This is a genomic window from Achromobacter insuavis (assembly GCF_902859645.1).
Lineage (GTDB): Bacteria > Pseudomonadota > Gammaproteobacteria > Burkholderiales > Burkholderiaceae_B > Achromobacter > Achromobacter insuavis.
Genome location: NZ_CADIJR010000030.1, coordinates 1 through 55,018 on the forward strand (window position 1 = coordinate 1; position 55,018 = coordinate 55,018).

Consider the following 55,018-nt stretch of genomic DNA (forward strand, 5'->3'; position numbering starts at 1 on the left):
CTTACGGGGTCTGGCGCACCGGGCAAGCCTTCGATCCCGGGAGGTTGAACCTGAAAGCAGCTTGATCCGGACCATAGAATCTCGTCCGCCTTCGGCTCCCTACGGTTTCCGCCGGGCGCATCTGACGGCGCGCCCACCCGCGCGCCACCCGCCAGGGTCGGCTGCGCGGGCAGCCGGCCCTGGCATGCGTGGTGTGGGGCGTCGGGGCCGGGTTCGCTGCGCGCGGATGGCGATGTGTGTTGTGCTGGTGTGCGGGTAGGGGTGACGCCCCATGGTGTGGTGCATCGTGATGCGTCGTGCATACGTTGCATGTACCGGTGTTTCCGCCTCGCGGCATTGCTGCTTCAAGCCGGGGTAGCCCCAACGGTGGCAGCCATTGAGGGGCAGCGTGGGAATCAGCAGAACCCTCCCGCTAAGACAGCCGGCCCGCCGCCCGGCCGCCCGAAGGCGGGCCAGCCCCCTCGGGGGGCAGCAAGCGCGCGCAGCGCGCGCCGCGTGGGGGCTCTCAATTCCCCGCTTCGCGCAGGCGGCTGGGGAGGAGTTCGCCGTGGCGGGCCAGGAGGGGGTAGGCGGCGGCGCCGACGAGGTGGGAGTTGATGCCCTTCATGTCGCGCAGGATGTCGAGGTAGAGGGCGCCGACTTCGGCGGCGTCGACCTGGCCTGCCTTGATCTTCTGCAGGTGGGCGTCGGCGGCCTGGGTCTCGATGGTGCGGAAGCGCGATTTTTCGCCGGCCAGGGCGCGGGCCTGGCGCAGGTCGTCGTTGACGAAGAGGGCGGCGGCCTGGCGTTGGTTGGCGATCAGTTCGCCGAGGGTGTTATCGAGGCTGGCGCGTTGTTCGGGCGAGAAGGTCCAGCCCTGCTTGCGCAGCTTGGCGATGTGGCTGAGCAGGCCGTGGTGGGCGATGTCGCCGGCATGGCCGATGTTGCTGGTGAAGGCCAGGATGCCATCGAGGCGTTGCAGGTCCTCGCGCGTCATGTTTTCCTGGTCCAGGGTGGCCAGGTAGGTGGTGATGGCGTTTTCCAGCTTGTCGAGGGCAGCGTCGAGCTGGCGTGCCTGCACCATGCGGTGGCGGTTGTCGCGCTTGAAGCCGGCGCGGGCGTACAGCAGCAGGGTCTGCAGCATGTCGGCCATGCGCAGCGCTTCGCGCGCGGCGTTGCCCAGGGCGACGGCGGGCACGTCGTGGGCCCATTCGTCGAGGTATTGGGGACGGGCCGGGTCGTTGGGGTCGGTGCGCTTGGGCAGCCAGCGGGTCAGCAGCGCGGCGTACGGCGCCAGCAGCGGCAGGAAGGCCAGCGCGATGACGGCGTTGAAGAGGGTGTGGAAGTTGGCGACGGCGCGGGCCGGGTCGCTGGACATCTCGCTCATCAGCGGTTGCAGCCAGGGCAGCAGCACCAGGCCGGCCAGCACGCCCAGGATGCGGGTCAGCAGGTTGCCCAGCGGCAGGCGGCGCGCGGCGGGGTCGTCGCCGGTGACGCCTTCGATCATGGGGTTGATGGCGGTGCCGAGGTTGGCGCCCAGCACCAGCGCGAAGGCGACGTGCGGGGCCACCATGTGATGGCTGGCGAGTGACATGACCAGCACCACCACGGCGACGCTGGAGTGGGCGGCCCAGGTGAAGGCGGCCGACAGCAGCACGGCGGCCACCGGCTGGGTCGCCAGGGCATCCAGGATCATGCCCAGCATGGGGGCGGTCTGGAACGGCTCGAACAGTTCCACCAGCTGGTGCAGCGACAGCAGCAGCAGGCCCAGGCCGATGAAGACCCGGCCCAGGTCGCGGGTGCGGCCCGGCGGATAGCGGCGGAACATCCAGACGCCGGCCAGGATCAGGATGGGCGCCAGCGAGGTCAGGTCGAACGACAGCAGCTGGACGATCAGCGTGGTGCCGACGTTGGCGCCCAGCATGGCGGCCAGGGCCGGCACCAGGCCGACCACGCCGCCGGCGGCGAAGCCGGTGATCATCAGGCCGGTGGCGGTGCTGCTCTGCAGCGCGGCGGTGATGCCGAGGCCGGCGGCGAAGGCCCGCAATCGGGTTCCCAGGGCGCGGCCCAGCGCGGCGCCGAGGGCGGCGCCGAAGGCGCGCTGCACGCCCGTCTGGACCATGTGGACGCCCCAGAGCAGCAGGGCGACGTAGCCGGCGAAGTCAAGCAGGGTAATGAGTCCGGACATCCTGGGGCAGTTCCATTCTTTTTATGACAAGAAATAATTCTGTAATGATCGCATGCCAAGGCGGGCGGGGAAACCCGTGGCTTGAATACAGCATACGCCCCGCGGGGCTTTGCTGCGCACGGCCGGACCTTCCGCGTATCATTGCCGGATCATTCTTGGATGCAGGGGATTTCCGGTGGCCGTTTCCGTCTTCGATCTGTTCAAAATAGGCATAGGTCCGTCGAGTTCCCATACCGTCGGCCCCATGCGGGCCGCTTTGTTGTTCGCCCAGGGCCTGGAGCGCGACGGCCTGATGCCGCGGGTGGCCAACGTGCGCGCCGAGCTCTATGGCTCTCTGGGCGCCACCGGCAAGGGCCACGGCACCGACAAGGGCGTGCTGCTGGGCCTGATGGGCGAGGCGCCCGACACGGTCGACCCGGCCGCCATCGCCGGCATGATCGCCTCGGTGCGGGCCAGCCGCCAGCTGCCGCTGCTGGGCCACTATCCGGTGCCGTTCGTGGAAAAGGAACACATGATGTTCTACCGCCGCGAAGCCATGGCCGAACACCCCAACGGCATGAAATTCCACGCCTTCGACGCCGAGGGGCAGTCGCTGCGCGAGGCCCGCTACCTGTCGGTGGGCGGCGGCTTCGTGGTGACGGCGGGCGCGTCCAACAGCCAGGTCATTGCCGCGCATGACCAGCTGCCGTACCCGTTCCGCACCGGTCGCGAGCTGTTGACCATGTGCCGCGAAAGCGGCCTGAGCGTGGCGCAGCTGATGATGAAGAACGAGCTGACCTGGCGCGATACCGGCGAGGTCGCGGGCGGGCTGGACCGCATCTGGCAGGTGATGCAGGACTGCGTCTCGCGCGGCTGCGGCATCAATTATCCGGAAGCCGACGGCGAGCTGCCGGGCCCGCTGCGGGTGCGCCGCCGCGCCCCCGAGCTGTACCGCAACCTGACTCAGCGCGCCGAGCGCACGCTGTCCGATCCGCTGTCGGTGATGGACTGGGTCAACCTGTACGCCATGGCGGTCAACGAGGAGAACGCCGCCGGCGGCCGCGTGGTGACGGCGCCCACCAACGGCGCGGCGGGCATCATCCCGGCGGTGCTGCATTATTACGATCGCTTTGTCCCCGGTTCGAACCGGGAAGGCGTGCGTGATTTCCTGCTGACCGCCGCGGCCGTGGGCCTGCTGTACAAGTACAACGCCTCGCTGTCGGGCGCCGAGGTCGGCTGCCAGGGCGAGGTCGGGGTGGCCTGTTCGATGGCGGCGGGCGGCCTGGCCGCGGCGCTGGGCGGCTCGGTCGAGCAGGTCGAGAACGCGGCCGAGATCGGCATGGAGCACAACCTGGGCCTGACCTGCGACCCGGTCGGCGGCCTGGTGCAGATTCCCTGTATCGAACGCAACGCGATGGCCTCGATCAAGGCCGTCAACGCGGCCCGCATGGCGCTGCGCGGCGACGGCCAGCACTATGTGTCGCTGGATTCGGTCATCAAGACCATGCGCGAGACCGGCGCCGACATGAAGACCAAGTACAAGGAAACGGCGCGCGGCGGCCTGGCGGTGAACATCGTCGAGTGCTGAGGCGGGTCCGCCCCAAGCAAAAAGCCCCTTGATCGCTCAAGGGGCTTTTTTCATTGCCGAACCGCCTCACGATGAAAGCGCCCCGGGGGACGCGAGCCGAAGGCGCGGCGTGGGGGCTTTTCCGAGGCCTGTGCCGGGATCAGATCACGCGGGCGTTCTGCAGCGCGGCGATGCGGGCCGGGATCGGCGGGTGCGAGGCGAACATGGCCGCCAGGCCGCCCTTGCCGGTGATGCCGGAGGCTTCGAACGACTTGGGCAGTTCGCCCGGCTCCAGGCCGCCCAGGCGGGCCAGGGCGCGGATCATGGGTTCGCGGGCGCCCATCAGGTGGGCCGAGCCGGCATCGGCGCGGTACTCGCGCTGGCGCGAGAACCAGGCCACGATGATCGAGGCCAGGATGCCGAAAATGATCTCACAGACGATCACGGTGACCATGTAGCCCGGGCCGAGGCCGCGTTCGTTCTTGAACACCACGCGGTCGATGAAGTAGCCGACCACGCGCGCCAGGAACACCACGAAGGTGTTGACCACGCCCTGGATCAGGGTCAGCGTGATCATGTCGCCGTTGGCGATGTGGGCCACTTCGTGGGCCAGCACCGCGGCGACTTCCTCTTCGCTCATGCTTTCGAGCAGGCCGGTCGACACCGCCACCAGCGAGTCGTTCTTGAAGGCGCCGGTGGCGAACGCGTTGGGCGCGCCGTCGTAGATGGCGACTTCCGGGCGGCCGATGCCGGCGCGGTCGGCGAGCTGGTGGACGGTGTCCAGCAGCCAGGCCTCGCGCTGGTTGCGCGGCGCGTTCGGGTCCAGCACCTGGGCGCCGGTGCTCCATTTGGCCATCGGCTTGCTGATCAGCAGCGAGATGATGGCGCCGGTGAAGCCGACCACCACCGAGAAGATCAGCAGCGCCTGCAGGTTCAGGCCGTTGGCGGTCAGGTAGCGGTCTACGCCCAGGATGCGCAGCGTGGCCGACAGCACGAGCATGACGGCCAGGTTGGTAATGACGAAAAGGATGATGCGTTTCATGCTTTTTTTGTTCCTCAGCGAGCGGGACTTGTGCGGGATTGGACTGTGCCGCGGCATGGCAGTTCCCCGACCGCCGGCGCCGCTCCCGGTGACGGAGAGTATAGTATCGCTTTCCCCTATTTCCCCCTCACTTTCACCTGAGCGCAAACCCCCAAATGCAGGCACTTTGGATGTTGCTGGCGTCCGCCATGTTCGCCATCATGGGGTCGTTCGTGAAGCTGGGCACCGAGCACGGCGCGTCGTTGCCGCAAGTGGTGCTGTTCCGTGGCCTGCCGTCGGTGGTGCTGTTGCTGTTGTGGGCCCGCGCCGGCCGCCAGTCCATCGTGCCCACCAGCTGGAAACTGCACCTGTGGCGCAACCTGTCCGGCGTCACCTCGATGTGGCTCGGTTTCTTCGCCATTTCCCACCTGCCGCTGGCCACCGCCACCAGCCTGAACTACACGGCGCCGCTGTTCATCGCCTGCTGGATGCTGGGATGGGGCGGGGCGCAGCGCGATCCGGTGCGGATCGCCGCCGTGGCTCTCGGCTTTTTGGGCGTGATCGCCGTGTTGCGGCCCAGCATCAACGAAGACCAGTGGCTGGCCGCCCTGCTGGGCCTGGGGGCGGGCGCCATGTCGGCGATCGCCATGATGCAGATCCGCCAGCTGGGCCGCATCGGCGAGCCGGAATGGCGCACCGTGCTGTTCTTTTCGGTGGCGGTGTGCGCCTCCAGTTTCGCCGGCCTGGGCTTCGAGGGCTGGGGCCATGCCGACTGGACCGGCTACAGCTCGCTGCTGGGCGTGGGCGTGACCGGCCTGTTCGGCCAGCTGGCCATGACGCGGGCGTTCGGCCTGGGTTCGGCGCTGCTGACCGCGGCCCTGCAGTACAGCACGATCATCTTCGCGGCCCTGCTCGGCATGGGCTTCTGGGGCGATACCCTGGACGGCCTGGCCTGGGCCGGCATGGGCCTGATCATCTCGGCGGGCCTGCTGTCGGTCTGGCGCACCCTGCGCGACCCCAAGCCGGCCTGACCCCCGCGAACCCGATCCCATCAGAGGAGTTGTCCCGATGAGCATGACCCTGATTTCCGCGGCCGATCTGGCCACGCACCTGGGCGCGGCGGACGTGCGCGTGTTCGACGTGCGCCACGACCTGACCAACCACGCGGCCGGCCGCGAAGCCTACGCCGCCGGCCACATCCCCGGCGCCCGCTACCTCGACCACGAGACCGAGCTGGCCGCTCCCCGGACCGGCAAGAATGGCCGTCATCCGTTGCCCGAGCGCGGCCAGTTCGGCGCGCTGATGGCGGCGCACGGCGTCACGCCGCAAACCCTGGTGGTGGCCTATGACGCCAGCGGCGGCATGTACGCCGCGCACCTGTGGTGGATGCTGCGCTGGCTGGGCCACGACCGCGTCGCCGTGCTCGACGGCGGCTGGCAGGCCTGGCAGGCCGCCGGGCTGCCGACCTCCACCGAGGCGGCCGCGCCCGTGCGGGCCGGCGCGCCGGTGACGCCGGCCGCGCCGCGCGTCGGCAGCGTCGATGCGCAGGCGGTGCTGGACAACATTGCCCGTCCCGCCTTCACCGTGATCGACGCGCGCGCGGCCAACCGCTATCGCGGCGAGGTCGAGCCGATGGATCCGGTGGCCGGCCACATTCCGGGCGCGCTGAACCGCCCGAACGGCCAGAACCTGCAGGCCGACGGCCGCTTCAAGGACGCGGCGCAATTGCGCGAGGAATTCACCGCGCTGCTGGATGGCCGCGATCCCGCGGCCATCGTGCACCAGTGCGGCTCGGGCATCACCGCCTGCCACAACCTGCTGTCGATGGAAATCGCCGGCCTGGCCGGCTCGCGCCTCTATCCGGGCTCGTGGAGCGAGTGGTGCAGCGACCCGTCGCGGCCGGTGGCCAAGGGCGAGTGAGCGCGCGGCAAGGGCCTGGCCGAAGCCAGGCCTGACGCCGTTCGCGGTGTTACCAGACCGCCGCCAGCTTGACCCGGCCGGAGACGCTTTCGGCGATCTCCAGGAAGTGGTCCAGCGGCGGCGTGGCCAGCCCCGGCACCTTGGCCATGTCGTCCCAGCGCCTCAGGCGGATCGCATCCGGCGCGCCCGGCATGCTGGCGAAATCCACCGCCTGGCCCGCATCGAAGCTGCCCCCCTGAAGCGCCAGGCTGCGTTTCGAATCCTCCGAAAGCGTCGCTTCATACTGCGGCTCCACGTAGCAGAGGTAGCGTTTGGCCTCCACGTGCAGCCGGATCGGATCCAGTACCGCCGAACTGAACAACCCGCGCAGGAACGGCAGCACGAAATACTGATGCTTGTCGTCGATGCCGCGCAGGGTGGGCGTGTCCGGATGGTCCGCGATCAGGTGGCCCAGGTCGTGCAGCAGGCAGGCGGTGATCAATTGGGCGTTGGCGCCATGGCGTTCGGCCAGCGCCGCGGTCTGCAGCGCGTGCCGCAGGTGGCTGACGGATTCGCCATGGTAGGAACGGTGCCCGCGTTCCAGGAACAGTTGTTCGATATCCTGCAAGGTCAAGGCCATGGTTGTCTCCTGAGTGGCCGCAAGGGGAAGAGGCGGGCAGTGATCCGAGGATCATCCGGCTGCCGGCGCCATCTCCAGAAAGCGCGCGATGAGTTGCACCGGTTGGCGCTCGCGCAGGCAGTACAGGTATTCATGCATCACGACATCGGCGCCCTCGATGTCCAGGGCCGCCAGTTCGGGATGGGACGGGATCTCGCGCGACGGGATCAGGCTGATGCCGAGTTCGCACAGGATCGCCTGGCGGATCGATTCGCGGCTGCCGATCTCCAGGGTGCGGCGGACGGTCACGCCGGCCGCCTGCAATGCCTCTTCGGTCAGCTGGCGCGTCATTGAGCCCGGTTCGCGCAGCAGCAGCGCGTGGTCGGCCAGGTCGCCCAGCGCCACCTTGCCGCGCCGCGCCAGCGGGTGGTCGCGATGCGTCACCACGCGGATCGGGTCGGCCGCGATCATGCGGCGGTACAAATGCTTGTCATCCATCAGAAACGAGGACGTGGCAATCTCGATGCGATAGTCATGCAGCGCCTGCAGCATGCTCTGCGAGTTGCCGATGGCCACGGTCAGGTCGATGCCGGGGTAGAGCTGGTTGTAGCGGCGCACCGTGTCCATGATGTAGTACGGGCCGGTGGCGCCGATGCGCAGGTTGCCCTCGCGCAGGTCGCTGGCGTCGCGCAGGCGGAAATCGATCTCGGTTTCCTGCTGCACCAGCTTTTCCACCATCGGCATCAGGCTGTGCCCGGCGTCCGACAGCCGCATGCCGCGGCCCTGGCGGTGGAACAGTTCGACGCCGTAACGCGACTCCAACTGGCGCAGTTGCCCCGTCACCGTGGGCTGGCTCACGCCCAGCTGGGCGGCGGCCTTGGTGACGGTACCGCAGCGAGCCACGGCATAGAAGGACTTGAGTTCGGCGACGAGCACGGTGTAGGGGGCCTGTAAATGGACGCAATGCGCAAGACCGCCAGTACACCAAAATAATTTGATGTTTTTATTACTGCATTTGCGCGAAGTGTCATAAACACTCAATACGCGCCTTCCATACTGCCTTCGTTCCCAGACCGGAGGCCCCATGGCCCAACAGCTCCAACGCGATACCAACACTGTTCCGACGGGCGCTACGCCCCAGCCCGGAGCGCAGCGCGGGGGCTTTCTTTCGGTCAGCAATCTCGTCAAGCGCTTCGGTAGCCACACGGCGCTGTCGGATGTGTCGCTGGATATCCGCGCCGGCGAACTGGTGTGCCTGCTGGGCCCCTCGGGCTGCGGCAAGACCACGCTGCTGCGCGCCATCGCCGGGCTGGAGCGCCAGGACAGCGGCACCATTTTGTTGTCGGGCCGTGACATCTCCCACGCCGAGCCGCAGGAGCGCGACTACGGCATTCTGTTCCAGTCCTATGCGCTGTTTCCCAACCTGACGGTGGCCCAGAACGTGGCCTACGGCCTGAGCGGCAAGCGCGCCCATCGCAAGCACGTGGCCGACCGGGTCGAGGAAATGCTGACGCTGGTGGGCCTGGCCGGCGCCTCCCATAAATATCCGGGACAGATCTCCGGTGGCCAGCAGCAGCGCGTCGCCCTGGCCCGCGCCCTGGCGCCGTCGCCGTCCCTGCTGCTGCTGGACGAGCCGATGTCGGCCCTGGACGCCCGGGTGCGCGAACATCTGCGCATCGAGCTGCGCGCCCTGCAGAAGCGCCTGTCCATCACCACGCTGATGGTGACGCACGATCAGGAAGAGGCCATGGTCATGGCCGACCGCATCGCCGTCATGAACGGCGGCGTCATCGAACAATTCGGCACCCCGCGCGAGCTGTATCGCCAGCCGGGTTCGGCCTTCATCGCCGATTTCGTCGGCGAGGCCAACTGGCTGCCGTTCGAGCGCATCGACGCGCACCGCGCCCGCGTCGGCCGCCAGGAACTGGCGGTGGACGAGGCGCTGGAGCGCAACGTCGGCAAGCTGTTCGTGCGGCCCGAGGCGGTGCGCGTGAGCGTGGCGCGTCCGGATCAACCCAACAGCATGCTGGCCGATGTGCTGGACGGCGTGTTCCTGGGCCGCGGCTACCGTCTGGCGCTGCGCCTGGAAGGCGTGCCCGGCGCCACCGTGCACTCGATCGTGTCCCCTGAAACCGGAGATGCCCTGCTGGGTCCTCACGCTGCCAGCCGTTGCTGGGTGGAGCTGCCGCGCCATGCGATTCGCGCCTACGCTTGATCCGGCTTCGAGCCCCGTTCCCGCCGCCATGTCCGCGCCCGCCGACACGTCTGTCGCCCCTGTCGCTCCGTCATTGGGCCGCCGGCCGCTGCCCGCCTGGGTCGGCGCCTTCGGGCTGACGCTGGGGCAGGGCGCCCTGGCGCTGGGCCTGGCGCTGTTCCTGGCCTTGCCGCTGGTGGCCATTCTGGCCAAGTCGGTCACCGACGCCAATGGCGACTGGGCCGGCCTGTCGGTGGTGCTGGGCATCATCGGCGCCGACGGCTTCCTCGGCATGGTCGGGCGCAGCCTGACGGTGGGCGTGGTCACCATGATGCTGGTGGTGCCGTGCGCCTATGCCTTCGCCTATGCCTTGACGCGCAGCCGCATTCCGGGCAAGGGCCTGCTGCGCACCATCGCGCTGCTGCCGCTGCTGGCGCCGTCGCTGCTGCCAGGTATTGCGCTGGTCTACCTGCTGGGCAACCAGGGCCTGCTGAAAGGCCTGTTCGGCGGCGCGACCATCTATGGCTTCTGGGGCATCGTGGTGGGCGAGGCGTTCTACACCTTCCCGCACGCGCTGATGATCCTGCTGACCGGCCTGACGCTGGCCGACGGCCGCCTCTACGACGCGGCGCGCGCCATGGGCGCCGGACCGCTGCGCACCTTCATGACGGTGACCCTGCCCGGCACGCGCTATGCGGTGTTCTCGGCCTGCTGCGTGGTGTTCACGCTGACCGTGACCGACTTCGGCGTGCCCAAGGTGGTGGGCGGCGACTACAACGTGCTGGCGATGGAAGCCTACAAGGCCGTGGTCGGCCAGCAGAACTTCCCCAAGGGCGCCGCCATCGGCATCCTGCTGCTGCTGCCGGCGCTGCTGACCTTCGTGCTGGACCGCCGCCTGCGGGCCCGCCAGGGCGCCCAGCTGAGCGGCCGCGCCCAGCCCTACGCGGCCGGCGCCAACTGCCGGCGCGACGCGGCCTTCCTGTTGCTGGCGGGCGCCATGGCCGGGTTCCTGCTGCTGATCATCGGCGTGGCGGTGTGGGCCTCGTTCGTGAAGATGTGGCCCTACAACCTGTCGCTGTCGCTGCGTTCGTACGACTTCGACAACATGGATGGCGGCGGCTGGCTGGCCTGGCGCAACAGCCTGGAACTGGCCTTCTGCACCGCGGTGATCGGCACGGTGGTGGTGTTCCTGGGCGCCTGGATGATGGAAAAGGTGCCGGCCCGCAGCGCCTCGTCGCGCGGCCTGCGCGGCGTGCTGGGCATGCTGGCGCTGATGCCGATGGCCGTGCCCGGCCTGGTGCTGGGCCTGGGCTACATCTTCTTCTTCAATGGCGCCGCCAATCCGCTCAACGTGCTGTACGGCACCATGCCGCTGCTGGTGCTGTGCACGGTGGTGCACTTCTACACCAGCGCGCACCTGACGGCGGCCACCGCGCTCAACGCGCTGGACCCGGAATTCGAAGCCGCCTCGGCCTCGCTCAAGGTGCCGCGCCTGACCACCTTCGTGCGCGTGACGCTGCCGATGTGCCTGCCGGCCGCGCTGGACGTCGCCCGCTACCTGTTCGTTTCCGCCATGACCACCGTGTCGGCCGTGGTGTTCCTGTACAGCCCGTCCACGGTGCTGGCCGCCGTGGCGGTGCTGAACATGGACGACGCCGGCTTCATCGGCCCCGCCGCCGCCATGTGCAGCGTGATCATGGCCAGTTCGGCGGTGGCGGCGTTGCTGCTGCACCTGGCCAGCCGCGCCCTGGTGGCGCGCAGCCAGGCCTGGCGCCGGCCCGCGGCCCTTTGATTTGAATACTCTGCAAGGAAGACCCTCATGACTGTTGCGCCTCTGCCCGTCCGCCTGGAAGCGGTGATTTTCGATTGGGCCGGCACGCTGGTCGACTTCGGTTCGTTTGCCCCGACCAAGGTGTTCGTCGACGCCTTCGCCGAGTTCGGCATGGAAGTCACGCTGGAACAGGCCCGCGGCCCGATGGGCGTGGGCAAGTGGGACCACATCCGCGCGCTGTGCGACGAACCCGCGATCGCCAATCAATACCAGGCCCAGTTCGGCCGCCTGCCGACCGACGACGACGTCACCGCCATCTACGAGCGCTTCCTGCCGATGCAGCTGGACAAGGTGGCCCAGTACTCGGCGGCCATTCCTGGCGCGGCCGAGCTGCTGCGCGCGCTGCGCCAGCGCGGCCTGAAGATCGGCTCGTGCTCCGGCTACCCCGGCAGCGTGATGCGCCGCGTGGTGGAGCGCGCCGCCAGCGAAGGCCTGGAACCCGATTGCATCGTCGCCAGCGACGACGTGCCGCGCGCCCGCCCGGCGCCGGCCATGGCGCTCAAGAACGTGGTGGAGCTGGGCCTGACGGACGTGGCCGGCTGCGTCAAGGTCGACGACACCGCCCCCGGCATCGAGGAAGGCCGCCGCGCCGGCATGTGGACCGTCGGCCTGCTGCTCTCGGGCAACGCCGCCGGCCTGACGCTGGACGAATACCTGAGCCTGGACGAGAACGGCCGCCAGGCGGCCCGCGAACGCGCCGGCCGCGAACTGTCGAGCGCCGCGCCGCATTACCTGATCGACACCGTGGCCGACCTGCCCGGCGTCATCGCCGATATCGAATCCCGCCTGGCGGCGGGACAGCGACCCTGAGGCCGCGACCGCCGACCCCGACCAACCCTTTTTTCGCAACGCACCGCGGCGGGCATCCGCCGGCCGCGGGGACCTGACTCACCCTTTTTCCGCTCACCCACGGAGTTCCTTCATGAAACGCTTCACGCTGCTTGCCCTGGCCGCCGCCTTCGCCGGCATCACCGGCGCCGCTTCCGCCGAGACCACGCTGACCGTCTACACGGCGCTGGAAGCCGACCAGATCAAGGCTTACCAGGCCGCCTTCGAGAAGGCCAACCCCGACATCAAGATCCAGTGGGTGCGCGACTCCACCGGCATCATCACCGCCAAGCTGCTGGCCGAAAAGGGCAACCCCAAGGCTGACGTGATCTGGGGCCTGGCCGGCACCTCGCTGGGCCTGATGGACAAGGAAGGCATGCTGCAGCCCTACGCCCCCAAGGGCCTGGACCAGATCGCCGCCAACATGCGCGATGCCAAGGCCGAGCCCACCTGGGTCGGCATGGACGGCTTCGCCGCCGCCATCTGCTTCAACACCGTCGAAGCCGAAAAGCAGAAGCTGCCCAAGCCCGAATCGTGGCAGGACCTGACCAAGCCGGTCTACGCCGGCAAGATCGTCATGCCGAACCCGGCCTCGTCGGGCACCGGCTTCCTGGACGTCAGCGCCTGGCTGCAGATCTTCGGTGAAGAGAAGGGCTGGGCCTACATGGACGCCCTGCACAAGAACATCGGTTCGTACACGCACTCGGGCTCCAAGCCGTGCAACATGGCCGCCGCCGGCGAATTCCCGATCGGCGTGTCGTTTGACTACCGCGCCGCCAAGCTCAAGGCCGACGGCGCGCCGGTCGAAGCCGTGTTCCCGTCGGAAGGCCTGGGCTGGGAAGTCGAAGCCACCGCCATCGTCAAGGGCACCAAGAACCTGGAAGCCGCGCGCAAGCTGGCCGACTTCTCGGCCAGCCGCGAAGCCAACGAGCTGTACAAGACCAACTTCGCGGTGCTGGCGATTCCCTCGATCGCCACGTCCAACCCCAATCTGCCGGCCGACCTGACCAAGCGCATGATCAAGAACGACTTCGTCTGGGCCGCCACCAACCGCGATCGCATCATCGCCGAGTGGACCCGCCGCTACGACGGCAAGTCCGAGCCCAAGAAGAAGTAATCGGGCCACCGCGGCGGCCACGCCGCCGCGGCAGGGGAGGCGCCCGGGCGGGCGCTTCCCGCGCAACCTCTTTGCCTCGTTTTCCAAATGAAAAAATTCGACGTAGTCGTGGTCGGCGCCGGCATGCTCGGCATCGCCCATGCCTGGGCCGCCGCCAAGCGCGGCCTGTCCGTGGCCGTGATCGAACGCAGCCGCCAGGCGCATGGCGCGACCATCCGCAATTTCGGCCAGGTGATCGTCACCGGCCAGGCCCCCGGCATGATGCTGTCGCACGCCCAGCAGGCGCGCGAGCTGTGGCTGGAACTGGCGTCCAAGGCCGGCTTCCATGTGCGCGCCAACGGCGCGCTGGTGCTGGCGCGCGATGCCGGCGAAGCCGACGTGCTGGACGAGTTCGCCCAGACCCGCCTGCGGCAGGAAGGCTATCGCGCCGAGCTGCTGTCGGGCCGCGACGTGGCCAGGCTGTACGACGGCCAGTTGGCGCACCACTGCGCCGCGCTGCGCGGACAGGACGACCTGCAGATCTACTCGCGCGAAGCGCTGCCGGCCATCACCCGCTACCTGGCCGAATCGCTGGGCGTCCAATTCATCACCGGCACGCTGGCGCGCGCCGTCGAGCAGGGCCAGGTCGCGACCACCGCGGGCGACTTCGCCGGCGCGCACGTGTTCGTCTGCCCCGGCCACGATTACCTGACGCTGCTGCCCGAACAGTTCGCGCCGCTGAACCTGGAGGTGACGCGCCTGCAGATGCTGCGCGCGGCCTTCGAGACGCGGCCGATGGCGCTGGACCGTCCGCTCTTGACCGGCCTGTCCTGCGTGCACTACGGCGCCTTCTCGGACCTGCCGTCGGCGCTGGCGCTGCGTGACCAGATCCAGGCGCGCACGCCGATGCTGCTGGAAAACGGCATCCATCTGCTGATCAGCCCCACGCCCTATGGCGAGCTGATCATCGGCGACTCGCATCGCTATGGCCAGGATGCCTTCCCGTTCAACGACGAGGCCGTCGACAACGCCATGCTGGACCTGGCGTCGCAGGCGCTGGGCGCGCGGCTGCGCGTTCTGGAGCGCTGGCAGGGCGTCTATGGCACGCATGGACCGGCGCCGTTCTCGGTGATGCCGGTGGACGCCGCCACCACGGTGGCGGTGATGCACTCGGGCGTGGGCATGACGGTCGGGCTGGCGATCGGCGAACACACGGTCGCCGGCGCGCTCGGCCGCTGACCGCGCGCCGCGCGGGCGGCCGCGCCAGGGCGAAAAAAAGGGCTCGCGATGGCGAGCCCTTTTTCATGCGTGTGGTGGCCTCAGAGCCGCTCCTGCATGATGCGGCGGTACCACTCGTGGAAGTGCTGCATGCCGTCTTCCATCGGCGACTGGTAGGGGCCGGTCTCGTTCACGCCGCGCAGCATCAGGGCCTTGCGGCCGGCGTCCATGCGCTCGGCGATCTCGTCGTCCTCGATCGCCGTTTCCATGTAGGCGGCGCGCTGGGCCTCGACGAATTCGCGCTCGAAGGCGGCGATTTCCTCGGGGTAGTAGAACTCGACCACGTTGACCGTTTCCTGCGGGCTCTTCGGGTACAGCGTCGACAGCACCAGCACGTGCGGATACAGCTCGATCATGTGGGTCGGGAAATACGTGACCCAGACCGCGCCGAAATCGGGCGCGTCGCCGTCGCGGAACGACAGCAGGCGGTCGTGCCATTGCTTGTAGACGTCCGAACCCGGCTGGGCCAGTGCGTTGTGCACGCCGACCTTCTGCAGGCTGTACCAGTCGTTGAACTCCCAGGTCAGGTCGTCGCAGGTGACGAAGCGGCCCAGGCCCGGATGGAACGGACCGACGTGGTAGTCCTCGAGGTAGACCTCGATGAAGGTCTTCCAGTTGTAGTTGCACTGGTGCACTTCGACGTGGTCCAGCACGTAGTCGCCGAAGTCGAACTCGGGCCGCGCGAACAGCGGCGCCATGTCGGCGGCCGGATCGCGCGGGCCCTCGAACAGCAGGCCGTGGCAATCGCGCAGGCGGAACTTCTGCAGGTTCATGCAGGGCGTGGTGTCGAACTGCGGCGCGCCCAGCAGCTCACCCTGGTTGTTGTAGGTCCAGCGGTGCAGCGGGCAGACGATGTTGCCGCCGGTGGCCTTGAGGCTGCCGTGCGAATTGCAGTGGCCGGTCACGTCGCCGGCTTCGCCGCCCAGCATCAATGCCTGGCGGTGGCGGCAGACATTTGAGATGAGGTCAACGCCTTGCTGGTTGCGAACCAGCACGCGCCCTCCATTTTCCTGGGCCAACGTGCGCCAATCCCCGATTTCGGGCACCAGCTTCTGGTGGCCGACGTACAGCGAGGATTGCTTGAAAATGAGTTCTTGCTCGCGGGCAAAGAGGGCTTCGTCAAAGTAAGCACTGACGGGTAGCTGGGTGCGAGCTGGCACAACATGTGCCATCCGACCGATGTCGGTCATGATTCCCTCCGCTCGGATGAATATTTCCCCCAACGCCGTGCCCACTCAGTACTGCGTACGCGGTGGGCGGGCTGCCCTCAATGGGGGCCTCTTTCTTGGGGCGGCCCGGCGTTAAAAAGCCAGGACGGCTTGAGCTTCGCCACGCCCTAGCTGTTCGGAAGGGGGTGGCTAAATCCGTTCTGGCGCGAAGAAAAATCGGTGTCTGGCCGATCAAGTAAGCCGTGAATTGTACCCCAACCCTTTTCCCCCCGCCCGTGAAGATCGGTGAAGCTTAGTGAAGATCCGGCCCCGGCGACTTGACCCCGCGCAAATCGCGATTAACCCTTCGCGCCGTAGGTTTTTCAGACCAGTCTGCGGGTGGCAGGATGGCGTCGCAACAACCAGCTGCTGGCCGCCGACAGGGCGAACACGGCCAGCGTCAGCAACGGCACGGCCCAGGCGTCGCGGCGCCCGCCGCCGATGGCCCCGGCCCGGTGCGCCACGTCCAGGAACAGCGGATGGATCAGGTAGACCCCGAACGTCAGCGGCGCCAGCGAGGCCAGGCGGGGCAGGCGCGGCGACGAGACGATCCACTGGAACGCGGCCAGCGACATGAACGGCACGGTCAGGCTGAAGTAGTCGTAGAAGTAGGTGTCCAGCGTCCGCGAGCTGGACATGGCGTATACGCCCAGGGCCGTGGCCGCGACGCTGGCGCCGAGCATCAGCGCCGGACGCGGCACGCGCAGTTCGCCATCGAAGATCTGGCGGCCGGCGACGAAATAGCCCAGGTAGGGCAGGAACCAGGTCAGGAAAAAGCCGGGCTGGGCGCCGAGCGCGCGGCGGTACAGCGCATCCAGGATCGCCAGGCCCAGGATGCCCACCACCCACAGCGAACGCGAGCGCGGCGTGCTGCGCACGTACAGCAGGCGCACCAGCGGCGCGAACAGGTACAGCCCCACGATCATGTACAGATACCAGAGGTGGTAGTAGGGCTCGCCCTGGGCCACCTTGCGCGGCCAGAACGAAAAGTCGACGTGGCCGTCGTCCCACCAGTCCAGCCCCGTGCGCCAGGCCAGGTAGAAGAGGGTCCAGAACAGCAGCGGCGTGCAGATCCGCGCCACCCGCTTGCTGTAGAAGCGCCGCGCGTCCTGCGGCTTGTCGGGGTCGAGCAGCAGGGCGCCGCTGACCATCACGAACACCGGCACGCACCAGCGGGCCGCGGAGTCATACAGATTGGCGGCCAGCCAGGCGCCGTTGCCGTAGGCCGACGGGTCGCTGACGATCAGGGCGGCGCTGTGCAGCAGCACCACCGCCGCGGCGGCGAGCCAGCGGGCGGCATCCAGCCGGGCGTAGCGGTCATCGGTCAGTGGCATCGGGCTCCCAGGTGAAGGTGTATCGGGGGCGGGCGCGGCGGCCATCCTCGCTTTTCACCTTAGCAGCCGGGGCGCCGCGGGTTCTGTATCCAGGGGTTAGGGGGCGCATGAAAAACCGACAGGGCCCGCAAGGCGCTGTCGGTCGGTGGCCCCGCGGGGGCGTGGGTTCGCGGGCCGGCGCGGCGCCGCGAACGTTTTGTCACGAAACGGCTGCGGCCGTCATTGCAGGACGATGTTGGCCTGCTTGATCAGCTGCGACACGATGGGCTGTTCGCTCTTGACCTGCTTGTCCAGCTCGGCGGCGCTGCCGGAGCGCGGCTCGATTCCCATGTCGAGCATGCGCTTTTGCACGGCCTCGTCCTTGAGCGTCTCGGCCAGGGCGGCCTGCAGCTTGTCCAGCACCGGCGCCGGCGTGCCCTTGGGGGCCACGAAGCTGAACCAGGCGGTCATGTCGAAGGCCGGATAGCCTTGCTCGGCCAGCGTCGCCAGCTTTGGCTCGGTGGCCAGGCGGGTGGGGCTGGTGATCGCGAATACCTTGACCTTGCCGGCCTCGGCCTGCGGCATGCCGGTGGCGACCATGTCGAAGAACAGGTCCACGTCGCCGCTGATCAGCGCCGGCAGGGCCTGCGTCGCGCCCTTGAACGGCACGTGCAGGATGTCGACGCCGGCGCGTTCCTTGAACAATTCGCCGGCCAGGTGCGACGACGTGCCCGCGCCGAAGGTGGCGAAGGTCAGCTTGCCCGGATTCTGCTTGGCGTAGGCGACCACGTCCGCGGTGCTGTTGAACGGGCGCTTGGGGCTGGACAGCAGCACCAGCGGGCCGATCCCGACCATGCCGATGGGCGCGAAGCCGTCGGGGTCGTAGGGCAGCTCCTTATACAGATAGCGATTGGTGACCAGCGTGGAGTTGGTGGCCATCAGGATGGTGTAGCCATCCGGCGCCTCGCGCGAGACGAAGGCGGCGCCGATCGAGGTGCCGGCGCCGGCCTTGTTCTCGACGATCATGGGCTGGCCCAGGGTCTTGGCCATGCGTTCGGCCAGCACCCGCGTCAGCACGTCGGTGGCGCCGCCCGCCGGGAATGGCGAGACCACCTTGATCGGGCGGGACGGGTAGGTATCTGCCTGGGCGCCCAGCGCGGCGAGGCTGAGCAGTAGACCCGCCAGGAACGGGTAGCGCTTGCGAATCATGTTTTCCCCTTGAAATCGCGTGCTTGAGAGTGGTCGGCCGGGCCCGGCTCGGCCCGGCCAGCCTGCCGGTGAGGGCGGGGCGGGCAGGGCTTGCCAGGTCTCCATGGATGTTTTAAATTCCGTTAATTGGAATTTAATTTTGTTATTCGGAATAAACTATAAAAACGAAGCGAATAGAAATGCAATCTTTTTCTGACCCTAAGCGCATCCCCCATCCCGCCGCCAAGCCCGACCAGAAGCTGGCGCTGAGCGCCCCCGCGCGCCGCAAGCGCGCCGGCGCCGTGGGCGAGGGGCCGGTGTCGCCCGACTTCATCACAGCGCTGGCGCGCGGCCTGGAAGTGCTGCGCTGCTTCCGGCCGGGCGTGGCGGCGCTGGGCAACCTGGACCTGGCGCGCCTGACCGGCCTGCCCAAGCCCACCATCAGCCGCATCACCTACACGCTGACCGAGCTGGGCTACCTGCGCTATCACCCGGACACAGGCAAGTATTCGCCGGGCTACGGCGTGCTGGCGCTGGGCTTCGGCCTGCTGGCCGGGCTGGAGGTGCGCGAGCTGGCCAAGGCGTCGATGACCGACCTGGCGCGCGAGACCGGCGGCGCGGTGGCGCTGGGCGCCTTCGATGGCGACGCCATGACCTACGTCGAGGCCATCCACGGCTCGTCCGCCCTGTATTTGCGCCTGCCGGTGGGCTACCGCGCCAGCCTCGACAGCGCCATGGGCCGCGCCTATCTGGCCAGCCTGCCGGCGGCGGCCTGCGCCGACGTGCTGGAACGGCTGGGGCCGGCAGCGCCGGCGGCGGCCGCGATCGAGCGCGCCCGCGCCGAGCTGCGCGACACCGGTTGCTGCTTTGCGATCGGCGAGTGGCAGTCCGGCATCAATGCCGTGGCGGTGCCGTTCACGTCCGTGACCGGGGAGGGCGTGTTCGTCATGAGTTGCGGCGGCCCGGAGGGCCTGCTGCCCGAGGCCGGGCTGCGCACCCAGGTGGCGCCCGCGCTGCGGGCCGCCATCGCGGGCCTGGCGGGCGCGCCGGCCTGAGCGCGGCGGCGCGTCGTGGCGGGGGCGTGGTATCTCGTACAATTCACGGATTGATCCACCCCCAAGTGCCCCCGGAGGCCCGTTTGGCCAAACCTTCTCAAGCCGATCCGCAGACCGACGACCGTCCCTTGCCCCAGGATTTCGAAACGGCCCTGGCCGAACTGGAATCGCTGGTCGCGGCCATGGAAGACGGTTCGCTGCCGCTGGAGCAGTCGCTCGCCGCCTACCGGCGCGGCGTGGCGCTGACGCGGGTCTGCCAGGAACGCCTGGCCCAGGCCGAACAGCAGGTCAAGGTCCTGGAGGGCGACTTGCTGCGCCCGCTGGACGCCGCGGCGCTGGATGACGAATAAGAATCGGATGAAGCAAATTCAACTCGCTTTCCCGGAGTGGCTGCAGGGCCGCGTGCGGCATGTCGAAGACGTGCTCGACGACCTCCTGCCGCCCGCCGACGTTGTGCCCGCCCGCCTGCATGAAGCCATGCGCTACGCCGTGCTCGGCGGCGGCAAACGGGTGCGGGCCGCGCTGGTCTACGCCGCCGGCCAGGCCTGCCCGGTCAGCGGCAGCGTGCTGGCCGTCGAGGCCTCGCTGGACCGCGCCGCCGCGGCGGTGGAACTGATCCACGCCTACTCGCTGGTGCACGACGACCTGCCCTGCATGGACGACGACGTCCTGCGCCGCGGCCGTCCCACCACCCACGTGCAGTTCGACGAAGCCACCGCCATGCTGGCCGGCGACGCGCTGCAGCCGCTGGCCTTTGAATTGCTGGCCTCCATGCCCATCGCGCCGGCCCTGATCGTGCAGGCCACGCAGTCGCTGGCGCGCGCGGCGGGCAGCCAGGGCATGGCCGGCGGCCAGGCCATCGACCTGCTCAGCGTCGGCCACCGGCTGTCGCGCGACGAACTGCAGCAGATGCACAGCATGAAGACCGGCGCCATGCTGGCCTGCAGCGTGGCGCTGGGCGGCATCGTCGCCGGCGCCAGCTCGGCCTCGCGCCAGGCGCTGGATGTCTACGCCCAGGCCATCGGCCTGGCGTTCCAGGTGGTGGACGACATTCTCGACGTGACCGCCGATTCCGCCAGCCTGGGCAAGACGCCGGGCAAGGACGCGGCCGAAAACAAGCCGACCTACGTCTCGCTGCTGGGCCTGGACGAGGCCCGCGCGTTCGCGAGCGAGCTGCGCGAAGCCGCGCTGGCCGCGCTCGAACCGCTGGGCGACGCCGGCAAGCGCCTGGCCGAGCTGGCTGATTTCATCGTCCTCCGAGACCGCTGAACCGTGACCCGTCCGGGCTGGCCGCAGGCCGGGCATACGAACCCCATACAAGCATGACGACAGAATTACTGGACCGCATCCAATCCCCGGCAGACCTCAAGCGCCTGGATCGTCGCGAGCTCAAGCGCCTGGCCGACGAGTTGCGCGGCTTCGTGCTGGAGTCGGTCTCCAAGACCGGCGGCCACCTGTCGTCGAACCTGGGCACGGTCGAGCTGACGCTGGCCCTGCACCAGGTCTTCGACACGCCGCATGACCGCATCGTCTGGGACGTGGGCCACCAGTCCTATCCCCACAAGATCCTGACCGGGCGCCGCGCCGGCATGGCCAAGCTGCGCCAGCAGGGCGGCATCTCGGGCTTTCCCAAGCGCAGCGAATCCGAATACGACGCCTTCGGCACCGCGCATTCGTCGACCTCGATCTCGGCCGCGCTGGGCATGGCGGTGGCCTCGCGCAACGCCGGCGTGCAGCGCCAGCACATCGCCGTCATCGGCGACGGCGCGATGTCCGCCGGCATGGCCTTCGAGGCCATGAACAACGCCGGCGTCACCGCCAACATCAACCTGCTGGTGATCCTGAACGACAACGACATGTCGATCTCGCCGCCGGTGGGGGCGCTGAACCGCTACCTGGCGCGCCTGATGTCCGGCCGCTTCTACGCCGCCGCCAAGAACGTCGGCCGCGCCGTGCTGCAGCACGTGCCGCCGGTGCTGGAACTGGCGCGCCGCTTCGAGGAACATGCCAAGGGCATGGTCACGCCGGCCACGCTGTTCGAGGAGTTCGGCTTCAACTACGTCGGCCCGATCGACGGCCACGACCTCGACGCGCTGGTGCCGACGCTGCAGAACCTGAAGGCGCTGCAAGGCCTGCAGTTCCTGCACGTGGTCACCAAGAAAGGGCAGGGCTACAAGCTGGCCGAGGCCGATCCGGTGCTGTACCACGGCCCGGGCAAGTTCGACCCCGCCGTCGGCATCCAGCAATCGAAGGCGCCGGGCAAGCGCACCTTCACCCAGGTGTTCAGCGACTGGCTGTGCGAGATGGGCGAACAGGATTCGCGCCTGGTCGCCGTCACCCCCGCCATGCGCGAGGGCAGCGGCCTGGTCGAATTCGAGAAGCGCTTCCCGCAGCGCTACTTCGACGTCGGCATCGCCGAACAGCACGCCGTGACGTTCGCCGGCGGCATCGCCTGCGAGGCGCAGAAGCCGGTGCTGGCGATCTACTCGACCTTTCTGCAGCGCGGCTACGACCAGCTGATCCACGACGTGGCCCTGCAGAACCTGGACGTCACCTTCGCGCTCGACCGCGCCGGCATCGTCGGCGCCGATGGCGCCACGCACGCCGGCAACTACGACACCGCGTTCCTGCGCTGCGTGCCGAACATGGTGGTGGCCACGCCCTCGGACGAAAACGAAACCCGCCTGCTGCTGTCCACCTGTTATCAGTATCCCGGCCCGGCCTCGGTGCGCTATCCGCGCGGCGCGGGCTGCGGCGCGGCGGAAACGGCCGGCCTGGACACGGTCGAACTGGGCCGCGGCGTGGTGCGCCGCGAAGGCCGCAAGATCGCCATCCTCGGTTTCGGCACGCTGGTGCAGCCGGCGCTGGCGGCGGCCGAAAAACTGGACGCCACCGTGGCCGACATGCGCTTCGTCAAGCCGATCGACCGCGCGCTGATCCTGGACCTGGCCAGCCGCCACGACGCCCTGGTGACGATCGAGGACGCCGCGATCATGGGCGGCGCCGGCAGCGCCGTGCTGGAAGTGCTGGCCGCCGAAGGCATCGCGATTCCTGTGCTGCAGCTGGGCTTTCCCGACGAGTTCATCGACCACGGCGACCAATTGGCGCTGCTGGCCGGGATCGGCCTGGATGCCGCCGGCATCGAGCAATCGATCCGGGCGCGCTACGCCTCGCTGCTGGCCTGATTGGCCGCACCCACGGACCGGCCCGCCGGTTTGGTCCGTGTGGCGAAACAGTGTGTTCCGGCCCCGCCAGCCTACGAATGAAAGGGTTTTCCCTGGCGCTGGCGGGACTTTGGGCGATAATGGCCCCCTCTTAAAGATTCCTGGGTCTGCGTGTTCACGCCACGCTCGTCGCCCAGACAGGTAAGCCGAAATGAATTCTCCGATCGACCCCGCCATCGTGATGCCCGACGTCCAGAGCTCGACGGACACGCGGCACATCCCGATCCAGCGCGTGGGCATCCGTGGCGTGCGCCACCCCATGCTCATCGAGAACGCCGACGGTTCGCCCCAGGGCACCGTGGCCAACTGGACCCTGACGGTGGCGCTGCCCCCCGAAGAAAAGGGGACGCACATGTCCCGCTTCGTGGCGCTGCTGGAAAAGTACCGCAGCACCCCCATGACGCCGACGCTGTTCCGCGCCATGGCGGCCGACATGCTGCCGCTGCTGCATGCCGAGCGCGGCGACATCACCGCAGCCTTCCCGTACTTCATCAACAAGTCGGCGCCGATCTCCGGCGTGCAGAGCCTGCTGGACTACGAAGTGCAGTGGATCGCCCGCGCCCAGGGCGACCAGGTCGAGTTCGAACTGGTGGTGCAGGTGCCGGTGACCAGCCTGTGCCCGTGTTCCAAGGCCATCTCCGAATACGGCGCGCACAACCAGCGTTCGCACGTGACGGTCTCGGCCATCCTGGAATCCGACATCAGCATGGATGGCGTGATCCGCCTGATCGAAGACGAAGGCTCGTGTGAGCTCTGGGGCCTGCTCAAGCGCCCCGACGAGAAGTACGTCACCGAACGCGCCTACGACAACCCCAAGTTCGTCGAAGACCTGGTGCGCGACGTGGCCGCCCGCCTGAACGCGCATCCCGGCATCGCCCGCTACCGCGTCGAGGCCGAGAACTTCGAATCGATCCACAACCACTCGGCCTACGCCGTGGTGGAAGGCTGAGTCCTCCGTGCGGCATCCGGCGGCCAGCGACTGGCCGCTCATTGCGCGACTGGCGGGATGGGAAGCGCGGCTGGCCGATCACCTGGCCGGCCGCGGTCGCTTGGGCGTCGCCTTCTACGAGTTCTTCCGCTTCGGCGTGAAGCAGGCCTGGGCCTGCCTGTTCGGCGGCCTGATGTGCGCGCTGCTGCTGGCCACGCACTGGTGGTATCCGCAGGACGCCTGGCTGGCGCGCTACGACTTCCTGACGCTGGCCGCGCTGGCCATCCAGGCCGCGCTGTTGGCCCTGCGCATGGAAACCTGGGACGAGGCCAAGGTCATCCTGATGTTCCATGTGGTCGGCACCGGCATGGAGCTGTTCAAGACGGCGGCCGGCTCCTGGATCTATCCCGAGGCCAGCGTGCTGCGCATCGGCGGCGTACCGCTCTTCACCGGCTTCATGTACGCGGCGGTCGGCAGCTATCTGGCGCGGGTCTGGCGCCTGTTCGATTTCCGCTTCCGGGCCCATCCGCCGCTGGCCGCCACCGTGGCGCTGTCGGTGCTGATCTACGTGAATTTCTTCGCGCATCATTTTGTCCCCGATTTCCGCCTGGCGCTGTTCGGCCTGACGGCGCTGCTGTTCGCGCGCACCTGGGTCTACTTCCGCATCTGGCGCGACTACCGCCGCATGCCGCTGTTGCTGGGCTTCGTGCTGGTGGCGCTGTTCATCTGGTTCGCCGAGAACATCGGCACCTTCGCCAACGCCTGGCGCTATCCCAACCAGTCGCAGGGCTGGGAACTGGTCTCGATAAACAAGCTGGGCTCGTGGTTCCTGCTCATGATCATCAGCTACGTGATGGTCAGCGTGGTCAGCCGGCCGCAGGAGATCGGTGTGGCCGATGCGCCGCGTCCGGTGGGGCCGGATAGCGCGTCCCCGATTTCCTGAGCGCCGCCGGCTTGCGTCGAGCGGTCCGATCGGCGATAATCGAGAGCTTTCTTGCTCGACCGCCCATGTTTTTTGGGTAGCGGGCTGCCCCTTGCAAGCCATACGCCTTGAAGAAAAAGACCAGTGATAGAGAAAGCACTGGAAAGCCGGAACTGACCGCGAGCACGATGCGCGCGCGGGCTGATGACGGTGTCAGGCGGACGGCGGGCAAGACATCCTCAAGGAGTTTTACTCATGCGTCACTACGAAGTGGTGTTTATCGTTCACCCCGACCAAAGCGAGCAAGTGCCCGCCATGGTCGAGCGTTACCAAGCGCTGGTCACGGGCCAAGGCGGCTCGGTGCATCGCCTGGAAGACTGGGGTCGCCGTCAACTGGCCTACCCGATCCAGAAGCTCGTCAAGGCTCACTACGTCTGCCTGAACATCGAGTGCGGCCAAGCCACGCTGGATGAGCTGGAACACTCGTTCCGCTACAACGACGCCGTTCTGCGCCACCTGGTCATCAAGACCAAGAAGGCCCAGACCACGCCCTCGATCATGATGAAGTCGGTCGAGCGCGAAGAAGCCCGCAAGGCTTCGGCGGAAGCTGTCGCGGCTCAGGCCGAGTAAGCAGGGCTCACGCGAGAGCCCATCCCATGAAGTCCCCTCGGTGCCTGGCAGGATGAACAAGCTGGAACTCAGCGCCCGCGTTCTCGAATGCGAGCCTTTGCGCCACACTCCCGCCGGTCTGCCAGCCCTGGAAATGGTGCTGGCGCACGAATCTGAGGTCATCGAAGCCGGCCATCCGCGCCGTGTCGAACTGACGATCTCGGCCGTGGCACTGGGCGATCTGGCGTTGCTGTTGCAAGGAACGGCGCTGGGGTCCGAATTGCACGTGCAGGGGTTTCTGGCCCCGGTGCGCAAGGACTCCGTGAAGTTCAAGCTGCACCTGCAGCAGGCGCGCAAGATCCGCGGCAGCGCAGGACGCGATCCGCTGGTGGCTTGACGGGAATGGGTGACGGGCGCGAGAGCGCCTTCTGAATACGGATAGGTTACGGGGAGTCGGGCCCGATCAAGGTAGACCCGGTCCTCTCAAACATAAGGCACATATCATGGCTTTCTTCGGAAAACGCAAGGAAAAACGCAAATTCACGCAGCAGAACCCGCTCTTCAAGCGTCGTAAGTTCTGCCGCTTCACCGCCGCCGGCGTCGAAGAGATCGACTACAAGGATCTGGACACCCTGCGCGACTTCGTGCAAGAAAACGGCAAGATCATCCCGGCTCGTCTGACCGGCACCAAGGCAATCTACCAGCGCCAGCTGGACACCGCCATCAAGCGCGCGCGCTTCCTGGCCCTGTTGCCTTACACCGACAACCACAACTAATCCGGGGCACTGAAATGCAAGTTATTCTGCTCGAAAAAGTCGTCAACCTGGGTAACCTCGGCGAAGTCGTCCGCGTGCGTGATGGTTACGCCCGCAACTTCCTGATCCCCCAGAAGAAGGCCCGTCGCGCAACCGACGCCGCCCTGAAGGAATTCGAAGCCCGCCGCGCCGAACTGGAAAAGATCCAGGCCGAGAAGCTGGCCGCCGCCCAGGCTCTGGGTGAGCGCGTCAACGGCTACCAGCTGAAGATCGTCCAGAAGGCTGGTGTCGACGGCCGTCTGTTCGGCTCGGTCACCAACGCCGACGTCGCCGAAGGTCTGAAGAAGGCCGGTTTCGAAGGCATCGAGAAGTCGCAAGTGCGCATGCCCAACGGCCAGCTGAAGGCCGTCGGCGAGTTCCCGATCCAGGTCGCCCTGCACGCCGACGTCGTCGTCGACGTCACGGTGCTGGTCGAAGGCGAACTGTCCTAAACCGGACTCCGCGCCAGGAAAGAAAGCCGGCCCGCGTGCCGGCTTTTTTTCTTTTCCCGGCGCGCTTGCTTTTCCCCGCTTTGCCATGCGGTGTTTGCGTGTAGTCTTTCGGGCTGCATGCCCACCTTCCACGCTGTTGCCACCGAGGACCTCTTGACCCAGCCGCCCGTCCACCACAACGCCCCCCCCGGATTGCGCGCCTGGCTCGACAGCCTGGACGCCGAGCGCGAGCCGTCGGTGCGGGACGCCACCATCGATGGGGTGCGCTGCATCGTCAAGCGCCGCCGGCCTAGCCTGGCGAGCGGCGTCAGTTATGTGCTGCGCTATGCGCGCGCGCTGTTCCTCGGGGTGGGCTGCAAGCTGTTCCTGGGTGAATTCCCGCGTCCCGGCATCCTGCTGCGCAATGGCCTGGAGCATGAGGCCCGGCGCCTCAATCAACTGTTGCAGGCCGGCTGCCGCGTGCCCGAGGTCTGGTGGCAGGAGCAGGGCCTCCTGGTGCTGGAATTCGTCGGCGAGGACCTGGCCGACCTGATCCGCAACGAGGACACCACCTCGCGCCTGTGGCTGACGCGCGCGGCCGCGACCGACCTGGCCGCTTTCCATGCCCGCGGGCTGTGGCACGGCGGCGCGCAGATCCGCAACATCACGCTGCAGGACGGCGAACTGTGGCGCATCGATTTCGAAGAGAACATCGGTTCCACGCTGTCGCGTCCGCTGGCCCAGGCCTATGATCTGTTCCAGATGCTGGCCTCGCTGGTGTCGTTGCGTAAATTGCCCGACGACGTGGGCCGGACGCTGGGTAAACTGGCGCTGGACGTCTATTTCGAATGTAATCCCGACCCCGAGGTCAAGGCCCGCCTGCGCCGCCTGACCCGGGTGCTTTCCTTCATCGCCACGCCGCTGCGGCCCCTGCTGGGCCGCCTGCCGTCGCGCGATGTGCAGGGTTTCTTCCGCGTCGCGGATATCCTGCAGCCGTTATTATTGAAGCCATGAACACACCTGCCGACTCCCAGCTTGAATACCTGCGCGTTCCCCCGCATTCCATCGAGGCGGAGCAGTCGGTGCTGGGCGGCCTGCTGCTGGACAACGCAGCCTGGGACCGCATCGCCGACGTGCTGGTCGAAGAAGACTTCTACCGCCACGACCATCGGCTCATCTGGCACCATATCGCCCGGCTGATCGGGCTGGCGCGGCCGGCCGACGTCATCACCGTGCACGAATCGCTGGTCAGCGCCGGCAAGGCCGACGACGCCGGCGGCCTTGCCTACCTGAACGCGCTGGCGCACAACACGCCGTCGGCCGCCAACATCCGCCGCTATGGCGAAATCGTGCGCGAGCGCGCCATGCTGCGCAAGCTGGTGTCGATCGCCGACGAGATCTCCTCGGCCGCCATGAACCCGCAGGGCAAGGAAGCGCGCCAACTGCTGGACGAGGCCGAATCCAAGGTGTTCCAGATCGCCCAGGAAGGCGCGCGCGGCGCCGCCGGCTTCCAGGAAATCCAGCCGCTGCTGACGCAGGTGGTGGAACGCATCGACGAGCTCTATCACCGCGAAAGCACTTCTGATGTGACCGGCGTGCCCACCGGCTTCACCGACCTCGACAAGATGACCTCGGGCATGCAGGGCGGCGACCTGATCATCGTGGCCGGCCGCCCGTCGATGGGCAAGACCTCGTTCTCGATGAACATCGGCGAGCACGTCGCCATCGAAGAGGGCCTGCCGGTGGCGGTGTTCTCGATGGAAATGGGCGCGGTGCAGCTGGCCATGCGTATGCTGGGTTCGGTCGGCCTGCTCGACCAGCACCGCATGCGGACCGGCAAGCTGATCGCCGAAGACTGGCCGCGCGTGACCCATGCTGTGCAGTTGATGCAGGACGCGCAGGTCTACATCGACGAATCGCCCGCGCTCAGCCCGATGGAAGTGCGCGCCCGCGCGCGCCGCCTGGCGCGCCAGTGCGGCCAGCTCGGCCTGATCATCATCGACTACCTGCAGCTGATGTCGGGCAACGGCTCGGGCGAGAACCGCGCCACCGAAGTGTCGGAAATCAGCCGCTCGCTCAAGGGTCTGGCCAAGGAACTGAACTGCCCGCTGATCGCGCTGTCGCAGCTGAACCGAAGCCTGGAGCAGCGTCCCAACAAGCGTCCCGTGATGAGCGACCTGCGCGAATCGGGCGCCATCGAACAGGACGCCGACGTGATCCTGTTCATCTACCGCGACGAGGTCTACAACCCCGATTCGCCGGACAAGGGCACTGCCGAGATCATCATCGGCAAGCAGCGTAACGGCCCCATCGGCTCGGTGCGCCTGACCTTCCAGGGTTCGAGCACGCGCTTCCTGAATTTCTCCGGCGCGCAGCCGCGGGACCTGTACTGAGCGCCTGTCGCCCACTCAAAAAAAACCGCGCCCCAGGGCGCGGTTTTTTCATGGCGGCGTGGCGGATTCATTCGTCCGTTTCGGGCCGCTTGCCGTAGCGCGCGGCCAGCACGCCGCAGACCATCAGCTGGATCTGGTGGAACAGCATCAGCGGCAGCACGATGGCGCCCACCGCGTGGCCGGCGAACAGCACCTGGGCCATCGGAATGCCGCTGGCCAGGCTCTTCTTGGAGCCGCAGAACAGCAGCGTGATGCGGTCGGGCAGGTTGAAGCCGAACATCCTGCCGGCCAGCGCCGACAGGCCCAGCGCCAGCGCCAGGATGACGGCGCAGCACACCACCAGGCCCAGCAGCGCCGGGATCGGCGTGGAACTCCACAGGCCTTCGTTGATGGCTTCCGAGAACGCCGTGTAGACCACCAGCAGGATCGAGCCCTGGTCGACGAACTTCAGCATCGCCTTGCGCTTGTGCACCCAGGCGCCGATCCAGCGGCGGGCGAACTGGCCCAGCACGAACGGCAGCAGCAGCTGCAGCATGATCTTGCCGACAGCGTCGAACGAGATCGGCGCGCTGCCGGCGTTGGCGACCACGGTGCCCACCAGCAGCGGCGTCAGGAAAATGCCCAGCAGGCTCGAGGCCGAGGCGCTGCAGACCGCGGCCGGCACGTTGCCGCGCGCCATCGACGTGAAGGCGATGGCCGATTGCACGGTGGCGGGCAGGCAGCACAGGAACAGGATGCCGAGATACAGCTCGGGGGTGACCAGCGGTTCCAGCACCGGCTTGAGCGCCAGGCCCAGCAGCGGGAACATCAGGAAGGTGGCAGAGAAGATCGTGAGATGCAGCTTCCAGTGGGTGAGGCCGGCGATGATGGCCTCGCGCGACAGGCGCGCGCCGTGCAGGAAGAACAGCAGGCCGACCGCGATGTTGGTGATCCAGCCGAACACCACCACGCCCTGCCCGTGGGCGGGCACGATGCTGGCGATGATGACGGTGCAGATCAGGTAGAGGGTGAAGCGGTCGGGCAGGAGACGGACAAGGCGTGACATGGAGGGGGTAGGGGGATGACGGAAAGCGGCGGCGCGCCTGGCGCGCCGGAATCGGGGCGTATTGTAGACCCCGGGGGCTTGCGGGCCGCGGGCGGGCCGGGGCGGGTGTCCGCCTGTCGGGCCCCTTGGGGGCTCAGGGCGTCATGGCCAGCGCCAGATCGAACGCGGCGATCAGCGAGGCCTGGTCGGCCACGCCCTTGCCGGCGATGTCGAAGGCGGTGCCATGGTCGACGCTGGTGCGCACGAACGGCAGGCCGACGGTGACGTTGACACCATGGTCCACGCCCAGGTACTTCACCGGGATCAGGCCCTGGTCGTGGTACTGGGCCACCACGATGTCGAACTCGCCGCGGCGGGCCCGCATGAAGACCGTGTCGCCAGGCCACGGGCCGCTGGCGTCGATGCCTTCGTCGCGGGCGCGGCGGATGGCCGGCGCGATGACGTCGATGTCCTCGCGGCCGAACTTGCCGCCTTCGCCGGCGTGCGGGTTCAGGCCGGCCACCGCGACGCGCGGATGGGCGATGCCCATCTGGCGGCAGGCTCGGTCGGCCAGGCGCATGGCGGTCAGCTCGGCCTCGGGCGTGATGCGCGCCATGACGTCGGCGAGGGCCACGTGGATGGTCACCAGCAGCACGCGCAGCTCGTCGTTGGCGAGCATCATGGCGAAGTCGTCGGTGCCCGAACGTTCCGCCAGGATCTCGGTGTGGCCGGGATAGTCGATGCCGGCCGCGTGCATGGACTGCTTGTTCAGCGGCGCGGTGACGATGGCGCGGATGCGGCCGGCCTGGGCGTCGTCGATGGCGGCGCAGACGTAATCGTAGGCGGCGCGTCCGGCCGCGGCGTTGATCTGGCCGAAGGGCAGGTCGGGCGGCAGCGCGGGGCCACAGGCGATGACCTCGATGCGGCTGGCGTCGCCGCTGGCCAGGCCGGCGTGCGCGATCTCCGTGATCGCCAGGCGCGCGCCCAGCGCGCTCGCGGCGCGGCGCAGGGCGCCGGCATCGCCGTAGACCACACAGGGCGCATTCAGGCCCTGGGCGCAGGCCTTGACGATGATTTCGGGGCCGATGCCGGCGGCATCCCCCATGGTGATGCCCACGGGCGGGGGAGTATTCACGATGTGTTTCCGGATTACTGCTTGGCGTTCTTCGGCGGTTCGATCTCGCCGCATTCGAACGTGACCGTGGCGCGCTTGGAACCCAGGCCCGTGGCGTGATTGGACGTCACCGACGGCTTCTGCAGCTTGCGGCCGATGGACTGGCAATACTGGTCGGCGCGCTGCAGGGCCTGGTTCTTGATTTCGACCCAGGTCAGCAGCTGCGTGCCGGAGCTGTAGGTGACGCTGTAGCCATTCTTGCCGGTGGGCGTCACTTCGCTCATGCTGGAGCAGGCGGTCAGCAGGGCGAGCATGGCGGAGACGAAGGCAAGGCGTGCGAGCATGGGAGATCCGTAAAAGGCAATTGGCCAGATTACAACATTATGCCGCCCCCGCCGCGCGCCGGGGAGGGGCTCAGGGCGCGCCCACCGCGCTGCGGCGGTCGACCTTGCGGCTGAGCACGATGGAGGTCTGCGTCTGTTTCACGCCTTCGATCAGGCCGATGCGGTCGAGCAGCTCGTCGAGCTGTTCATGGGTTTCGCAGCGCAGGAAGATCAGGTAGTCATACGGGCCGCTGACCGAGGACACTTCTTCGACCTCGGGCATTTTCTCGAGCTCGCGGATGACCGCCGCCGGCGTCTTGGGCAGGACGCTGATGAAGCAGTAGGCGCGCACCGCGGCCTCTTCGAGCAGGCGGCCGAGCCGCACGCCGTAGCCCGCCACGATGCTCTCGCGCTCGAGCCGGGCGATGCGCGCCACCACGGTGGTGCGCGCCAGCCCCAGCTTGCGCGCCAGGATGGCGGCGGGTTCGCGGGCGTTGGCCTGCAGCAGGCTGAGCAGTTGCCGGTCGATGGCGTCTAGGCGTTCGTTCATGCGCCCGACCATACAGGGGCGGCGCGGCGCAAGTCAATGCGCGGCTCAGCCGTCGGATTCGGGCGGAATGCCGCCTTGATAGACGCGGCCGTCGAAGGCAAAGCGGGTGATGCTCCGGGAAGGCGCGTCGAAGACCCGGTCGCGGCGCGCGGCGTCCGCCTCGCGCGCCGATGCCAGCGTGAAGCGGCAGAGGTCGGCGGCGCTGTCGTAGCGGGCCTCGCGCACCAGGTCGCTGACGCCGAACTCCTGCACATGATGGGCGAACTCGCGCAGCTGCTCCATTTCGTGGAAGGCGCCGCGGTCGCTGACCAGCCGCATGCCGAACTTGTGCTCTTCCAGGGCGGCGGGCGGGGCGGCCGGCGCTGGCGTGAGGGTGGACGCATCGGAGGCGCCGTAGTCGAAGCGCGCGCCGGCCTCGCGCATGGCCGCCAGCACGCCTTGCCAGGCCGTCTCGTCCAGCGTCAGGCGGGCGGCCATGCCCAGCAGTCGCTGCTGCCCCAGCGCGCGCGGCTGCGGGCCGCCGACATAGCTGGACCAGGGCACGGCGGCGTCCAGGCCGGCCAACTCGGCCATCTGCGCATCGCTGTATCCCAGCCGTTCCTGCAGCCGCCGCAGCGAAGCCGCGTCGGGGGGCACATAGTCGTGGATCGTCTTCATGGACACGCTCCGTTTACGCCGCGCTACGCTTGATGCTAGCGCGCACGGCGGCGCTTGCCCAGCGGGCCGGCCGGCCCATGCTAGGATTTGCGCCGATATTCATTGCCAGGAGGCTTTTCCATGGACATCCAGGAACAAATCGCGGTCATCGTGCATACCATTTCGCACCAGGGCGGCCGCATCGACGCGCTCAACTCGGCGCTGCTGACGATGCTGCACCTGGCCAAGGGCTCGCCCGGCCTGCGCGAGGCGATCGAGGCGCAGCTGGAGCAGAACTATTCCAGCCTGCTGGCCCGTTCGGAAAACCCGCAATACGTGGCGGGCTTCGAAAGCGTGCGCGACCAGATCATCGCCGCGCTGAAGTAGCCGCCGGCCGCCCGCGGCCTGTCGAAGTTACCCACAACTTCTGTGGACAAGCCTTGGGATAGCGCGGGCATAGAAAGCCTTTTTCCTTTAATTACAACGGCTTGCAAAGTGCGATCAAAGGCGGCGCCAAAACCGCCTGTGTTCGCCGCGCGACAGGGGCCGGCAGAGGTCCCGCAAGCCGGGTAATATGCCGCCCCATGCGGAATCAGTATCCATTGGAATACCGGAATCGTGGCCTCGCGGCCCGGGTTTCGGAAGCGGCAAAGCTGGCGGCGTTCGACCCCGGCAAACTCTCCCCCGAGGCGCGTCAGAGCTGGGAGCGCCTGGGCCATGGCTTCAAGGCCTGGCACGACTTCGACCAGCGTCATCCCATCCTGCGGCGGCTGGCCCTGCTGCCGTTCATCGGTCCGCTGTATCGCAAGGCGCGCCGCCGGCACGTGTTGCGCGCCAGCGGCAAGCTGGTCTTCTGAGCGGCGCGCCGGTCACCGGCGCCGCCGCCGCGCAAACAGCCAGTAGGCCAGCCAGGTCGCCACGCCGATCACGGCGGCCACCGCCAGCTTGGTTTCCACGCCATGCAGACGACCGAGCAGGGACTCGATCGTCTGCCCGAACACATATCCCACCAGGCTGAAGCACACCGCCCAGATCGCGGCCGCGATGGCGTTGAGCACCAGAAAGCGCAGCGAGGACACCTGCGAGACCCCCAGCGCCACCGGACCGACCGTGCGCAGTCCATACAGAAAGCGCAACGCCAGGATGAAGCCGTGCGGATAGCGGTCGACCGCCGCCAGCGCTTTGCTGAACGCGGGCTGGGCGCGGACCCGCCGCACGTAGCGATGCTCGCGGTAGCGGCGGCCCAGATAGAACAAGGCCTGGTCGGCGATGAACGAGCCGGCGAACGCGCACAGCATCACGTAGGGCAGGTGCAGCAGGCGCTGATGCGACAGGAAGCCCGCCAGCACCACCACGCTTTCGCCCTCGAGCAGGGTGCCACCCAGCACCGCCCACAGGCCGTAGTCGACGATGAATTGATGCAGGTGTGGATTCATGCCTGGCGCTCGCCGACGATGCGTGCCAGCGTCACCAGCGCCCGCGCGATCTCGGGCGTGTGGCGTTGCCCGCAACTGATGCGCAGGAAGTGGTTGTAGCGCGCGCCGTTGGAGAACATGGCGCCGGGCGCCACGCGGATGCCCTGCTGCAGCGCGGCCTCGAAGACATCCAGTCCCGAGCGGCCGTCCGGCATCTCCAGCCACAGCAGCATGCCGCCGGTCGGCATGCTGAGGCGGGTGCCGCGCGGGAAGTGCGCCGCGATGACTTCGGCGGTCTGCTCGCGCTGCGTCTTCAATTGCCGGCGCAGCCGCGCCAGGTGCCGGTCGTAGGCGCGCGATCCGAGGTATTCGGCCACGGCGATCTGCGCCAGCGGTTCGTTGGGCCGGCTCTGCGCGAATTTCAGCATGGCGATGCGCGCCTTCCAGCGGCCGCCCAGCAGCCAGCCCAGCCGCATGCCCGGCGCCAGCGTCTTGTGCAGCGACGAGCAGTAGATGACGTTGCCGGTCGGGTCCCAGGACTTGGCCGCGGCCAGCGGCGTGTCGTCGTCGTTCAGCGCGCCATAGGTGTCATCCTCGATCAGCGGCACCTGCTGGCGTTCGCACAGGGCCACTAGGCGCGCCTTCTCGGCGTCGGGCATGACGCAGCCCAGCGGGTTCTGGAAGTTCGGCACCACCACCACCGCGCGGATGTTGCCGTGGGTCTGGAACGCCAGGTCCAGCGCCTCGATCGACAGGCCGTGCTGCGGACTGGTGGGAATCTCCAGCGCGCGCATGCCCAGGCTTTCGAGGATCTGCAGCAGGCCGAAGTAGGTCGGCGACTCCACCGCGATGGTGTCGCCCGGGCGGGCCACGGCGCGCAGCGCCAGGTTCAGCGCCTCGATGCAGCCATGCGTGACGATGACGTCATCGGGCGTGGCGTTGATGCCGTTGGCCAGCGCGCGCCGCGCCAGCACCGTGCGCAGTTCGGGATGGCCCTGCGGCGGCACCGGGCTGACCAGCACCTGGGGCGACTGCCGCAGCGCGCGGATCATGGCCTGCTTCAGGTCTTCCATCGGATAGGCTTCCGGCACCGCCGCGGCCAGCGCGAAGTTGGCGCTGACGGGATGGGCCTCGCACTTGGCGATGAAGTCCGACACGCGGTCATGGATGCCGACGTACTGGGCCGTGCCCAGCGCCTGGCGGATGTCCGGCTCGTTGACGGGGGGAATGCTGTTGCGGCGCGGCTTGAGGACGAAGTAGCCGGACCGGGGACGGGCCTCGATCAGGCCGTCGTCCTCGAGCAGGCGGCAGGCCTGCAGCGCGGTCGAGAGGCTGACGTGGTGGGTGCGCACCAGGGTGCGCACGGACGGCATGCGCTGGTCGGGGGCCAGGACCCCGGTCTGGATGGCGCGCCGGTAGTGGTTCGCCAGGCGTAGGTATAGCGGTTGCGGGTCCATGCGCCGATCATGCTCCCCGAGGTTGGGTTGAGGGTAGGCACAGATTCACGCAAAGTACACCATAACAGAGCGGAAATCGAGAACCTGCATCGGTACAGAAAGTCAGATTGTGTGGCTGTTGCGCAAAACAGGGCGGGCGCAGACTGTGGGCGTCAGATTGGAGATGACCATGGCCCTTTTTCCCGCCCCCGAACCGCGTTCGCAACGTATTGATCTGCTGGCCGGCGCCAGCCGCCAGGTGCGCCTGCGCGGCGGGGCGCTCATCGTCTGCACCAGCGGCAGCCTGATGGTGGCCGAGCCGCCGTACCGCTCGGATATGCCGCCAGGCCGGTATTTGCCGCCGCCGATGCGCCTGAACGCGGGTGAAAGCCATTGCCTGCCGGAAGGCGGTCCGTTGACGCTGACGGCGGTCGGCCAGGCGCAGGCGATCTGCCTGGATCCGCCCGGGCTGCTGGCGCGCGTCGCGGCCATCGCAACGGGTTTTTTTGGCTCGGAAAGCAAAAATAATCGGCCCAATTCGCTGGGTGCGCTGCACAAGATTTCAAAATGATGTATGATTCACACATCAGACGCGGGGTGGAGCAGTCTGGCAGCTCGTCGGGCTCATAACCCGAAGGTCGTAGGTTCAAATCCTGCCCCCGCAACCAGCATTCGAAGCCTTGATTTCATGACGAAATCAAGGCTTTTTTGCTTTCTGGCGCGCGCCGTCGGTGCGAATCAGAACCTGGCTTTTGCCGGCGGCGTGTAGGCAGGCCCTGGAGATGGACTTGCATCGTCAAGCGAAACCGGTTCGATATTGTGCAGGTCGAGCTGCTCGAAGACCGATTTGCCGGATTTGAGATTCAGTCTGGCAGGAAACAGCTTGTCCAGTTCGTCGTTGCGCCAGATCACCTCTCCAGGCCTCACGTGCAGGCTGGCCAATACGCCCGACGCGAAGTTCAGGACGCCCCAGCCACGGTCATTCGCTTCACTTTCCGCATCCACCATCAGCGTGTACACGTGCTTGGGCTCCGACGCGTGGCGCATCAACATGATGGGTATCTTCTCGACCTCGGCATACGCAAAGGTCACGGTGTCGAGATCATCCTGTGCCGTCTCGAAATCGAGTCCGGTGCGACGCAACGCTTCGCCGGACAAGCTGAGCATGACGGCGGGATACCAGATGGGGACGGTTCGCCGGCGAGCGGGAGGTACGTGTTCAATGGTCAAAAGACGCATGATGCTGCCCCGAGGTTGGCGGGTTGTGTGTAGGCAACCTTCCTCATGCTAACCGGAATCATGACAAATCCGGACTTCGCGGCTGCCTGGGCCTGTCCCTGGTACCAGTAGGCAACGGCCAGGGTGCTGGTGCCCGGCGTGGGCGGGATGTCGGTTTCGAATTCGATCCCATCGTCGCCGGCAGGCAGGGGGCCGAGGTATGCCTTGACGGAAGCAATTCCGGTGAGGAAGGCTCCTGTCCCCCAGACTTCCTTGCTGTGAGTCTGGTGGAAGGCGACGTCGAGTCGTTGTGTCGAACTGGCCAGACGATGGTAGAGAGGCATGGGCGGCGCTTGTGGGGAGTGGAGATCGCATGCAGCGGAGGTCGTCGCCACTACGATAGCTGCTGTGTGACTTCACAGGATCGACCTGCGGCGCAGAATCAGCACGGTTCCGTGGATGGCCGGCGTACGGCTCTCGGCGCCGCCACCGGCGCTTCCAGGAGGACCGCGACGACCGTCGCGGTTTTTTTCATCTCTCGCTTGCCCTGCATCAAGCCGGCGTTCCAGCCCGGAGTTTCCCGGGGGCGCGGGCCCGCACAGGTGGCGGACGCTGCGCTACCATGGCTCAAGCGCGCGAGTCCGCCGCACACGAGGAGGGTCCATGGGCACGGCAAAATACGATCATCCCGGCTACGTCGCCGATACCGGCAGCGAAGGCAAGTACCACGTGGGCATCTGGTGCCCGCACGGCTATCCGGCCCACATTCACATCGGGCGGCCCGCCGAACGCGGCGATCCCCAGGCGCTGCTGCGGCTGCGCATTCCCGATGGCGTGTTCCAGTCGCTGCCGGACGATCCCGAAACCCTGTGCCGCCGCGCAATGGGGCAGGCGCTGGGATCGGGCCTGCTGCGCTCGGTCGCGGTCGACGGCGAATACCAGGAATTGCGTTTCCAGCTCGATGCCGAACCCTGGTCCGGGCCGATGCAGGCCGCCGGCAACGCCTAGCGCAGTTACCCACAGCGACTGTGGACAAGCCTTGGGATAGGCGTTGCGCATGTCGCAATATCGCCGCAATATCAATGGCTTGGCCGCTGCGATGAAAAAATGCCCCATCCGGGGCTTTTTTTTGTCCGGCGGGTGCGATGGCCGGGCGCGGCGCCGCCGCGTGCGACAATCGCACCCCCGGCGGCCCGTCCCGCCCTGGCTTTCCTGAATTCCGCCGCCATGCATTCCAACCCGCATCCGCCCTCGGGCGCCATGAGTCCGTCCGCCAAGCGCGTGGCCGTTATCGGCGGCGGGCCGGCCGGCCTGATGGCGGCCGAAGGGCTGGCCGCGCGTGGCGTGCAGGTCGACGTGTACGACGCGATGCCGTCGGTCGGCCGCAAGTTCCTCATGGCCGGGCGCGGCGGTTTGAACCTGACCCACAGCGAGGCCGCGGCGCCGTTCCTGGCGCGCTATGGCGAACGCGCCGGCCAGATCGCGCCCTGGCTGCGCGCGCTGGACGCCGATGGCTTGCGCGCATGGGCGGGGCAGCTCGGCATCGAGACTTTCGTCGGTTCGTCGGGCCGGGTCTTTCCCGCCGAAATGAAGGCGGCGCCCTTGTTGCGCGCCTGGCTGGCCCGCCTGCGCGCCAGCGGCGTGCGCTTTCACATGCGTCATCGCTGGCTCGGCTGGCCGTCGGATGGCGCGCCCGGCGCGGCCGAGCTGCGCTTCGACACGCCCGATGGCGTGCGCACCTGCGCGGCCGACGCGGTGGTGCTGGCCCTGGGCGGCGGCAGCTGGGCCAAGCTGGGGTCGGATGGCGCCTGGCTGCCCGGACTGGCGGCGCACGGCATCGCCACGGCGCCGCTGCGCGCGGCCAACTGCGGCTTCGACGTGGCATGGTCCGAACACTTCCGGCAGCGCCATGCCGGCCAACCGGTCAAGTCGGTCACGCTGCGCTGCGTCGGTGAATCGGGACCGGGGCCGGCCCGCCAGGGTGAGTTCGTCGTCACGGAAAACGGCATCGAGGGCAGCCTGGTCTACGCGTTGTCGGCGCCGCTGCGCGACCGCATCGAGACGGCCGGGCAGGCGGTGGCCCTGCTCGACCTGGCGCCGGGCTGGACCCAGGAGAGGGTGCTGGAAGCCGTCACGCATCCGCGTGGCGCGCGCTCGATGTCCAGCCACCTGCAGAGCCGGCTGGGGCTGACCGGCGTCAAGGCCGGCCTGCTGCGCGAGTGCGCCGGCGCCGATGACTTCCGTGATGCGGCGCGCCTGGGGCGCTTGATCAAGGCCCTGCCGCTGACGCTGGTGCGTACCCGTCCGATGGACGAGGCCATCAGCACCGCGGGCGGCGTGGCGTTCGACGCGCTGGAGCCCGGCCTGATGCTGCGCCAGGCGCCGGGCGTGTTCTGCGCGGGGGAAATGCTGGATTGGGAAGCGCCGACCGGCGGCTATCTGCTGACCGCGTGCATGGCCAGCGGGGTGGTGGCCGCCAGCGGCGTGGCGGCGTTTCTGGGGATGGCCGGCGCGCCGGCTCAGGAACTGCCGGGATAGGGCGAAGCGCCCTGGGCCGGGCGCGGCGCCAGGTCGTTGACGACATGGCCGACCACGGTCGGGCCATCGGGTTGCGTGGCGATGCCGATGACGCGGGTGATGGCGCTGGCCGGCATGCTGGTGCCCTGGCCCGGATCCTGCACCAGCTGCCAGATCTTGGCGTCGCCCGAGAAGGCTTCGCTTTCGGCGCTGTCGTCGGCATCGAGGCAGTCGCGGGTGAACATCGACCAGTCGGAGGCGCTGCAAGGCAAGCCGTGCGCGGTGGCCAGGCGGGCCAACGCCAGAGGCGCATCCGCCTGGCTCGCGGCGTGCTGGGCGGCCGCGCCCAGCGAGACATCCAGCGACAGCAGGCGGAGAAACTCCACGACATTGTCTGTATTCATGCTTCGGTCTCCCTCTCTTTGGAGCGGTTCTGGCCGGCGGCTGGCGCGCGCCGGAGGTGGGGTCAGCCGGGTCCTTGTCCCAGCATCGCGACCAGGGACTGCTTCAGGCGCGCGGAAAAAATGGGTACGGTGTGGGAAACGCCGCTGCGGTCGACGCCTTCCTTGAGCTGGACCGATTGGCCCAGGAAGATCTCGGGGGCGGCGGCGATCTCGTTGTATCGGGCCAGCAACTGGTCGACCTGTTCCTGGGCGTCGGCCAGGGTGGCGCTGGCGGCCAGCCTGCCGGCGGTGTAGTTCTGCAGGATGCGGTGCAGATCGTCGATGAAGAGCGCCAGCGCCGCCTGTCCGCGGCATTGTGGCTGTTCCCAGCCCCATGCCTGGGGCGTGCCGCCCGCGTTTTCCGATACGTGTTTCTTGTTCATAGCGCATCCTAATCCATTGCCGCCAAATACGCGACAGGCGTACGGGGGAGGGGCGCACCCTGCGCAAACGGTGGCCTTTGCGGTATGCTGGCTTCGGTTTTCACGCCTCGACAGGAGATGCCCATGAAGAACAAAGTGATTCTCGTCATGCTGCTTTCGATTGCCGCCATGTCGGCGGGGTGCAATACCGTTGCCGGCGCGGGCAAGGATATCCAGCGCGGCGGCGAGAAGATCGAGGGCGCCGCGACCAAATAGGGCGCCGGGCGTTCCGCGCGCCTGCGGGCGCGGCCAGGGCCACGCAGAAATGTCGCGACATTTCGGGCGTGGCCTTTTTGCGGCCGCTGGCATAATCGCGGGAATCCGAATCCGATGGCAGGAAGAATCATGCGCAAGACTGTATGGGTGGGTGTCACGTTGATGGCGTTGCTGGGCGGTTGCGCCAGCACGGGCGTTTACGAGGCCGATACCGTGTTGAAGGAAACCTTCAGCGTGGATACCAATTACCAGGCGGCCTTCCGCCGCGCCGGCGAATACGTGCGCACCTGCCATGTGAACGTGCAGCATCCGTACAACGTGTCGTATGCCTGGAAGCACGTCCTTGGCGAGAAGGGCGCGCCGGACGAGGTCCAGGTCTACAAGGTCGGCGAAACCGCCAAGATCCTCGAACTGATCTCCGCCGAGGCCGACGGTCCGGCCAAGGCCAAGGTCACCGTGACCGTGTTGGGCCAGGGCCGCTGGAACGCGGCCGAGATCGCCGCCGCCCGCGCCTCGATCCAGACCGCCACGCCGGCCTGCCGCAAGGAAGACTAAATGGACCCGCGCGCCCAGCAGCTTCGCGCCGCCGGCCTGCCGTTCGCGCTGCTGGCCGGCGCGTTCCGCTTCCTGGGCTGGCTGAACGGCGGCGCCGCGCTGGGACTGGCGGCGTTTTCGCTGGGCATCGTCGGCGGCGACATCGCCGCGCCCGATCTGCAACTGCCCCTGCTGCTGCTGTTGGCCGGCCTGCTGCTGGCCTGCCTCGGGGTCTTGTTCGCCTACCTGGCGCAGGTCAGCCTGTTGCGCCAGGGCTACACCGGCCGCTTGACCCGCGCGCACCTGCCGGCGCAGGTGCTTGCCATGCTCTGCTATGTCGTCAGCGCCCTGGCGTTCTGCGCCGGCTGCTGGCTGGCGGCCGGGCAGGGCACGACGGATGCCGCGCCACAGATGACGACCTACGCTCGACGCTGAGTTTCGAGGGTAAACCCGTGTGCGCAAAAGTGTTGGACATGCACTTGCGTTGGGAATAATATGCGCAGTGCGTATACAAACCCTTTCTTCGGGACCTGTCATGACCATTTCCCAGCAAGCCTTCCTGCGCGATGCGATGCGCCGCCTGAATCTCACGCGCGACGTGTTCGCGACCCGGATCGGCGTCAAACGCCGCGCGCTCGACACCTGGCTGTTGCCGGAAGGCTCGCAGGAATTCCGCGCGATGCCGGAAGTGGTGCAGCGTTTCGTCAGCGAAATCGTCCAGAACGGCGTGCTGCTCGAAAAATATACGCAAAGCGTACAAGATGGCCCGCTGCGTGAGCGGATCGCGGTAGAGGGCAAGAACCAGCTGCTGTCGGTGGACCAGTTCACCCGCGAATCGGTCGAGGACCTGTTCCGCGTGGCCGACATGATGCAGCCCATCGCGCGCCGCCAGAAAATCTCGCGCGTGCTGGAAGGCGCGGTGCTCGGCAACCTGTTCTTCGAGGCCAGCACCCGGACCCGCGTCAGCTTCGGCTCGGCCTTCTGCCGCCTGGGCGGCTCGGTCTGCGACACCACCGGCTTCACCTTCTCGTCGATGGCCAAGGGCGAATCGATCTACGACACCAGCCGCGTCATGAGCGGTTATGTCGACGCGATGGTGATCCGCCATCCCGACCAGGGCTCGGTGGCCGAATTCGCGCGCGCCACCAACATCCCGGTGGTCAACGGCGGCGACGGCCCTGGCGAGCACCCGAGCCAGGCGCTGCTGGACCTGTACACGATCCTCACCGAGTTCTCGCGCCTGGGCAAGCTGCTCGACGGCGCGCACATCGCCATGGTCGGCGACCTGAAGTACGGCCGCACGGTGCATTCGCTGATCAAGCTGATGGCGCTGTACAAGAACGTCAAGTTCTCGCTGGTGTCGCCCAAGGGCCTGGAAATGCCCTCCTACATCATCGAGCAGGCCAGCCGCAACGGCAACATCATCGAGCAGAAGACCTCGCTGGCCGAGGGCCTGGCGGGCGCCGACGTGATCTACGCCACGCGCGTGCAGAAAGAGCGCTTCGCCAACGAAGAGAACGAAGGCTACACGCCCGACTTCCAGATCAACCGCGCCATCATCGACGCCTATTGCGGCCCGGACACCATCGTCATGCACCCGTTGCCGCGCGACAGCCGGCCGGGCGCCAACGACCTGAGCGTGGACCTGAACCATGATCCGCGCCTGGCGATCTTCCGCCAGACCGACAACGGCATTCCCATCCGCATGGCCATCTTCGCGGTGCTGCTGGGCGTGGAAGGGCTGGTGCAGCACTCACTGCGCGACGTGACCTGGCAGCACCCGTCGCACATCGGTCCGGACGATTCGGTGTTCCACGGCCTGGAGTAAGGCGTCCGCGGGACAGCGTGGCGCGGCCGCCATGACGGCCGACGCCGGCGATTTCAAGCATAATCCGCGCTGGTTTTTCCTGTCGCGTGTCGTTCCGAGACACGCCATGGAATCTTCGGTCGGATGGTCTTATGTCTTCGAGCAGTCGCGCAGTCCCGTCTTCTCCTGATCCCGCCGGGCAGGCGTGCTACCTGAGCGCGTCCAATGCCCAGGCCTGGCAGGCGGTCTATTCGTCGGTCGATGCCTACACCCGCGGCCAGGTCGCGGCGGTGGTGTCCGACAGCGCCAACGAGCTGGTCGACGCCTTCTATTCCACCTTGCTGGCCGATGCCGAGGCCGGCCCGCGCCTGTCGCACGAGATCGTCGCCACCCGCCTGCACAAGGGCATGAAGGGCTGGCTCAAGGGCCTGCTGTGCGTGCGCGAGCAGGGCGACATCGCGGCGCTGATGGCGGTGCAGAAGAAGGTGGGCGAAGTGCATGCGCGCGTGCACATCCCGATCCACCTGGTGATGGCCGGCGCCCGCATCCTGAAGAACGAAATCGCGTTGCGCCTGCGCGCCAGTGACCTGGACGGCGTGGCGGCATCGGTCGCGACCCAGTACGTCTGCAATCTGTTCGACCTGGCGATCGAGCAGATGAGCCGCGCCTTCATGCGCGACATCAACCGCGGCGCCCGCAACGACGAGGCCTACCGCCTGTTCGCGCTGGGCCAGAACATTTCCACCGAGCGCGAGCGCCAGCGCGCCGCCCTGCTCGAATGGAGCCAGGCGGTGCTGATCGGTCTGCACTACCGCGCGCCGGAACAGGTGCTGCCGCGCCTGGCGGCCTCCGAGTTCGGCCTGTGGCTGCAGCACAAGGGCGGCGTGCTGTTCGAGAGCGCGCCGGCGCTGCGGCAGATCACCGAAGCGGTGGCGCGGCTGGACGACGTGGTGCTGCCCAGCCTGCTGCAGGGCGGCCCGGCGTCGCTGCCGGACCAGGTGCGTGAACTGCAGGAACTGGTGGCGCGCATCAAGCACCTGCTCAATGGCCTGTTCGACATGGTGGCCGAGATCGAGAGCGGCAGCGATCCGCTCACCAACGTGCTCAATCGCCGCTTCCTGCCCTCGGTGATCGGCCGCGAGATCCTGATCGCCACGCGCGAGCGCTCGACGTTCTCGGTGCTGCTGCTGGATATCGATCACTTCAAGGCGATCAACGATCAGCATGGCCACGCCGGCGGCGACCAGGTGCTGCGGCAGTTCGCCGAGGTGGTGCACCAGTCCTGTCGTTCGAGCGATTTCGTGTTCCGCTATGGCGGCGAGGAGTTCCTGGTGGTGCTGGTGGACACGGCGCGCGACGCGGCCCTGCTGGTGGCCGAGAAGCTGGGCGCCGAGATCCGCCGCCACGCCTTCATGATTCCGGAAGTGGGCGCCTTGCGCATCACCGCCAGCATCGGCGTGGCCGCCTTCGACGGCCATCCCGACTACGCCTACCTGATCGACCGCGCCGACAAGGCGTTGTACCAGGCCAAGCAGTCGGGCCGTGACCGCAGCGTTGCCGCCTGACGGGCGCGTGGCCATCTTGTTCGTGGCTGGCGCGCCGCACCCATTCAAGCCGCGCGCAAGCCGCCACGAGAACAAATGGCCGCCCCATGAAAAAGGCCGCCCCCTCTAAAGAGAGGAGCGGCCCGTCGCGGTGAAGCCGGAGCGCGGGGCTCAGATCTTCTTTTCGCCGCCCAGCGCGTCGACCAGCTCGGCCAGCATCTTGGCCAGCTCGCCCGTCATCAGCATCATGTCGGAATCGAACTTCTCGTCGTCGTTGGTGGCGACGGTGTCGTTGCCTTCCTTGAGCACGTCCAGCGGCGCGACGCGCTTGACGTCCAGGCCTTCGGTCAGCACGAACGAGATGCGGTCGGCCCAGGTCATGGCCAGGCGGGTGCACTGCTTGCCCGACTGGATATGGCGGCGCACGTCGTCGGCGTCGATCGAGTGCTTGACGTAGCGGATGGCCGCGCCGCTTTCGCCGGACGAACGCAGCTCGGTGTCCTGGTCGATGCTGAAATTGCTCGGCGCTTCGTCCTCGGCCAGCCAGCCGGTCATGGCGGAGGCGGGCGACTGGGCCACGTACAGGTTTTCGAGCGGGAACGGATCCACGCACTTGGCCAGCAGGCCGATGACTTCGTCGGCCTTGGCCGAGGCGGCGGCATCGATCACCAGCCAGTGGTTCTGCGGGTCGATCCACACGCGGGTGTCGCGGTACACGCTGAAGGCGCGCGGCAGCAGCTCGTCGGTGACGCGCTCCTTGATTTCCTTCATCTGCTTGCGGCCCGGCTTGTAGCCCTGCTGCTCTTCGATCTCCTGGGCGCGCGCCTTGGCGACCTGGTTGACCACGGTGCTGGGCAGCAGCTTCTTCTCGGCGCGCAGATTCAGCAGGATCTGCCCGCCGACGACGTGCGCCAGCCCGCCGTTCTCGCGCGGCGGGACCCAGCCCAGGCTTTGCATTTCGAGGTTGTTGCCGGCCTGATAGGCGTGCCGCGCAAGCGTTTCTTCAAGCTGCTCGCCGGTCAGCGTCCACGGCGAGGAGAGACGGTAAATCTTGAGATTCTTGAACCACATGAGCGTCGGCCAAAAGGGTTGATTCTATACGACGCGGACGGCTTTGCCGCAGCGGTGCAATACGATGGGGTCAGGCGACACGTTCTGTCACTGACAGCCGTGCGGCCATGCGGTAATGTCCGCGGCATCCGTGTGCAATAGGAGAAGAAGCATGAAGATTGTCGGCGCCATCCTGATCGTGTTGGGCATCGCCGCCCTGGCGTATAAGGGCTTCAGCTACAAGTCCGAGGAAACCGTGCTGCAGGTCGGTTCGGTCAAGGCCACGGCCGAAACCGAGAAGTCCGTGCCGATCCCCATGTGGGCCGGCATCGCCGCGATCGTGGCCGGCGTGCTGGTCATCGGCGTGGGCATGCGCCGCTGAGGCGTGGTCCCGCGCAGTGCCCGGGCGGCCGATGCGAGGCCGCCTTTTTCTTGGGCGCGCGCAACGCGTCCGGAAAAAAAAGCGGCCCGGCTCAATAGAGGCCGGGCCGGTACGGGAGCACACAATACCGCGTCATAAAAGGCTCGCGGGGAACGCGGTATCGGTGTCAGAACACTGGCCCTGCAATCGCCTGGCAGGGGGATCAATCGCCGGGCGATCAGGCGCAAGGCCGTAATCTGAGGCGCCAGTCTAACGGCGGGGGTCTGACAGCGTCCTGAATCGGGCGCGACCCGCTCAAGCCATTTCTCGCGCGCAAAAAAAAAGCTCCCAGGGGAGCTTTTGAAAGGCCGGGCAGGCGCAGCAGTCCCGCCCGGCGGGGGATGGTCGTTTAGGCGTTGATGTCGTTGTCCTTGGATTCGCGCACGAACAGCGTGCCGATGACCAGGGTCATGACCGCGATGATGATCGGGTACCACAGGCCGTCGTAGATGTTGCCGGTGGCGGCCACCACGGCGAAGGCGACCGGGGGCAGGAAGCCGCCGAACCAGCCGTTGCCGATGTGATAGGGCAGGCTCATCGAGGTGTAGCGGATGCGGGTCGGGAACATTTCCACCAGCATCGCCGCGATCGGGCCGTACACCATGGTCACGTAGATCACCAGGATGGTCAGCAGCACGACGACCATGACGTTGTTGCTTTGCGCCGGGTCGGCCTTGGCGGGGTAGCCGTGGCTGCGGATGGCGGTGGTCAGGGCCTTGTCCAGTTCGGCGGCCTTGGCCTTGAAGTCGGCCGGCGCCATGGTCTTGCCGTCGAACGAGGCGAACTCGTCATTGCCGATCTTGACCTTGGCGACCGAACCCGCCGGGGCCGCTTCGTTCTTGTAGTTCACCGAATTGCGCGCCATGAACGACTTGACCACGTCGCAGGAGCTGGTGAACGACGAGGTGCCCACCGGGTTGAACTGGAATGAGCAGGTGGCGGGGTCGGCGATGACCGTGACCGGGGCAGTCGCCTGCGCCTTTTCGAGCGCGGGGTTGGCGAAGTGCGTCAGGCCCTGGAAGATCGGGAAGTAGGTCGCCGCGGCGATCAGGCAGCCCGCCATGATGATGGGCTTGCGGCCGATCTTGTCCGACAGCGCGCCGAAGATCACGAAGAACGGCGTGCCGATCAGCAGCGCGATCGCGATCATGATGTTGGCGGTGTTGGCGTCGACCTTCAGCGTCTGCGTCAGGAAGAACAGGGCGTAGAACTGGCCCGTGTACCAGACCACGGCCTGGCCGGCGGTCAGGCCCAGCAGCGCCAGGATCACGACCTTCAGGTTCTTCCATTGGCCGAACGATTCGGCGATCGGGGCCTTCGAACCCTTGCCTTCTTCCTTCATGCGCTGGAAGGTCGGCGATTCGTTCAGCTGCAGGCGGATCCACACCGAGATGCCCAGCAGCACGACCGAGATCAGGAACGGAATGCGCCAGCCCCAGGCCTTGAAGTCGTCTTCGCCCATGACCGTGCGGATGCCCAGGATCACCAGCAGCGACAGGAACAGGCCCAGCGTGGCGGTGGTCTGGATCCACGACGTGTAGAAGCCGCGGCGGCCGTGCGGCGCGTGCTCGGCGACGTAGGTCGCGGCGCCGCCGTATTCGCCGCCCAGCGCCAGGCCTTGCAGCAGGCGCAGCACGATCAGGATGGCGGGAGCGGCCAGGCCGATGCTGGCGTAGCTGGGCAGCACGCCCACCAGGAAGGTGGACAGGCCCATCAGCACGATGGTGACCAGGAAGGTGTATTTACGTCCGACCAGGTCGCCCAGGCGGCCGAACACCAGCGCGCCGAACGGACGCACCGCGAAGCCGGCGGCGAAGGCCAGCAGCGCGAAGATGAAGCCCGCGGTCGGGTTCACGCCGGAGAAGAAGTGCTGGGCGATGATGGCCGCCAGCGAACCGTACAGATAAAAGTCGTACCACTCGAACACCGTGCCCAGCGACGAGGCAAAGATGACGCGGCGTTCATCCTTGGTCATCGGGCGCGGATTCGCGGATGGACCGCGACCTGCCATGGTAGTTGTGCTCATGATGTCTCCTCGATTTTTCTGGCCGGCGGTTTTCCGCCGTGCTTGACCCTCCGCCGGCGAGACCGACATCGAGCTATCGCAAGGTTGGGGCGCGAGGCTGACGAGGTTCTGACGTGACCCTTACCTGAATCTTAAATTTGAAACAAAAAGTAAACATCCCTGGGCAGGCTAGGGATAGTCCTAGGGACGGAACGGGGAACTCGCGTGGCGGCAAGCGCGGCGCGCGACGGCGCCGGGCGGGAAAACGCCTGGGGCGGCGCGAGGCGCCCGTCAGGGGTTCAGGCGGGGTGGGGGGCTCAGTCGCCGAGGTCGTCGACGGGTTCGACGTAGAGCGGGAAGACGACCCGGATGCGCGTGCCCGGCAGGTTCGAGTGCGGGGTCGGGTGGTCGGTGACCACGACGGTGGCCTGGTGCTTCTGCGCGATCTCCCGGACGATGGCCAGGCCCAGTCCGCTGCCGTCCGACAGCGTGCCCAGCACGCGGTAGAAGCGGTCGAACACGCGTTCGCGCTCCTCCGGCGCGATGCCGGGGCCGGAGTCCTCGACCTCCAGCACGCCCTGGTCGCCCTGCGCCTGCACGCGCACTGTGATGTGGCCGCCGCGCGGCGTATAGCGCAGCGCGTTGTCCACCAGGTTGTTGAGCAGTTCGGCCAGCAGCAGCGGGTTGCCGTTGATCTCGACCGGGGTCTCCGACCCTTCGAAGCCCAGGTCGGTGCCGAGCGACAGCGCGTGCGGCACCCAGTGCATCGCCTGTTCGTAGGCGATGGCGTTCAGGTCGGTGGCGGCCAGTCCGATGGCGCTGGGGTTTTCGGCCCGCGCCAGCAGCAGCAACTGGTTCACCAGGCGGGTGGCGCGTTCGGAGCCGGTCACCAGCTGGCGCAGGCTGGCCTGCATTTCCTCGGGGCTGGCGTCGCGCAGGGCCAGTTCGGCCTGGGTCCGCAGGCCCGCCAGCGGGGTCTTCAACTGGTGCGCGGCATCGGCGACGAAACGGCGCTGCGCCTGGACGTTGTCCGACAGCCGGTCGAGCAGGTCGTTCATGGCCGCGACCAGCGGCGCGATCTCGGAGGGCGCGGCGCGTTCGTCAATCGGCGACAGGTCGTCCGGCCGGCGCGCCCGCAGCCGTTGCTGCAGCGCATTGAGCGGCGCGACCCCGCGCGACAGCCCGAACCACACCAGCAGCACCGCGATCGGCAGCACCACGAACTGCGGAATGATCACGCCCTTGATGATGTCGTTGGCCAGCTGGGTGCGTTTCTCGACGGTCTCGGCCACGATCAGCAGCGCCGGCTGGGTGTTGGGCAGGTTCAGGTCGACCCAGGTGAAGGCCAGGCGCACGCCGAAGCCGCGCAGGGTGTCGTCTTCGTACTGCACCTCGCCGGGGCGCGGCTGCCCGACCGAGGCGGGCAGGGGCAGGGCGCGGTCGCCGCCCAGGTATTCGCCGCGGCTGCCGAGCGCCAGCCAGAAGACGCTGTCGGTCTCGTCGGCGCGCAGCACGTCGCGCGCCGGGTCGGTCATCCGCAGCACCGCGCGGCCGTCCTGGGCGTGGACCTGGCGCGTCAGGACGTGCAGGTTGTTGGCGAGCGCGCGGTCATAGGGCACGTTGGCGATGTTCTGCGCCACCACGTAGGTGATGGCGACGCTCATCGGCCACAGCAGGAACAGCGGCGCCAGCATCCAGTCGAGGATCTCGCCCAGCAGCGAGCGCTGCGGCGGCGCGAAGCTGGGGCCGCGGGCCCCGGCCTGCATCACATCCAGCGCTTCCTGGTTGAGCGCCTCCGGCTGTGGCGGTTCAGCTGGCGAGGTAGGCCGCACCCTGATCCCGTTCCAGGCAGTAGCCCAGGCCGCGCACCGTCACGATCTTCACGCCGCTCGGTTCGAGCTTCTTGCGCAGGCGGTGCACGTAGACCTCGATGGCATTGGTGCTGACTTCTTCGCCCCATTCGCACAGGTGGTCGACCAGCTGGGTCTTGCTGACCATGCGGCCGCTGCGGGTCAGCAGGATCTCGAGCAGGCTGACTTCGCGCGCGGACAGGTCCAGCGTCTGGTCGTCAACCATCGCCACGCGCCCGGTCTGGTCGAACACCAGCCGGCCGTGCTTGAGCAGCGTGGCGCCGCCGCCCGCGCCGCGGCGCGTCAGGGCGCGCACGCGCGCTTCCAGCTCGGACAGCGCGAACGGCTTGGCCATGTAGTCGTCGGCGCCCAGGTCCAGCCCCTTGACGCGCTGCTCGATGCTGTCGGCGGCGGTCAGGATCAGGACGGGCAGGGCGGAGTTGCGGGCCCGCAGCCGCCGCAGCACCTCCAGGCCGGCCAGTTGCGGCAGGCCGAGATCGAGGATGAGCAGGTCGAAGGCCTGGGCCGCCAGCGCCGAATCGGCCGCCAGGCCGTCGCGCACGGCGTCGACCGCGTAGCCGTTGTGACGCAGCGAGCGTGACAGGCCGTCGGCCAGGATGCTGTCGTCTTCGGCGATCAGAATGCGCATGGGCTGTCGAAAAGAAGTAGGGCGCGCCGGGTGAGCGACGCACGCGTGCCGCCCTCGGTGGAGTGCCGGGGCGGCGTGCCGGGAGCGCAATGGGGACATAGCGCCAGTTTTTTCCTCGATTCTGTCATACGGCACCGGGCTTGCCCACTCAGGGAATACGTGGAAAACTGTGGCACACTGTTTTTTTGTACAGTACAATCCGATGCCATAATCTGCGCTATCGCTTTCTGATCGGTGCCGATTGCAGCCTGGACCCACCGCTTCGGCGCCGTTTCGATCAACCCCTTGCGACAACCCGCGCGCTGACCGGTATCCGTGCCGCGCCCGACACCCGATACGTTACAGACCTAGACCCGACAGGACACTACATGGACGACAAAACCACCAAGGCCGCCGCTTCGGAAAAAGCCAAGGCGCTGGCCGCCGCGCTCTCGCAGATCGAAAAGCAGTTCGGCAAGGGCTCGATCATGCGCTACGGCGACAACGAGGTCTCGCACGACATCCAGGTGGTGTCGACCGGCTCGCTGGGTCTGGACATCGCGCTGGGCGTCGGCGGCCTGCCGCGCGGCCGCGTGGTGGAAATCTACGGTCCGGAATCCTCGGGCAAGACCACGCTGACCCTGCAGGTCGTGGCTGAAATGCAAAAGATCGGCGGCACCTGCGCCTTCGTCGACGCCGAACACGCGCTGGACGTGCAGTACGCCTCGAAGCTGGGCGTCAACCTGGCCGACCTGCTGATCTCGCAGCCGGACACGGGTGAGCAGGCGCTGGAAATCACCGACGCGCTGGTGCGCTCGGGTTCGGTCGACCTGATCGTGGTCGACTCGGTCGCGGCCCTGGTGCCCAAGGCCGAAATCGAAGGCGAAATGGGCGATTCGCTGCCCGGCCTGCAGGCCCGCCTGATGAGCCAGGCGCTGCGCAAGCTGACCGCCACCATCAAGAAGACCAACTGCATGGTCATCTTCATCAACCAGATCCGCATGAAGATCGGCGTGATGTTCGGCAACCCCGAAACCACCACCGGCGGCAACGCGCTCAAGTTCTACGCCTCGGTGCGCCTGGACATCCGCCGCATCGGCTCGATCAAGAAGGGCGACGAGGTCGTCGGCAACGAAACCCGCGTCAAGGTGGTCAAGAACAAGGTCGCGCCCCCGTTCAAGCAGGCCGAGTTCGACATCATGTACGGCGCCGGCATCTCGCGCGAAGGCGAAATCATCGACCTGGGCGTGGCCGCCAACGTGGTGGACAAGTCCGGCGCGTGGTACAGCTACAACGGCAACCGCATCGGCCAGGGCAAGGACAACGTCCGTGAATACCTGAAGGAACACAAGGAACTGGCGATCGAGATCGAGAACCGTGTTCGCGAGAACCAGGGCATCGTCAGCCGCGCCGCGGAATTCGTGCCCACCGCCGAAGACGACAGCGACGAGTAATCGTCGCGCCATCATCGGATTGCGCCGGGCCCGCCAGCCCGGCCGCCAGCGGCAGGCTCCCGTTCCGGGAGGCCTGCCGCTGGCACATAGAGGAAGCGCATGAGCTGGAAACCGCCCGTCACGTCCGCCGATCGCTTGCGCGCCAAGCTGGACGATGAGTTCGAGACCGTGGCCAAGCCCGAGGGCTTGCGCCGCACGTCGGACCTGCGGCGGGCCGCTGAATCCGCCGCCGCGTCCGGCCATGAGCCGGAGGGCGCGGCGCCGGAAGACGGGGGCGCGCCGGCCTCGCAGTGGCAGCGCAGTTCCGAGCGGCGCGCGGCCGGCGGGCGCGGTCGGCGTGGCAAGGGGGGCGATGCCGATGCGGCGGGCGAGGGCGCGCCGTCGTCCGAAGACAAGCCCCGCACCCCTCCCAAGGGGCCATCCCTGAAGATGCGCGCGGTCGGTTATCTGTCGCGGCGCGAACATGCCCGCGATGAACTGGCGCGCAAACTCGCGCCCCACGCCGAAGATCCCGACGAAGTCGAGCGGGTGCTGGACGCGCTGGAAAAGGAAGGCTGGCTGTCTACCGAGCGCTTCGCGCAAAGCCTGGTGCATCGCCGCGCCTCGCGCCAGGGAGCGGCGCGCATCGTGCAGGAACTGCGCCAGCACGGCGTGGACGACGCCCAGGTGTCCGAACTGCGCGAGCAATTGCGCGCCACCGAATACGCGCGCGCGCTCGAGGTCTGGCAAAAGCGCTTCGGCGCGAAACCCGAGGATCGCGCCGCCTATGCCAAGCAGGCGCGCTTCCTGGCCAGCCGCGGTTTCGCGCACGACGTCATCCGCCGCATCCTGGGGGCGGGCGACGACGACTGAGCCGCCCGCCTGGCAGGCAGCGCGGCGGCATGCGCCGGCTGCCGCGCTTATTTCGCCGACTTGATGCCGCTCAGCGTCTTGAAGCAGACGTCGCGCGTCAGCGTCAGGAATTCGTCGATGTACGAGGCGTCGGTGTCCTCGCTGCGCACCGTCGCGTACAAGGTGCGCCACACACCCTGCGGCCCGAGGCGGCACAGGCGCAGCCAACCCTGGTTCATGTATTCGGTCAGGGCCCAGTTGGGCAGGGCCGCGACGCCGCGATTGCTGGCCACCAGCTGCGCGATGATGGGCGTCAGCTCGGCCTTGCGGATCGCGGCCGGTTCGACGTCGGCGGGATCCAGGAATGCCGTGAAGATATCCAGGCGCTGCTTGTCCACCGGATAGGTGATGAGCGTCTGGTCGGCGAGCTGGTCCGGCATGACGAACTTGCTGCCGGCCAGCGGATTCGATTCGGACACGGCCAGCACCAGCTCGTACTTGAACAGCGGCAGGTATTCCACGGCGTCCAGCTGCTGCGGATCGGACGTGATGACCAGGTCCAGGTCGCCGCGCACCAGCGCGGGCAGGGGGGCGAACGAGAACGCCGCCGACAGGTCCAGCGCCACGTCCGGCCATTGCACGCGGAACGCGTCCAGCGCCGGCATCAGCCACTGGAAGCAGGAATGGCAGTCGATGGCCAGGTGCAGGCGGCCGGTGCGGCCGGCGGCCAGCCGCTGCAGTTCCCGTTCGGTGGCGCGGATGCGCGGCAGCACTTCGTCGGCCAGCGCCAGCACGCGCAGGCCCGCGGTGGTCAGGCGAGCGGGGCGGGTGCGGCGGTTCAGCAGCGGCGTGCCCAGCCGGGTCTCCAGGTCGCGCAGTTGATGGGACAGGGCTGACTGGGTCAGGTGCAGGCGGTCGGCGGCTTCCTGCAGGCTGCCGCCTTCACGGATGGCGGTCAGCGTTTCGAGATGGCGGATTTCCAGCATTGGAGCGGTAACGGTGAGGATGGCACGGCAATCCAGCGGCCGGGGCTGCCGGCCCCGGAGGGAATGGACTCATATTGTATGAGGTTTTCTCATCTTATGGATGTAGACATTGATTTTGATTCATTTTGCTTTGGCCTCAGAATGGCTGGCACTTGAACAGATTTTGTCTAACGACGGGATTGCCATGACTACGATTCATAATTTGGGGTTCCCCCGCATTGGTGCCCAGCGTGAACTGAAGCGCGCTGTCGAAGCCTACTGGGCTGGCAAGCAGACCGGCGAAGCGCTGGAACAGACCGGCCGCGAGCTGCGCGCCCAGCACTGGAAGGTGCAGGCCGCCGCTGGCGTCAAGTTCGTGCCCGTGGGCGATTTCGCCTGGTACGACCAGATCCTGGAATGGACCACGCTGCTGGGCGCCGTGCCCGCGCGGTTCGGCCAGAAGGACAATGAGCCGGTTTCGCTGGACACGCTGTTCCGCATGGGCCGCGGCCGCGCGCCGTCGGGCAATCCCGCCGCCGCCTGCGAAATGACCAAGTGGTTCGACACCAACTATCACTACATCGTGCCGGAGCTGGTGCCGGGGCAGACCTTCCGCATCGCCCGCGAGTCGCTGTTCGAGCAGATCCGCGAAGCGCAGGCGCTGGGCCATGCGGTCAAGCCGGTGATCCCGGGGCCGCTGACCTGGCTGTTCCAGGGCAAGGGCGACGCCTTCGCCGACGGCGCGGCCGACGCGGCCAAGCTGCAACTGCTGGCCAATCTGGTGCCCGTCTATGAAGAAGTGCTGTCGCGCTTCGCCAAGCTGGGCGTGGAATGGGTGCAGATCGACGAGCCGATCCTGGTGCTGGACCTGCCGCAGGCCTGGCGCGACGCCTTCAAGCAGGTGTATGCCACGCTGTCGGCCAGCCCGGTCAAGCTGCTGATCGCCACCTACTTCGACGGCCTCAAGGACAACCTGGGCACGGCGCTGGGCCTGCCGGTGGCTGGCCTGCACGTGGACCTGGTCCGCGCCCCCGGGCAACTGGCCGAGGTGCTGGCCGGCCTGGGCGCCGACAAGGTGCTGTCCGCAGGCGTCATCAATGGCCGCAACATCTGGCGCACCGACCTGGACGCCGCCATCGCCACGCTGGCGCCGGTCCGGCAGCAACTGGGCGACCGCCTGTGGCTGGCCCCGTCGTGCTCGTTGCTGCACGTGCCGGTGGACCTGGCCAACGAAACCGAACTGGACGCCGAGCTCAAGAGCTGGCTGTCGTTCGCCGCGCAGAAGCTGGAAGAGTTGAGTCTGCTGGGCTGCGCGCTGGACGGCGGCGCCGATGCCGGCGTGCAGGAAGGCCTGGCCAGGCAGCGCGCCGCCCTGGCCGCGCGCCGCGCCTCGACCCGCATCCACAACCCCGCCGTGGCGCAGCGCATGGCCGCGTCGGTCAGCGTGTCGCGTGACCGCGCGCCGTTCGCCGGCCGCATCGCCCGCCAGCAGGAAGAGCTGGGCCTGCCGGCCTATCCGACCACCACCATCGGTTCGTTCCCGCAGACCGCCGAGATCCGCGCGCTGCGCCGCGACTGGAAGTCGGGCGCGCTGACGGATTCGGGCTATGAGACCGCCATCCGCAAGGAAATCGAGGAAGTGATCCGCTTCCAGGAGAAGGTCGGCCTGGACGTCCTGGTGCACGGCGAACCCGAGCGCAACGACATGGTGGAGTACTTCGGCGAGCTGCTGGCCGGCTTCGCCTTCACCAGGAATGGCTGGGTGCAGAGCTACGGCTCGCGTTGCGTCAAGCCGCCGATCATTTTCGGCGACGTGGCCCGCCCCGCGCCGATGACGGTGGGCTGGTCCTCGTACGCCCAGTCGCTGACCGACAAGCCGGTCAAGGGCATGCTGACCGGTCCGGTCACCATCCTGCAGTGGTCGTTCGTGCGCGACGACCAGCCGCGCGAACAGACCTGCCGCCAGCTGGCGCTGGCGTTGCGCGACGAAGTGGTGGACCTGGAAGCCGCCGGCATCAGCGTCATCCAGATCGACGAGCCGGCCATCCGCGAAGGCCTGCCGCTGCGCCGC

57 protein-coding genes and 1 tRNA gene (1 of these 58 cut by a window edge) are annotated in these 55,018 nt (G+C 67.7%); 35 read left to right on the forward strand and 23 right to left on the reverse strand.

The window, feature by feature from the left end:
• Positions 1-505: 505 nt before the first annotated feature.
• Entirely contained in the window at positions 506-2,167 is a 1,662-nt protein-coding gene (locus H0523_RS16200) for a Na/Pi cotransporter family protein (RefSeq protein ID WP_054433382.1), read from the reverse strand.
• 175 nt (positions 2,168-2,342) lie between these two features.
• Here H0523_RS16200 and H0523_RS16205 point away from each other — a divergent pair, with 175 nt between their 5' ends.
• A complete protein-coding gene (locus H0523_RS16205) occupies positions 2,343-3,734 on the forward strand; it encodes an L-serine ammonia-lyase (RefSeq protein ID WP_006393694.1) in 1,392 nt (463 codons plus the stop codon).
• A 139-nt stretch (positions 3,735-3,873) separates the two neighbouring features.
• Here H0523_RS16205 and htpX read toward each other — a convergent pair whose 3' ends face one another.
• Positions 3,874-4,755, reverse strand: a complete 882-nt coding sequence (htpX, locus tag H0523_RS16210) for a protease HtpX (protein ID WP_006393695.1) — start codon at positions 4,753-4,755, stop codon at positions 3,874-3,876.
• Positions 4,756-4,910: 155 nt separating this feature from the next.
• On the opposite strand from htpX, the gene H0523_RS16215 reads away from it, so the two are divergent.
• Complete coding sequence (locus H0523_RS16215) at positions 4,911-5,765, forward strand: DMT family transporter (RefSeq protein ID WP_054433381.1); 855 nt, start codon at positions 4,911-4,913, stop codon at positions 5,763-5,765.
• 37 nt (positions 5,766-5,802) lie between these two features.
• A complete protein-coding gene (locus H0523_RS16220; protein WP_054433380.1) occupies positions 5,803-6,654 on the forward strand; it encodes a sulfurtransferase in 852 nt (283 codons plus the stop codon).
• A gap of 49 nt (positions 6,655-6,703) precedes the next feature.
• On the opposite strand, the gene H0523_RS16225 is transcribed toward H0523_RS16220, so the two are convergent.
• The gene (locus tag H0523_RS16225; RefSeq protein ID WP_054433379.1) at positions 6,704-7,273 is read right to left on the reverse strand and encodes a phosphonate degradation HD-domain oxygenase; all 570 of its coding nucleotides are present in this window, start codon (positions 7,271-7,273) and stop codon (positions 6,704-6,706) included.
• Positions 7,274-7,324: 51 nt separating this feature from the next.
• Positions 7,325-8,188, reverse strand: a complete 864-nt coding sequence (locus tag H0523_RS16230; RefSeq protein ID WP_054433378.1) for a LysR family transcriptional regulator — start codon at positions 8,186-8,188, stop codon at positions 7,325-7,327.
• Positions 8,189-8,336: 148 nt separating this feature from the next.
• Here H0523_RS16230 and H0523_RS16235 point away from each other — a divergent pair, with 148 nt between their 5' ends.
• The 5 genes from H0523_RS16235 (at position 8,337) to H0523_RS16255 (ending at position 14,440) form a co-directional block, all read left to right on the forward strand.
• Positions 8,337-9,467 (forward strand): putative 2-aminoethylphosphonate ABC transporter ATP-binding protein, encoded by a 1,131-nt coding sequence (locus H0523_RS16235; RefSeq protein ID WP_054433377.1) that lies wholly within the window; start codon positions 8,337-8,339, stop codon positions 9,465-9,467.
• Between the two features lie 28 nt (positions 9,468-9,495).
• The gene (locus tag H0523_RS16240) at positions 9,496-11,238 is read left to right on the forward strand and encodes a putative 2-aminoethylphosphonate ABC transporter permease subunit (RefSeq protein WP_054433376.1); all 1,743 of its coding nucleotides are present in this window, start codon (positions 9,496-9,498) and stop codon (positions 11,236-11,238) included.
• A 27-nt stretch (positions 11,239-11,265) separates the two neighbouring features.
• Positions 11,266-12,087 (forward strand): phosphonoacetaldehyde hydrolase, encoded by an 822-nt coding sequence (gene phnX, locus H0523_RS16245; RefSeq protein WP_054433375.1) that lies wholly within the window; start codon positions 11,266-11,268, stop codon positions 12,085-12,087.
• Positions 12,088-12,199: 112 nt separating this feature from the next.
• Positions 12,200-13,222, forward strand: a complete 1,023-nt coding sequence (locus tag H0523_RS16250; RefSeq protein WP_054433374.1) for a putative 2-aminoethylphosphonate ABC transporter substrate-binding protein — start codon at positions 12,200-12,202, stop codon at positions 13,220-13,222.
• A gap of 87 nt (positions 13,223-13,309) precedes the next feature.
• A complete protein-coding gene (locus H0523_RS16255; protein WP_054433373.1) occupies positions 13,310-14,440 on the forward strand; it encodes a TIGR03364 family FAD-dependent oxidoreductase in 1,131 nt (376 codons plus the stop codon).
• 80 nt (positions 14,441-14,520) lie between these two features.
• On the opposite strand, the gene H0523_RS16260 is transcribed toward H0523_RS16255, so the two are convergent.
• The 3 genes from H0523_RS16260 to H0523_RS16270 form a co-directional block, all read right to left on the reverse strand.
• The gene (locus H0523_RS16260) at positions 14,521-15,669 is read right to left on the reverse strand and encodes an aromatic ring-hydroxylating oxygenase subunit alpha (RefSeq protein ID WP_054433372.1); all 1,149 of its coding nucleotides are present in this window, start codon (positions 15,667-15,669) and stop codon (positions 14,521-14,523) included.
• Between the two features lie 341 nt (positions 15,670-16,010).
• A complete protein-coding gene (locus H0523_RS16265; protein WP_054433371.1) occupies positions 16,011-17,021 on the reverse strand; it encodes an acyltransferase in 1,011 nt (336 codons plus the stop codon).
• A 219-nt stretch (positions 17,022-17,240) separates the two neighbouring features.
• On the reverse strand, positions 17,241-18,209 hold the full coding sequence (locus H0523_RS16270) for a Bug family tripartite tricarboxylate transporter substrate binding protein (RefSeq protein WP_054433370.1): 969 nt from the start codon (positions 18,207-18,209) through the stop codon (positions 17,241-17,243).
• A 179-nt stretch (positions 18,210-18,388) separates the two neighbouring features.
• Here H0523_RS16270 and H0523_RS16275 point away from each other — a divergent pair, with 179 nt between their 5' ends.
• The 12 genes from H0523_RS16275 (at position 18,389) to H0523_RS16330 (ending at position 28,544) form a co-directional block, all read left to right on the forward strand.
• Positions 18,389-19,243: an IclR family transcriptional regulator gene (locus H0523_RS16275; RefSeq protein WP_054433369.1), complete on the forward strand. Its 855-nt coding sequence runs from the start codon at positions 18,389-18,391 to the stop codon at positions 19,241-19,243.
• An 83-nt stretch (positions 19,244-19,326) separates the two neighbouring features.
• A complete protein-coding gene (locus H0523_RS16280; protein ID WP_006393710.1) occupies positions 19,327-19,593 on the forward strand; it encodes an exodeoxyribonuclease VII small subunit in 267 nt (88 codons plus the stop codon).
• A gap of 7 nt (positions 19,594-19,600) precedes the next feature.
• Positions 19,601-20,512 (forward strand): polyprenyl synthetase family protein, encoded by a 912-nt coding sequence (locus tag H0523_RS16285; protein WP_054433368.1) that lies wholly within the window; start codon positions 19,601-19,603, stop codon positions 20,510-20,512.
• A 53-nt stretch (positions 20,513-20,565) separates the two neighbouring features.
• Positions 20,566-22,428 (forward strand): 1-deoxy-D-xylulose-5-phosphate synthase, encoded by a 1,863-nt coding sequence (gene dxs, locus H0523_RS16290; RefSeq protein WP_054433367.1) that lies wholly within the window; start codon positions 20,566-20,568, stop codon positions 22,426-22,428.
• 190 nt (positions 22,429-22,618) lie between these two features.
• The gene (gene folE2 / locus H0523_RS16295) at positions 22,619-23,416 is read left to right on the forward strand and encodes a GTP cyclohydrolase FolE2 (protein ID WP_006388366.1); all 798 of its coding nucleotides are present in this window, start codon (positions 22,619-22,621) and stop codon (positions 23,414-23,416) included.
• A gap of 7 nt (positions 23,417-23,423) precedes the next feature.
• Complete coding sequence (locus H0523_RS16300) at positions 23,424-24,338, forward strand: DUF817 domain-containing protein (protein ID WP_054433366.1); 915 nt, start codon at positions 23,424-23,426, stop codon at positions 24,336-24,338.
• A 234-nt stretch (positions 24,339-24,572) separates the two neighbouring features.
• Positions 24,573-24,947: a 30S ribosomal protein S6 gene (gene rpsF, locus H0523_RS16305; protein WP_006393715.1), complete on the forward strand. Its 375-nt coding sequence runs from the start codon at positions 24,573-24,575 to the stop codon at positions 24,945-24,947.
• A gap of 52 nt (positions 24,948-24,999) precedes the next feature.
• A complete protein-coding gene (gene priB / locus H0523_RS16310; RefSeq protein WP_054433365.1) occupies positions 25,000-25,323 on the forward strand; it encodes a primosomal replication protein N in 324 nt (107 codons plus the stop codon).
• A 106-nt stretch (positions 25,324-25,429) separates the two neighbouring features.
• The gene (gene rpsR / locus H0523_RS16315) at positions 25,430-25,702 is read left to right on the forward strand and encodes a 30S ribosomal protein S18 (protein ID WP_006218308.1); all 273 of its coding nucleotides are present in this window, start codon (positions 25,430-25,432) and stop codon (positions 25,700-25,702) included.
• A gap of 14 nt (positions 25,703-25,716) precedes the next feature.
• Positions 25,717-26,172: a 50S ribosomal protein L9 gene (gene rplI / locus H0523_RS16320; protein ID WP_054433364.1), complete on the forward strand. Its 456-nt coding sequence runs from the start codon at positions 25,717-25,719 to the stop codon at positions 26,170-26,172.
• Between the two features lie 153 nt (positions 26,173-26,325).
• The gene (locus H0523_RS16325; protein ID WP_054433363.1) at positions 26,326-27,165 is read left to right on the forward strand and encodes an RIO1 family regulatory kinase/ATPase domain-containing protein; all 840 of its coding nucleotides are present in this window, start codon (positions 26,326-26,328) and stop codon (positions 27,163-27,165) included.
• On the forward strand, positions 27,162-28,544 hold the full coding sequence (locus H0523_RS16330) for a replicative DNA helicase (protein ID WP_006393719.1): 1,383 nt from the start codon (positions 27,162-27,164) through the stop codon (positions 28,542-28,544). The genes H0523_RS16325 and H0523_RS16330 overlap by 4 nt, the downstream gene beginning before the upstream one ends.
• A 67-nt stretch (positions 28,545-28,611) precedes the next feature.
• Here the strand turns inward: H0523_RS16330 and H0523_RS16335 are convergent, their stop codons facing one another.
• The 5 genes from H0523_RS16335 to H0523_RS16355 all read right to left on the reverse strand — a co-directional run bounded on the left by H0523_RS16335 (position 28,612) and on the right by H0523_RS16355 (position 32,212).
• The gene (locus H0523_RS16335) at positions 28,612-29,589 is read right to left on the reverse strand and encodes a bile acid:sodium symporter family protein (RefSeq protein ID WP_054433362.1); all 978 of its coding nucleotides are present in this window, start codon (positions 29,587-29,589) and stop codon (positions 28,612-28,614) included.
• A gap of 133 nt (positions 29,590-29,722) precedes the next feature.
• Positions 29,723-30,703 (reverse strand): 4-hydroxythreonine-4-phosphate dehydrogenase PdxA, encoded by a 981-nt coding sequence (gene pdxA / locus H0523_RS16340; RefSeq protein ID WP_082404687.1) that lies wholly within the window; start codon positions 30,701-30,703, stop codon positions 29,723-29,725.
• 14 nt (positions 30,704-30,717) lie between these two features.
• Positions 30,718-31,026, reverse strand: a complete 309-nt coding sequence (locus H0523_RS16345; protein WP_054433361.1) for a hypothetical protein — start codon at positions 31,024-31,026, stop codon at positions 30,718-30,720.
• A gap of 70 nt (positions 31,027-31,096) precedes the next feature.
• Positions 31,097-31,555: an Lrp/AsnC family transcriptional regulator gene (locus H0523_RS16350; protein ID WP_006393724.1), complete on the reverse strand. Its 459-nt coding sequence runs from the start codon at positions 31,553-31,555 to the stop codon at positions 31,097-31,099.
• A 45-nt stretch (positions 31,556-31,600) separates the two neighbouring features.
• Positions 31,601-32,212: a hypothetical protein gene (locus tag H0523_RS16355; protein WP_054433360.1), complete on the reverse strand. Its 612-nt coding sequence runs from the start codon at positions 32,210-32,212 to the stop codon at positions 31,601-31,603.
• A gap of 120 nt (positions 32,213-32,332) precedes the next feature.
• Here H0523_RS16355 and H0523_RS16360 point away from each other — a divergent pair, with 120 nt between their 5' ends.
• Both H0523_RS16360 and H0523_RS16365 read left to right on the forward strand, forming a co-directional pair.
• Positions 32,333-32,578 carry a hypothetical protein gene (locus H0523_RS16360; RefSeq protein ID WP_006393727.1) on the forward strand — a complete coding sequence of 82 codons (246 nt, stop codon included), beginning with the start codon at positions 32,333-32,335 and terminating at the stop codon, positions 32,576-32,578.
• Positions 32,579-32,793: 215 nt separating this feature from the next.
• Positions 32,794-33,048 (forward strand): hypothetical protein, encoded by a 255-nt coding sequence (locus H0523_RS16365; protein WP_006393728.1) that lies wholly within the window; start codon positions 32,794-32,796, stop codon positions 33,046-33,048.
• Between the two features lie 12 nt (positions 33,049-33,060).
• Here the strand turns inward: H0523_RS16365 and H0523_RS16370 are convergent, their stop codons facing one another.
• Together H0523_RS16370 and H0523_RS16375 are read right to left on the reverse strand one after the other, a co-directional pair.
• On the reverse strand, positions 33,061-33,627 hold the full coding sequence (locus H0523_RS16370) for a DedA family protein (protein WP_054433359.1): 567 nt from the start codon (positions 33,625-33,627) through the stop codon (positions 33,061-33,063).
• Complete coding sequence (locus H0523_RS16375) at positions 33,624-35,063, reverse strand: aminotransferase-like domain-containing protein (RefSeq protein ID WP_054433358.1); 1,440 nt, start codon at positions 35,061-35,063, stop codon at positions 33,624-33,626. Before H0523_RS16375 ends, H0523_RS16370 begins: the two co-directional genes overlap by 4 nt.
• A gap of 109 nt (positions 35,064-35,172) precedes the next feature.
• Between H0523_RS16375 and H0523_RS16380 the strand changes: the two genes are divergently transcribed.
• On the forward strand, positions 35,173-35,613 hold the full coding sequence (locus H0523_RS16380) for a hypothetical protein (RefSeq protein WP_231689802.1): 441 nt from the start codon (positions 35,173-35,175) through the stop codon (positions 35,611-35,613).
• 20 nt (positions 35,614-35,633) lie between these two features.
• A tRNA-Met gene (locus H0523_RS16385) sits at positions 35,634-35,710 on the forward strand.
• A gap of 70 nt (positions 35,711-35,780) precedes the next feature.
• Here H0523_RS16385 and H0523_RS16390 read toward each other — a convergent pair.
• Together H0523_RS16390 and H0523_RS16395 are read right to left on the reverse strand one after the other, a co-directional pair.
• The gene (locus H0523_RS16390) at positions 35,781-36,281 is read right to left on the reverse strand and encodes a hypothetical protein (protein ID WP_156350391.1); all 501 of its coding nucleotides are present in this window, start codon (positions 36,279-36,281) and stop codon (positions 35,781-35,783) included.
• Positions 36,269-36,604 carry a hypothetical protein gene (locus H0523_RS16395; protein ID WP_054433355.1) on the reverse strand — a complete coding sequence of 112 codons (336 nt, stop codon included), beginning with the start codon at positions 36,602-36,604 and terminating at the stop codon, positions 36,269-36,271. The genes H0523_RS16390 and H0523_RS16395 overlap by 13 nt, the downstream gene beginning before the upstream one ends.
• 319 nt (positions 36,605-36,923) lie before the next feature.
• Here H0523_RS16395 and H0523_RS16400 point away from each other — a divergent pair, with 319 nt between their 5' ends.
• Together H0523_RS16400 and H0523_RS16405 are read left to right on the forward strand one after the other, a co-directional pair.
• Positions 36,924-37,268, forward strand: a complete 345-nt coding sequence (locus H0523_RS16400) for a hypothetical protein (protein WP_054433354.1) — start codon at positions 36,924-36,926, stop codon at positions 37,266-37,268.
• A 219-nt stretch (positions 37,269-37,487) separates the two neighbouring features.
• Positions 37,488-38,798: a TIGR03862 family flavoprotein gene (locus H0523_RS16405; protein WP_082385645.1), complete on the forward strand. Its 1,311-nt coding sequence runs from the start codon at positions 37,488-37,490 to the stop codon at positions 38,796-38,798.
• Here the strand turns inward: H0523_RS16405 and H0523_RS16410 are convergent.
• Both H0523_RS16410 and H0523_RS16415 read right to left on the reverse strand, forming a co-directional pair.
• Positions 38,780-39,181, reverse strand: a complete 402-nt coding sequence (locus H0523_RS16410) for a hypothetical protein (RefSeq protein WP_054433353.1) — start codon at positions 39,179-39,181, stop codon at positions 38,780-38,782. The two genes, H0523_RS16405 and H0523_RS16410, sit on opposite strands and share 19 nt — an antisense overlap.
• Positions 39,182-39,243: 62 nt before the next feature.
• Positions 39,244-39,603 carry a hypothetical protein gene (locus tag H0523_RS16415; RefSeq protein WP_054433352.1) on the reverse strand — a complete coding sequence of 120 codons (360 nt, stop codon included), beginning with the start codon at positions 39,601-39,603 and terminating at the stop codon, positions 39,244-39,246.
• A 123-nt stretch (positions 39,604-39,726) separates the two neighbouring features.
• Between H0523_RS16415 and H0523_RS16420 the strand changes: the two genes are divergently transcribed.
• From H0523_RS16420 to H0523_RS16440, 5 genes are all read left to right on the forward strand, one after another.
• Positions 39,727-39,858, forward strand: coding sequence for an entericidin A/B family lipoprotein (locus H0523_RS16420; RefSeq protein ID WP_006388387.1), 132 nt, complete (start codon positions 39,727-39,729; stop codon positions 39,856-39,858).
• 129 nt (positions 39,859-39,987) lie between these two features.
• Positions 39,988-40,413, forward strand: coding sequence for a BPTD_2524 family lipoprotein (locus tag H0523_RS16425; RefSeq protein WP_054433351.1), 426 nt, complete (start codon positions 39,988-39,990; stop codon positions 40,411-40,413).
• Positions 40,414-40,827, forward strand: coding sequence for a hypothetical protein (locus H0523_RS16430; protein ID WP_054433350.1), 414 nt, complete (start codon positions 40,414-40,416; stop codon positions 40,825-40,827).
• 100 nt (positions 40,828-40,927) lie between these two features.
• Positions 40,928-42,220: an aspartate carbamoyltransferase gene (locus H0523_RS16435; RefSeq protein ID WP_054433349.1), complete on the forward strand. Its 1,293-nt coding sequence runs from the start codon at positions 40,928-40,930 to the stop codon at positions 42,218-42,220.
• Between the two features lie 131 nt (positions 42,221-42,351).
• Positions 42,352-43,764 carry a diguanylate cyclase gene (locus tag H0523_RS16440; RefSeq protein ID WP_054433348.1) on the forward strand — a complete coding sequence of 471 codons (1,413 nt, stop codon included), beginning with the start codon at positions 42,352-42,354 and terminating at the stop codon, positions 43,762-43,764.
• A gap of 150 nt (positions 43,765-43,914) precedes the next feature.
• Here the strand turns inward: H0523_RS16440 and H0523_RS16445 are convergent, their stop codons facing one another.
• Positions 43,915-44,814, reverse strand: a complete 900-nt coding sequence (locus H0523_RS16445) for a recombination-associated protein RdgC (RefSeq protein WP_006393742.1) — start codon at positions 44,812-44,814, stop codon at positions 43,915-43,917.
• 151 nt (positions 44,815-44,965) lie between these two features.
• On the opposite strand from H0523_RS16445, the gene H0523_RS16450 reads away from it, so the two are divergent.
• Complete coding sequence (locus H0523_RS16450; RefSeq protein WP_006388393.1) at positions 44,966-45,175, forward strand: hypothetical protein; 210 nt, start codon at positions 44,966-44,968, stop codon at positions 45,173-45,175.
• A 388-nt stretch (positions 45,176-45,563) separates the two neighbouring features.
• Here H0523_RS16450 and H0523_RS16455 read toward each other — a convergent pair whose 3' ends face one another.
• From H0523_RS16455 to H0523_RS16465, 3 genes are all read right to left on the reverse strand, one after another.
• A complete protein-coding gene (locus H0523_RS16455; protein WP_054433347.1) occupies positions 45,564-47,225 on the reverse strand; it encodes an MFS transporter in 1,662 nt (553 codons plus the stop codon).
• A 311-nt stretch (positions 47,226-47,536) separates the two neighbouring features.
• A complete protein-coding gene (locus tag H0523_RS16460) occupies positions 47,537-48,913 on the reverse strand; it encodes a sensor histidine kinase (RefSeq protein ID WP_156350393.1) in 1,377 nt (458 codons plus the stop codon).
• 115 nt (positions 48,914-49,028) lie between these two features.
• Positions 49,029-49,718 carry a response regulator transcription factor gene (locus H0523_RS16465; RefSeq protein WP_006393745.1) on the reverse strand — a complete coding sequence of 230 codons (690 nt, stop codon included), beginning with the start codon at positions 49,716-49,718 and terminating at the stop codon, positions 49,029-49,031.
• A 368-nt stretch (positions 49,719-50,086) separates the two neighbouring features.
• Between H0523_RS16465 and recA the strand changes: the two genes are divergently transcribed.
• Entirely contained in the window at positions 50,087-51,151 is a 1,065-nt protein-coding gene (recA, locus tag H0523_RS16470) for a recombinase RecA (protein WP_006393746.1), read from the forward strand.
• A 99-nt stretch (positions 51,152-51,250) separates the two neighbouring features.
• Positions 51,251-52,003, forward strand: a complete 753-nt coding sequence (gene recX / locus H0523_RS16475) for a recombination regulator RecX (protein ID WP_054460548.1) — start codon at positions 51,251-51,253, stop codon at positions 52,001-52,003.
• A 47-nt stretch (positions 52,004-52,050) separates the two neighbouring features.
• Here recX and H0523_RS16480 read toward each other — a convergent pair whose 3' ends face one another.
• Positions 52,051-52,968: a LysR family transcriptional regulator gene (locus H0523_RS16480; RefSeq protein WP_054433345.1), complete on the reverse strand. Its 918-nt coding sequence runs from the start codon at positions 52,966-52,968 to the stop codon at positions 52,051-52,053.
• A gap of 184 nt (positions 52,969-53,152) precedes the next feature.
• Between H0523_RS16480 and metE the strand changes: the two genes are divergently transcribed.
• On the forward strand, positions 53,153-55,018 hold the 5' portion of the coding sequence (gene metE, locus H0523_RS16485; RefSeq protein WP_054433344.1) for a 5-methyltetrahydropteroyltriglutamate--homocysteine S-methyltransferase. Its footprint extends 432 nt past the window's final position; the window shows 1,866 of its 2,298 coding nt (coding positions 1-1,866); the start codon lies at positions 53,153-53,155; its stop codon lies off the right edge, out of view.

Bases quoted from the DNA above. Each gene is read 5' to 3' on its own strand.
- H0523_RS16200 (WP_054433382.1), bottom strand. From the start codon at position 2,167: ATGTCCGGACTCATTACCCTGCTTGACTTCGCCGGCTACGTCGCCCTG.
- htpX (WP_006393695.1), bottom strand. From the start codon at position 4,755: ATGAAACGCATCATCCTTTTCGTCATTACCAACCTGGCCGTCATGCTC.
- H0523_RS16215 (WP_054433381.1), top strand. From the start codon at position 4,911: ATGCAGGCACTTTGGATGTTGCTGGCGTCCGCCATGTTCGCCATCATG.
- H0523_RS16220 (WP_054433380.1), top strand. From the start codon at position 5,803: ATGAGCATGACCCTGATTTCCGCGGCCGATCTGGCCACGCACCTGGGC.
- H0523_RS16225 (WP_054433379.1), bottom strand. From the start codon at position 7,273: ATGGCCTTGACCTTGCAGGATATCGAACAACTGTTCCTGGAACGCGGG.
- H0523_RS16235 (WP_054433377.1), top strand. From the start codon at position 8,337: ATGGCCCAACAGCTCCAACGCGATACCAACACTGTTCCGACGGGCGCT.
- H0523_RS16240 (WP_054433376.1), top strand. From the start codon at position 9,496: ATGTCCGCGCCCGCCGACACGTCTGTCGCCCCTGTCGCTCCGTCATTG.
- phnX (WP_054433375.1), top strand. From the start codon at position 11,266: ATGACTGTTGCGCCTCTGCCCGTCCGCCTGGAAGCGGTGATTTTCGAT.
- H0523_RS16250 (WP_054433374.1), top strand. From the start codon at position 12,200: ATGAAACGCTTCACGCTGCTTGCCCTGGCCGCCGCCTTCGCCGGCATC.
- H0523_RS16255 (WP_054433373.1), top strand. From the start codon at position 13,310: ATGAAAAAATTCGACGTAGTCGTGGTCGGCGCCGGCATGCTCGGCATC.
- H0523_RS16260 (WP_054433372.1), bottom strand. From the start codon at position 15,669: ATGACCGACATCGGTCGGATGGCACATGTTGTGCCAGCTCGCACCCAG.
- H0523_RS16265 (WP_054433371.1), bottom strand. From the start codon at position 17,021: ATGCCACTGACCGATGACCGCTACGCCCGGCTGGATGCCGCCCGCTGG.
- H0523_RS16270 (WP_054433370.1), bottom strand. From the start codon at position 18,209: ATGATTCGCAAGCGCTACCCGTTCCTGGCGGGTCTACTGCTCAGCCTC.
- H0523_RS16275 (WP_054433369.1), top strand. From the start codon at position 18,389: ATGCAATCTTTTTCTGACCCTAAGCGCATCCCCCATCCCGCCGCCAAG.
- H0523_RS16285 (WP_054433368.1), top strand. From the start codon at position 19,601: ATGAAGCAAATTCAACTCGCTTTCCCGGAGTGGCTGCAGGGCCGCGTG.
- dxs (WP_054433367.1), top strand. From the start codon at position 20,566: ATGACGACAGAATTACTGGACCGCATCCAATCCCCGGCAGACCTCAAG.
- folE2 (WP_006388366.1), top strand. From the start codon at position 22,619: ATGAATTCTCCGATCGACCCCGCCATCGTGATGCCCGACGTCCAGAGC.
- rpsF (WP_006393715.1), top strand. From the start codon at position 24,573: ATGCGTCACTACGAAGTGGTGTTTATCGTTCACCCCGACCAAAGCGAG.
- priB (WP_054433365.1), top strand. From the start codon at position 25,000: ATGAACAAGCTGGAACTCAGCGCCCGCGTTCTCGAATGCGAGCCTTTG.
- rpsR (WP_006218308.1), top strand. From the start codon at position 25,430: ATGGCTTTCTTCGGAAAACGCAAGGAAAAACGCAAATTCACGCAGCAG.
- rplI (WP_054433364.1), top strand. From the start codon at position 25,717: ATGCAAGTTATTCTGCTCGAAAAAGTCGTCAACCTGGGTAACCTCGGC.
- H0523_RS16330 (WP_006393719.1), top strand. From the start codon at position 27,162: ATGAACACACCTGCCGACTCCCAGCTTGAATACCTGCGCGTTCCCCCG.
- H0523_RS16335 (WP_054433362.1), bottom strand. From the start codon at position 29,589: ATGTCACGCCTTGTCCGTCTCCTGCCCGACCGCTTCACCCTCTACCTG.
- H0523_RS16345 (WP_054433361.1), bottom strand. From the start codon at position 31,026: ATGCTCGCACGCCTTGCCTTCGTCTCCGCCATGCTCGCCCTGCTGACC.
- H0523_RS16350 (WP_006393724.1), bottom strand. From the start codon at position 31,555: ATGAACGAACGCCTAGACGCCATCGACCGGCAACTGCTCAGCCTGCTG.
- H0523_RS16355 (WP_054433360.1), bottom strand. From the start codon at position 32,212: ATGAAGACGATCCACGACTATGTGCCCCCCGACGCGGCTTCGCTGCGG.
- H0523_RS16360 (WP_006393727.1), top strand. From the start codon at position 32,333: ATGGACATCCAGGAACAAATCGCGGTCATCGTGCATACCATTTCGCAC.
- H0523_RS16370 (WP_054433359.1), bottom strand. From the start codon at position 33,627: ATGAATCCACACCTGCATCAATTCATCGTCGACTACGGCCTGTGGGCG.
- H0523_RS16375 (WP_054433358.1), bottom strand. From the start codon at position 35,063: ATGGACCCGCAACCGCTATACCTACGCCTGGCGAACCACTACCGGCGC.
- H0523_RS16390 (WP_156350391.1), bottom strand. From the start codon at position 36,281: ATGCGTCTTTTGACCATTGAACACGTACCTCCCGCTCGCCGGCGAACC.
- H0523_RS16395 (WP_054433355.1), bottom strand. From the start codon at position 36,604: ATGCCTCTCTACCATCGTCTGGCCAGTTCGACACAACGACTCGACGTC.
- H0523_RS16400 (WP_054433354.1), top strand. From the start codon at position 36,924: ATGGGCACGGCAAAATACGATCATCCCGGCTACGTCGCCGATACCGGC.
- H0523_RS16405 (WP_082385645.1), top strand. From the start codon at position 37,488: ATGCATTCCAACCCGCATCCGCCCTCGGGCGCCATGAGTCCGTCCGCC.
- H0523_RS16410 (WP_054433353.1), bottom strand. From the start codon at position 39,181: ATGAATACAGACAATGTCGTGGAGTTTCTCCGCCTGCTGTCGCTGGAT.
- H0523_RS16415 (WP_054433352.1), bottom strand. From the start codon at position 39,603: ATGAACAAGAAACACGTATCGGAAAACGCGGGCGGCACGCCCCAGGCA.
- H0523_RS16420 (WP_006388387.1), top strand. From the start codon at position 39,727: ATGAAGAACAAAGTGATTCTCGTCATGCTGCTTTCGATTGCCGCCATG.
- H0523_RS16425 (WP_054433351.1), top strand. From the start codon at position 39,988: ATGCGCAAGACTGTATGGGTGGGTGTCACGTTGATGGCGTTGCTGGGC.
- H0523_RS16430 (WP_054433350.1), top strand. From the start codon at position 40,414: ATGGACCCGCGCGCCCAGCAGCTTCGCGCCGCCGGCCTGCCGTTCGCG.
- H0523_RS16435 (WP_054433349.1), top strand. From the start codon at position 40,928: ATGACCATTTCCCAGCAAGCCTTCCTGCGCGATGCGATGCGCCGCCTG.
- H0523_RS16440 (WP_054433348.1), top strand. From the start codon at position 42,352: ATGTCTTCGAGCAGTCGCGCAGTCCCGTCTTCTCCTGATCCCGCCGGG.
- H0523_RS16445 (WP_006393742.1), bottom strand. From the start codon at position 44,814: ATGTGGTTCAAGAATCTCAAGATTTACCGTCTCTCCTCGCCGTGGACG.
- H0523_RS16450 (WP_006388393.1), top strand. From the start codon at position 44,966: ATGAAGATTGTCGGCGCCATCCTGATCGTGTTGGGCATCGCCGCCCTG.
- H0523_RS16455 (WP_054433347.1), bottom strand. From the start codon at position 47,225: ATGGCAGGTCGCGGTCCATCCGCGAATCCGCGCCCGATGACCAAGGAT.
- H0523_RS16460 (WP_156350393.1), bottom strand. From the start codon at position 48,913: ATGCTGGCGCCGCTGTTCCTGCTGTGGCCGATGAGCGTCGCCATCACC.
- H0523_RS16465 (WP_006393745.1), bottom strand. From the start codon at position 49,718: ATGCGCATTCTGATCGCCGAAGACGACAGCATCCTGGCCGACGGCCTG.
- recA (WP_006393746.1), top strand. From the start codon at position 50,087: ATGGACGACAAAACCACCAAGGCCGCCGCTTCGGAAAAAGCCAAGGCG.
- recX (WP_054460548.1), top strand. From the start codon at position 51,251: ATGAGCTGGAAACCGCCCGTCACGTCCGCCGATCGCTTGCGCGCCAAG.
- H0523_RS16480 (WP_054433345.1), bottom strand. From the start codon at position 52,968: ATGCTGGAAATCCGCCATCTCGAAACGCTGACCGCCATCCGTGAAGGC.